A 56,855-nucleotide genomic window follows, 5' to 3' on the forward strand; every position below is an offset into this window, starting at 1 on the left:
CGACGGAACAAGCGACGCGATCGTCACCATCTCAAGTTCCGTCTGTTGGGGCGTCTGGGGCTTAAGCATAAACACAGTGAATCAAAAACCCCCGCCATAGGCGAGGGCTTTGTCAGCAGTCTGGGGCGGCCTGGAGAGGGCCGCCCTTCGCTGGCAGGAAGAACCGGCGGAACGGGGTGGGTCAGGGGATATGGCCCCGCCCCGCCGGTCTGCCGACCGCCACCCGATGGGGATTAAGGTGACGGCCGTTCCTGTTTTCCAGTTAAATTAGGGAGTTAATTCTTCATCGCGGGGGCCGAGGCCTGGATGGAGCATTCCTTGCCATAGGTCTGGCACTGGGCCAGCGCATCCTGGCGGGCCTTTTCCTCGCTATCGCGGACCACCCAGCCAAAGGCGCCGTCGCTGGACATGGCAATGGCCTTGGCCCCTTCGGCCTTCTGATAATCGGCCAGCACCTCACCCTTCAGGTCGGCGGCATCGGTATTGGCGCGGGCCAGCTGGGCGAGCTCGGCGCTCAGCCCCTTCACCTCGGCCACGGTCTGACCGTCAACGGAGAAGATGCGACAATCATCCTTGGTCACCTCGCCACAGCGGGCCAGGGCATTGGCCCGGGCGGTGGCGCTGTCCCCGCCAGCGCTGTAACCGATGGCGCCATCTTCAGCGACGGCAAAGGCCTTCGGGCTGGAGAGCTTCAGATAGACCGCATAGGCATCACGGCCCGGCTGGCTGAGATTTTCCAGCGGATCGGTCTGCGCAAAAGCGGCAGTGGCGGGGGCGGCGATCAAAGCGGCGGCGATCAGGGCGGCCTTGGTGGTCTTATGCATGATGTCTGTCTCCTTGCCAGCATGTCAGTCGGCGCCACCATCATGGCGGCTGCCGGACTTTGCCTGGGTGGGGCGATCAGAAGACCCAGTTGATGGGTGATGTCCAACCCGGCATCGCACAAGGAACGACGTCACGGCGGACTTGTTCCGCAGACCAGCACCAAAAATCGGGAAAAATTGCGCTGTTTAGATTTTTCAAGAACTTGCCATATGGCAGTCAAAGAGGTTCTTACGTTTGGTCCCATTTCTGCCGCAAAGGACTGGATTTCGCCATAAAGGGGATATGATGGCCTATATTTGGTCTATGCTTGAATTGCTTCACAGGCCTAGGCCGGCAGCGATCAACCCGGCGGAGACGGTCAACCCCACCAGCAGCAGGCCGGCCACACCATAAAGCGCCATGGCGGCGCGCAGGTCGCGGCTGGTGGCCCGGGCTCGGCCCCGGCCCAACCAAGGTTCCTTCACCACCTGTTCACCCTCCCGCCGTGCGGCGCTTTCAGCGACACAAGACATGTCTCAAGGGCTATGATGGATGTCTTTTTGGAGTTTTCCACGCCACACAATTACTGAGATGAACCATGCCTCCACTCGATGAACAGTCTGACCTCAACCTTGTAGAAGGCTACCTGACCACCAAAGGTCTTATCGCCAGCCGCTTCAGTCTTGCTGAAACGCAGAGGGGAAAGACCCCGGATTTTCGGGTAACGCGGGGCAATGAGCTGGTCGCTTATTGTGAGGTTAAATCGCCTAATGACCCATGGTTAGACGTACTGTTGGATGAGGCAGTGCCCGGCAGCATTGTCGGTGGGCTGCGAGATGATCCTATATTTAATCGACTTGCTCGCCTCCTCATGAAAGCGGTCGAGCAATTCGAAGCAGTCAACCCGGAACGCACCGCTTTCAACATCCTAGCCTATGTCAATCATGACAAGGCGTGCGGTTTCGACAGCCTGCGTGAAACAGTGACGGGCTATTTCCATGCCGAGAGCGGTGGACAGTACGCAACTATGTTACAGCTAGCAGAGGGGCGTCTGCGCGAGCCGAAACGGAAGGTAGACGCCATTTTGTGGTTTGAAGCCAAAGAACGCCGGATGGTGAGCGCTATGATCAACGATAGCGACGAAGAACGAGAACAGCAGGTCCGCATTCTGTTAGGGCTTCTGAAGAAATAACGGGTAGGCAATCACTATCCTGATTCTTAATTCAGCTTCTTTTTCTGCTCAGAGAAGTAAAAATATATAACATTAATAAAAATAGGTTCAAAAGTCATAGTTTCTGTTTGGCGCTGTTCAAAGGCCTAGGCCGGCAGCGATCAACCCGGCGGAGACGGTCAACCCCACCAGCAGCAGGCCAGCCACACCATAAAGCGCCATGGCGGCGCGCAGGTCGCGGCTGGTGGCCCGGGCCCGGCCCCGGCCCAGCCAGGGTTCCTTCACCACCTGTTCACCCTCCCGCCGGGGACCGGCCATGGCGAGATCCAGGGCGCCGGCAGCGGCCGCCACCGGCAGGGCCAGCGGTCCCCAGGGATGGCGGCGGGCCGTGGCCAGCTCCCGCCAGCCGCCCAGCGCCTTGCTGCCCGGCACGAACAGGGCCGCCAGCAGCAGGGCCAGCGTGGCCAGTAGCATCGGCGGCCAGCCGGCCAGCCGCCGCAATTGCCGCACCACACCACCAAACTGGCGGAAGCGTGGCACATCATGGCCGATCACCTGCGCCATGCCGTCAATCGCGGCCCAGCCCAGCAGGCCCGGCAGGCCCAGTACCGCATACCAGAACAAGGGGGCTGCCAGCCCGCAGGCCAGCCGCAGCATCCCGCCTTCAATGGCGGCACGCAGCACGCCATGGATATCCAGGCTCCAGGTCTGGCGGTCGGTCAGGGGGGAGACGGCCTCCCGCCCGGCCTCCACCCCGCCGCTTTCCAGGGCTTTCAGCGTCTGGCCCATGCCGGTCCAGGCGCTGCGGATGGAAAGGGCGCGGGCCAGCAGCAGCAGTTCCGGCACCGCCCCCCAGCGGACTTCCCGGAAGGCAAAGGCCAGCACCAGCCCCAGCGACAGCGCCCCCAGCAGCAGACAGAGGCTGACCAGCGCACCCCGTGCCCGGCGGGCGGCGTCGCTGCGGTCGATACGGTTCAATCGCCGGTCCAGCCGGGCCGTCAGGCGGGCCACCAGCGTGGCTGGGGTAGGCAGCAGGCGGGCCAGCCAGGGACTGTCACCCACACAGGCATCCAGCACGATGGCAATCACCAGCAGCAGCAGGGCATCCACCCCGCCCAGATAAGGCAACAACATCCCGAAACCCCGCAACACCCGGCAAGCCAATCCCTTGGGTTTAGTGTGCCTGAAGGGATGTCTGAAAGGGCTTTTTTAAGAGAACAGAGGGTGCTTTACACCGCCACCGGCAATTGTGAAGGCGGGCGGCGCCAGGTGATGCTGTCAAAGCCGCCACAGGCGGCACAGACGGCGTGCCATTCCTCATGCGCGGTGCCGCAATTGCTACAGGCCCAGCCGGCATCGGTATCGGCACTGGCGATGCGGGCCAGCCAGTCGCGCGCCTGCGGGCCGTCGCCATGTTCGGCCCGCGCCAGTTCGGCGAACAGCCGATAGGTGGCAGCACTGGGCTCCACCGCCTCGGCCTGTTGCAGATGGCTGCGCGCCACACCCCACAGCCGGGCGGCAATCGCCGCCTTCGCCAGGGCACGGTGCGCATCGGGCGATTGCGGGGAAAGCGCCAGCAGCGCCTCATACCGCTTTACCAGATCCAGCGGGGTCTGTTTGGCCGACACCTCACCCCAGGCAGCAGCCAGATCGGGATGGGGGGCGATGCGCCAGGCCTGTTCCAGCACCTTGGTGGCCTTGGAATGCTGGCCGGCGGCGGCGCGCAGCCGGGCCAGTTGGGCGGCGGCAGGCACGCGGGCGGGGTCGAGATCGAACGCCGTCTGGGCTGCCTGCAAGGCCGCGTCGGGCCGGCCGGATTTGGCGGCAGCCCGGCTTTCCTCCACCAGCAAGGCACTGCGGCGCTGGCGGGCATCATCCCGGCCCAGCGCCTTGGTCTTCTGCGCCTTGGCCAGCGCATTGTCGGCTTCCAGCCAGTTGCCGCTGGCGGCTTCCAGTTCCGCCAGGGCGGCAGCGGGCCATTGCGCCTTGGGCTGCAAGGCCTGGGCCTGACGGGCATAGTCCAGGGCGGCGGCGCGGTCCCCGCGCTTGATCGCCTGGGTCAGCAAGCCCCGCAGGCCGAGAAATTCGGTTTCCTTACGCTCCAGCATCGCCTTGAAATAGCGGCCGGCCGCCTGCTCATCACCCTGAAGCTGGGCCGCCTGGGCGGACAACAGCAGGGTCAGCGGCGGTTCATGCAGCAGGCTTTCCGCCTTGGCGGCATAGCGCTTGGCCGCTTCTGCATCGCCGGCGGCCACGGCCACCATGCCCTGCGTCAGCGCGCGATAGCCCTGTTCGCGCTTCTTGGTATTGCGCCGCCGCCCCATCGCCCCCGGCCCCCGGCGCAGCGCCAGCCACAGGCGATAGGACAGCGCCGTCAAGGCCAACAGCACCAGCAAAACGGCCAGGGCCGCCGCCACCGGCATATCAATGGCATAACCCAGCCATTCCACCGACAGCCGGCCGGGCCGCTGGCTGATCCAGACGGCGGCGGCCACCAGAAGACCCAGCTTGATGAACAGGAAGATGGCTTTCCTCATGGCCGCCCCTCCCCATTGGTGCCTTCATGGCCGGACAGGCGGGCCAGCGCCAGATCGGCCAAAGCCTGGGCGGCGGCTTCGGCGGCCACGCGGGCCCGCGCCGGGGCCAGCCAGGGGGCGGCCTTTTCTGCCGCCGGGCCGCTCAGCTTTTCCATCTCCGCCACAGCCTTGGCGATACTGCCCTCATTCAGGGCTGCCTCTGCCCGGGCCAGGATGGCATCCGCCCCATCGCCCGCCACCTCACCAGAGGCGCGGCGGATGGTGATGATGCTGGACAGGCGCCCCAGCGCCTGATCGGTCCAACTGGCATCGCTGCGGGTACGGTCGGCGGCCAGGATGGCGGGGGCCAGATCGCGGAACTGCCGGTTCAGCGCCACATCACTGGCCAGCCCGCTTTCGGCACTGGCCGACAGCGGCGCCAGCGTGGCCGCCAGATCGGGCAGGTCGCGGGTCAGCGCCTGCACGGCGCGCAATTCCTTGGCATAGGGGCGGCCGGCGACCAGGGCAGCCTGCAACTGGCCGATGGCCACCACCAGCCCTTCACCGGCGGATGCCTGTTGCTTGCGCGCCTCCAGCGCGTCCACCCGTCCGCCCAACTCATCCTGCTTCTGGCGCAGGCTGCTGTGGCCATCATGCAGGCCGGGCAGCAGGGCGGTCAGCTTTTCCAGCCCGTCGACCCGCTGGCCCAAAGCCGTCACCTGATCGCGCAACGGCGACAATTGCGGTTCCAGGTCCGAAGGCGCGGCGGGGGGCTGTGTGGGGGCTGGCGTGTCGGCAAGCGGGGCAGGTGCTGCGGTTGCCGGTGCCGCCGCCAGTTGGCGGACCTGGGCTTCCACATTATCCAGCCGCTTGGCCAGGGCGGCCACCTGGGTGCGGTCGCTTTGCGCATCGGCGCGCAGGGCGGCGATTTGCGCTTCCAGCGGTGTCACGTCAACGGTCGGCACCGGGGCAGAGGCCGTCACGGCCATCTGCTGCTGTTGCCAATGGCTGTAGCCCGCCACGGACAGGGCCGCCAGGGCCAGCAGCAGGGCCGTACCGCCCAGCAGGCGGCCCCCGCGCCGGCGGGGTGGCGGGGCAAGGTTGGGGGCGGGCTTGGCGCTGGGGGCCGGGGCTGGCCGTTCGGCCTTGTCATTTCGGGTATCGGTCACTTCCCGCTCCAGTTCGGCCAGACGGCGGCGTTCAGCCTCCGTCGGTGATTGTTCGGGGGCACTGGCGGCATCAATCTCCCCGCGTGTCAGGGTGATGCCATGGGCGGCAGCGGCGGCGGCCAGATCATCGGCCACGGACAGCGGGATGAAGCCGCGTTTGCGCCAAAGCTGCACATCTTCTGCCGGCAGGCCCAGCTTGCCGGCCATGGGGCGGATGCCGCCGAATCGTTCGATGATGCTGTCGGTGGCGAGGGCGCGGGCCTTTTCCGCCGGGCTGCCGGCGACAGGGGCCTCCCGGTTCATCTCGTCCGCCATTTAACCTCCTTAACACACCGGTTCAGGCACCCTTGCCAGACGGCAGCAGTGCCAACAGATGGTCGGCATCGGGCGATGCCGCAACCTTGACGTCCCCCCAAGCCGGGCCTGCAATGGCCTCGGCGACGGCCTGGCTGATGCACAGGGCCGTCAGCCCCGCCATCGCGGGTGCCAGCCCCGCCTTTTCCACCAGGGTAACAAAGCAACGCGCGGTGCGGGCGGAAAAAAGCAGCACCGCGCGAATCCGACCATCCGCCAGGGCAGCCTGCGTCTGATCATCCAATATGCTGGCCGGCACAGCGCGATAGGCGATGTGCCGGTCCAACCCGATCCCGTGGGGGCGCAGCAGCGCGGCCAGATCGCCGGCCACATCCGCCCCTGAAACATGCAGCAAACGCCCAGGCCCCGCCGGCGGTTCCCGCACAATCAGGTCGGCCAGGGCATTCACATCGCCGGCCGCACTCAACACCTGGGCAAAGCCCAGCCGCCGGGCCAGATCGGCGGTGCGGTCGCCTACGCTGTAAAGCAGCAGGTCGCGCCGTGCCGTCAGCCGGGCCAAGCCCCGCACCCCGCTGGGGGAGGTGAGGACCAGGGCCGACACATCCGGCCCGATCACCAGGGGATCATCCAGATAGGCAATGTCCAGCAGCGGGCAGATCAGCGGCTGATGGCCCAGCCGGATCAGCTGGGCCGCCGTTTCATCGGCTCCCGGCTGGGGCCGTGTCACCAGGATGGCTCTCACACCACCGGCCCGTCAGCCACCGCGTTGGGGGCCTGGAAGAAGTCGGATGGCAACATGGCCTTCAGCTCATTCCCGGCATCCACCCCCATCGCCAGCGCATCAGCCACGGCACCGCTCCGCGCGGTGGTGAACCATTGCCGGCCGTCGGGGCGAATCACCAGGGCCTTCACCGTCAGCGCCGTTCCGGAAATCAGCGCCAAGGCGGCGATCGGCGTGCGGCAGGAACCATCCAGCGTGGCCAGCACGCCGCGTTCGGCGGCCACGCGCGACGCGGTTTCCGCACAGTTCAGCGCGGTGACATAGGCGTTGGTGCGATCATCGCTGATGCGGGTTTCGATGCCGATGGCCCCCTGGGCCACGGCGGGCAGCATCACATCGGGTTCCAGCACAGAGGTGATGCGGTCGGCCAGCCCCAGCCGGCGGACGCCGGCCATGGCCAGCAGCGTGGCATCGACATGCCCTTCCTCCAGCTTGCGCAGGCGGGTCTGCACATTGCCGCGAAAGGCGATGACGCGCAGATCGGGCCGGCGCATCAGCACCAACGCCTGCCGGCGCAGGCTGGCCGTGCCCACCAGGGCACCGGCGGGCAGATCATCCAGCGTGGCGGCCTTGGGGCTGATCCAGCCATCGCGGTGGTCTTCGCGCGGCAGCAGCGCCGTGATCGCCAAGCCGTCGGGCAGCCAGGTCGGCACATCCTTCATGGAATGGACCGCCAGATCGACGCGGCCATCCAGCAGCGCCTCCTCAATCTCCTTCGTGAACAGGCCCTTGCCGCCGGCCGCCATCAAGGTGCGGTCCTGGATGCGGTCGCCCTCGGTCTTGAAGGTGACGATCTCGATAGCGTCCGGGGACGCCAGTTCGGGGAAGCGCGCGGCCAGACGGTCGCGGGTTTCGTGGGCTTGCGCCAGCGCCAGCGGGCTGCCGCGCGTACCAATGCGGAGAAGGGCTGTCATACCCGCTTCAATATCCTTGAATGGCTTCGCTGGGAAGCCTCCCTTGCCGTGGCAACGCCATGCGACTAGCTTGCCTGCCCATGATCATACTCGGAATCGAAACAAGCTGCGATGAAACTGCTGCCGCCATCGTTGCCGCCGATGGCGACGCGGCGCCCGGTCGCGTGCTGTCCAATGTGGTGCTGAGCCAGCTTGACGATCACCGCCCCTATGGCGGCGTCGTGCCGGAAATCGCCGCCCGCGCCCATTTGCAGCATCTGGACCGGCTGATCCGGCAGGCCCTGGATGAGGCCGGGATGGGGCTGGACGGCATTGACGGCATCGCCGCCACCGCCGGGCCCGGCCTGATCGGCGGGGTGATGGTGGGGGTTATGACGGCCAAGGCGATTGCCGCCGTACGCAACCTGCCCTTTGCCGCCGTCAACCATCTGGAAGGCCACGCGCTGACGGCGCGGCTGACCAACGGGGTGACATTTCCCTTCCTGCTGCTGCTGGTTTCCGGCGGCCATTGCCAGTTGCTGGCGGTGGAAGGGGTGGGCCGCTATCGCCGGCTGGGCACCACCATTGATGATGCGGTGGGCGAGGCGTTCGACAAGGCGGCCAAGCTGATGGGCCTGGGCTATCCGGGCGGGCCGCTGATGGAACAGGCGGCGGGCCGGGCCACCGACCCCAGCCGCTTCCCCCTGCCGGTGCCGATGAAGGGCAGGCCGGATTGTGATTTCAGCTTCTCCGGCCTGAAAACGGCGGTGCGCCGGCATGTGGAATTGCTGGGCGATGCGGCCACGGATGCCGACATGGCGGACCTTGCCGCCTCCTTCCATATTGCCGTTGGGGACAGCCTGATCGACCGTTGTGACCGGGCGATGAAGCTGTTCCGCGAACAATGGCCGGAAGGGCGGACGTTGGTGGTGGCCGGCGGGGTGGCCGCCAACCAGATCTTGCGGGCGCGGCTGACCAAGCTGTGCGCCAAGCGGAAATTTGATTTCGTGGCCCCGCCGTTGAAGCTCTGCACCGACAATGCGGCGATGATCGCCTGGGCCGGGCTGGAACGGCTGCGCCTGGGGCTGGTGGATGGCCTGGACTTCGCCCCCCGCCCCCGCTGGCCGCTTGACCCGGCTGCCGCCAAGGCAGGGGCGAAGGCGTAGCTGTAGGCGATGTTTTAGAGCCCGGCCATAAACTTCCTACGATTTTCCAGTTACTTAACCGTCATTCCCGCGCAGGCGGGAATCCAAAATTCGCGCTGTCGTATGGATTCCCGCCTGCGCGGGAATGACGCTGGATTGGTATCGGCGGCGACTGCCGCCGCGCGGCTCGTGCCGCGTTAGCCAAGCCAACGGATGTTGGCGCCGGCGCCTGAGGCCGACGAAGGGTTGACCAAGGGTCAATCATTCGGCGGATTGGTATAAGTCTTTGGGAGACGAAATAAATTTCAGGCCTAACCTTATTGGGTCAGCAGGGTTGCACCTACTTGCCACTGTTTTCTTCAAGGTCGCCAATCAGGCTTTCGGCGTCGCTGAACCGGGCTTGATCCTGGCGAATTATTTCCTCCGCTTCCGCCATCGCTTCACGGGTTTTTCGGTTGGGCACCTTCAAACCAGCAGGAGCGTATTCCTGCCCTGGTTGCGGGCAATCTGAACCGCATTTGCCGTCGGACATGCTCAATCCCCCAACGCCACCCCATCCCGCCGTGGATCAGCGCCGCCCTGCCAGCCTTGCGCGGTCCAGCGGATGGCGTGGACGCCGCTATTGATGGCTTCGCGCTTCACCTCATGCCCCATGCCGGCCAGGGCGTCCGCCAGCCGGTCGGCCTGGGGCAGTGATTCGATCTGGGTGGCGCCGTTGCGGTTCAGCAGGATGGGCAGGTTTACCGCCTGCTGCGGGTCCAGCCCCCAATCCAGCATGGCCACCAGCGCCTGGGCGACATAGCCGATGATGGCCGTACCGCCGGGGGAGCCGACGGCCACCACCGGGCGGCCCTGTGCATCGAACACCACCATCGGCGACATGGAAGAACGCGGCCGGCGGCCAGGGCCGACCGCCCCCGATACCGGCACCCCATCCTTCACCGGCACAAAGGCGAAATCGGTCAATTCGTTATTCAGCACCATGCCGGCCGCCACCAGACCGGAGCCGAAGGCGAATTCCACCGAATTGGTCATGGAGACCATCCGCCCCTCATCATCCACAATGGAAATATGGGTGGTGGAGGGCAGGTCCAGGCCAATGCCCGGCGGGCGCGACAAGGCCCCCTGGCGGGTGGGCGGGCTGCCCGCCGGCACCTTGCCGATCGCGGCGCGGGTGGGGTCGATGCCACGGGCCCGTTCGGCCAGATAGGCTTTGTCCAGCAAGCCCTTGATCGGTACGGCCACATGGTCCGGATCGCCAATATAGGCTTCCCGGTCGGCATGGGCGCGCCGGCTGGCCTCCAGCAGCAGATGCCAGGCCTGCGGGCTATCCTTACCCAGGGTTTTCAGATCATGCGGGGCCAGCAGGGCCAGGATTTGTAGCACGGCGATGCCCCCGCCCGAGGGCGGACCCATGCCGCACACTTTCCAGACCCGGTAGGCAACGCAGACGGCATCACGCTCCACCGCCTTGTAAGCGGCGAAATCATCCAGGCTCAGCACCGGCGGGCCGTTCGGCCCCGCCACCTCTTTCAAATGGGCGACGATTTCCTGGGCGATGGGGCCACGATAAAACGCCTCCGGCCCAGCCTTGGCCAGCAGGCGCAGGGTGGTCAACTGGCCGGGAACCGCGAAAATCTCCCCCAGCGCCGGGGCGCCGGCCCCGTTGCGGTAGAAGACCTGCTGCATGTCCGCACTGGTGGCCAGCATCTTCTGCCATTCGCCCAGCACCGTCACCATGCGCGGCTGGGCCGGCACCCCGGCTTCCGCCAACCGGATCGCCGGTTCGAACAGTTTGGCCCAGGGCAGCTTGCCATGGGCGGCATGGGCCTGGGCCATCATGGCCACCAGCCCCGGCACGCCCACCGCCCGCCCGCCCTTCAGCGCGGCGGGGAAGGGCAGCGGCTTGCCATCAGGGCCGATAAACAGGTCGGGCGTCACGGCGGCCCCGGCCGTTTCCCGCCCGTCATAACTGGTGACCTTGCCCCCCGGCTCGGCCAGCACCAGAAAGCCGCCGCCGCCCAGGCCGGAGGATTGCGGTTCCACCAGCCCCAGCACCAGTTCGGTAGCAATCGCCGCATCCACCGCACTGCCGCCCTGGCGCAGCATCTCCTGCCCCGCCGCCGCTGCCAGCGGGTTGGCGGCCACCACCATATGGCGCTGGGCAGTGACCAGTTGCTTGGCGGTTTGCTGGCTGGCCGGTTCTGGTGCCAGTTGGGCCAATGCCGGCCCGGCCAGCAGGGCCACGAAAGCCAGGCCGGTGAGCAGGCGGCGGGTCAGCCGGGCAGGGGAGGGGAAAGTGGATCGCATCAGCCGTCCCAGGGTTGGGCCGGCCAGGGCCGGCGGAGGGGCCATGAGCCATGGTCACCCGGACCGCAACGCATTTGCAACATGGGGATGCTGCGGCCGCATATTTTTTCCAACCCCGACTCGGGGGCCATGCCGCCGCTGCCGATCACCGAAAAAGATAAGGGGCGCCATCCATGGGATGGCGCCCCTTACCTGACTTCAAGCACGCTAACGCAGAGCGTCAGGCCCGAAAGCCTGCTGAAATGCCCGAGACCACGCTCAGAGGATTTCCACGCGGTTGGCCTGCGGACCCTTCTGACCCATGCTGGTGTGCAGACGGACGCGCTGTTCCGGCGTCAGAGCGCGCACGCCCGAGCGTTCCAGAGCGGTGATGTGGACGAACACGTCCTTCCCGCCGCCATCCGGGGTCACGAAGCCGAAGCCCTTGTCGGCGGAGAAGAACTTCACCACGCCTTCGATGGTTTCGGTCGGGCCGTTGTCGAAGGAACGGGCAACGCGCGGGGCGCGCGGGGCGTCGCCGTAGCGGTCGCCGCCGAAACGGTCCCCACCGCCGAAGCGATCACCACCCGGACCACCCGGCGAACGGCGCGGGGCCGCAGCGGTGGAGGTGTCGACATTGTGGATCGAGGCCACCTGCGGACCCTTCTGGCCCTGGGACAGGTCGCAGACGATGGTGGTGCCATCGGCCAGCGCATCATGGCCAACGGACTGAACGACCGAGGCATGAAGGAAGGCGTCGGGCGACCCATCGGACAGGGTCACGAAGCCGAAGCCCTTCGTGGGGTTGTACCATTTAACCGTAGCGGTGACGCTACGACGGGTGATCTGCGGGCTCTGCGGAGAACGGCGCTCGTACATGTGGTCTCGAACTCGACTGTCGAAATTGTCAGGAACTTCACCGGGTGACCGGCTGCAAGGACAGTACCCGCTTCTGCGCCGAACGGAAAGAACATCCGCAAGGCACCAATCGAGCAGCCACCCCGAGATAGACCCTACACCGTCTATCCGGCGGATGCACGAGGAAAGCCGCGCCTGACGCGTAAGAATAGGCCCTTGAAACGCTGCCGCATTCATACGCGTGCGGCGATCCGGCGGGGGAAATCGGTTGCAGATAAATTGGTTAAAGTAACCTTACCATCACTTGTGGCCGGATCGGCCTCTGGCTTCTATTACCAGTATATGACGGCGCAAAAGGTTAATCCGTTGCCCTGCGGCCACACCAAGACTGTTTCGCAGGGCGCGCCGAAAGGGTAATGTGTGGGCCGAACCGCTTCCAGGATAACGAAACGCCGCCCGCATGGCCGCTACCCGCAGCAGCGAAGACATGGCTGTCACGCCCCCCACGCTCAAGCAGAGGTTCCTGGCTTGGTGGGAAGGCTATGACATTATCCGCCGCGCCGGCCTGCATGAAGGGGATGGCGGCGCAGGCGGGACCGATTCGGCCGGGTCAGCGGGTCCGGGCGGGGCGGGCGGCCGGCATCTGAACCGCAGCGGCAAGCCGCTCTGGACCGCCACCCGGATTGAGGTGGTGGAGAAAATCTGGGGTCCTGGTTTCTGTACGCCGGGCAGCGAGGAGTTTATCCCCACCCTGGTGAAGCCGCTGGGCCTGAACCCGGCGATGAGCGCGCTGGATATCGGCGCCGGCCTGGGTGGTGCGACCCGCGCCATGGCCCAGCAATATGGCGCCTGGGTCACGGGGCTGGAACCCAACCCGGTGCTGGCGGAGGCGGGCGCCTTCCGGTCCCAGAAGGCCGGGCTGGCGCGCCAGGCGCCGGTGATGACCTGTGACCTGGAAAATTTCGGCTGGTCCAAGCGGGTGGATGCCATCTTCGCCAAGGAAGCCTTCTTTGCCGTGCGCAACAAGGATGGGCTGATCGATGGCATCGAAATGGCCCTGAAGCCGCGCGGCCAGTTGCTGTTCACCGATTATGTGCTGGACCACAGCCAGCTGCGCGGCCGTGATTATGATGGCTGGCTGCAGGCCGAACCGGTGGAACCCCATCCCTGGACGGTGGAACAATATGCGGCGGCCCTGGCGCAGCGGAACCTGGATATCCGCATCACCGAGGATAATTCCGACACCCAGCGCTCCTTGATCCTGAACGCCATCCAGACGCTGGTGAAGCATCTGGAGACGGTGTCGATGGACCGCGACACCAAAATCGCCGTGGTGCAGGAGGTGGAGATGTGGGCACGCCGCGTCGCGGCCCTGTCAGCGGGCCTGCGTTACTACCGATTCTATGCCTTGAAGCCGGCGGAGCTGGAGTAGGCGGGGCGGGAAATCCCGCTTTTCAGCCCCGCAGAGAGGGGTTGCAGCGGATTTCCGCCCCTGTCGGTTGACAGGCGGGGGGTGTTGTGATTATGTCCGCGCCTCGCAAAACATGCCTCCAGCGCCGAGTAGCTCACCATGAAGATCGTCAATTCGCTGAAGTCGATGAAGACCCGCCACAAGGCTTGCCGCGTCATCCGCCGCAAGGGTCGTGTCTATGTCATCAACAAGCTGAACCCCCGTTTCAAGGCCCGCCAGGGCTGATATCGGCGTTCGGGTTGGCCGGTGTGGGTTTTCCCTCACCGGTATGCTGAAACCGCGCCCACCCCTGGTGGCGCGGTTTTCGCTGTTTACGCTGTCCCTTTACCGTCGCCAGATTGTTAATTCATTTATATGAATGGCGGCGATGGCCATTGCGGGTCCAGCATCTGCTTGGCACACTGGTTCCCTGCAAGCCTGAAGAAAGCCAGGGCCATGGCGCAAGTGCCGCAAAGCGTGCTATGCCGCGCGCTATTGCAAGCCCTTGCCGCATAACAGGTGCCAAGGGGGAGTGGTCGGGGGGATATGGCGTCGGCGCGCTTTTACCGGTGGATGAGCTGGGGCATGACGCTGGCCTTGGCCGGCGGTGCCGGTCTGGCCGGCTGGTATGAGATGCGCAGCTCTGCCCTGCAGGCCGAAGTGCTGGCGCGCTATGCGTCCGACCTGACCTATCGGGTGGAGCCGGGGCCCAATCCGGACATTCGTTTCCCTGGAAACGGCCCCTATGATCAACGGCTGGGCTATAGCGCCATTCCCGGATTCGTCGAACGGCTGGTGGCGGCCGCCTATCGCGTGGACCTGCAGGCACGGCCCAGCCCGGCCTTGCGCGACTATATTGATTTCGGCGGATTCGCCCCCTATCCGGAGAAGACCGCCGGCGGGTTGACGCTGCGCGATGACCGGGGGCTTTCCCTGTTCGATGCCCGTTACCCCCAGCGCACCTATGCCGGATTCGGCGAGGTGCCGCCCTTGGTGGCCAATACGCTGTTGTTCATCGAGAATCGGGAACTGCTGGACCCGACATTTCCCCACCGCAACCCGGCGGTGGAATGGGATCGTTTCGCCCTGGCCGTCGCCTCCATCCCGCTGAAGATGGTGGATCCGGATAATCCGCGCGCCGGCGGTTCCACCCTGGCGACCCAGATTGAGAAATATCGCCATTCGCCGGAGGGTCGCACCAGCAGTGGGGTGGAAAAGCTGCGGCAGATGATGTCGGCCTCGGTGCGCGCCTATCGATTCGGGCCGGATACCACGCGGGTACGGCACCAGATATTGGTGGATTATCTCAATTCCACGCCCCTGTCGGCCCGCCCCGGTTTGGGGGAGGTGAATGGGCTGGGTGACGGGCTATGGGCCTGGTACGGCACCGATTTCAACCGCGCCAATGATCTGCTGCGTGCCCGCCCCCGCAATGAGCGGGAGCTGCAGACCCAGGCCATTGTCTATAAGCAGGTATTGAGCCTGCTGCTGGCGCAGCGTCGGCCCTCGGCCTATCTGGGGGCCAGCGGGCGCAAGGCGCTGAACGATCTGGCCAATGCCCACCTGACCCTGCTGGAACGGGCGGGTGTGGTCGATCCGGCCCTGGCCGATGCGTCGCGCTATTTCCCGCTGCGCTTCAAGGATGAGCCGCCCGCCATCCCCGAACCGTCCTTTGTGGAGCAGAAGGCCACCAACGCCATCCGCGCCCGCCTGCTGGGCATGTTGGGGGTGCAGAGCCTGTACGCGTTGGACCGGCTGGACCTGACGGTGGATACCACCCTGGACCAGACCACGCAGACGCGGGTGACGGAAACGCTGCGCAAATTGGCCGATCCGGTGCAGGCCCGTGCCCTGGGGCTGGTGGGGGAACGGCTGCTGAATGATGCGGACCCGGCCCGCGTCGTCTATTCCGTCACCCTGTTCGAGCGCACGGCGGCGGCCAATCTGGTGCGGGTGCAGGTGGACACGCTGCCCCAGCCGCTGGATCTGAATGAAGGGGCCAAGCTGGATCTGGGGTCGACGGCCAAGCTGCGCACGCTGGTGACATATCTGGAAATCGTCGCCAAGCTGCACGCCCGCTATGCCAGCCGGCAGGATTATGAATTGTCGGCCGCAGCATTGGATGCGCCGGACCGGCTGACCCAATGGGTATTGCACAGCATGGCCGAACAGCCGGGCATCAGCCTGTCGGCCCTGCTGGATCAGGCGATGCAGCGGCAATATTCCGCCAATCCGGGGGAGCGATTCTTCACCGGCGGCGGCCTGCACAGTTTCGGCAATTTCGATGACAAGGATAATGGCCGGGTGATGAGCGTGGCGGAGGCCTTCCGCCATTCCGTCAATCTGGTGTTCATCCGGTTGATGCGCGATATCGTCAACCATTACATCGCCGAAGGCCCGGCGCGTAAGGATGATGTGCTGGACGATCCGCGCCATCCGGCCCGCAAAACCTATCTGGCGCAGTTCGCCGATCAGGAAGGTTCCAGCTTCCTGAACAAATTCTGGGCCGATTACAAGGGCATGACGCCCAATCAGGCGCTGGAACGGCTGACCCGGCGGGTGCGGCCGACGCCGGAACGGCTGACGGTGGTTTTCCGTTCCGCCCGCCCCAATGCCAGCATCGCGGACCTGACCGCCTTTCTGGAACGCCATGTGCCGGCGGGCGCCCCGCCGGCCGCCCAGGTGGCGGCCTTGTTTGAGAAATATGCCCCGGATAACTGGTCGTTGAACGATCGCGGCTATATGGCCGGTGTGCATCCGCTGGAATTGTGGCTGGTGGCCTACTTACAGGACAGCCCCAAGCCGCAGCGGGCCGAGATGCTGAAGGATAGCAGCAAGCCGCGCCAGGAAAGCTATCGCTGGCTGTTCTCCTCCCGCTCCAAACGCGCGCAGGATACCCGCATCGGCATCGTGCTGGAGGAAGAGGCGTTCGGCCGCATCCATGCGGAATGGCAGAAGCTGGGCTATCCGTTCGGCAGCCTGCTGGCCAGCTACGCCACCTCCATCGGCAGTTCCGCCGACCGGCCGGGGGCGCTGGCGGAACTGATGGGCATCATCGTCAATGATGGGGTGCGGCTGCCCACCCTGCGCATCGACCGGCTGCATTTTGCGGAAGGTACGCCCTATGAAACCGCCTTCGTGCCGGGGCATCTGGGCGACCAGGCCGAACAGGTGATGGCCCCGGAAGTGGCCCGCACCGTGCGGCGCCATCTGATGGATATTGTGGAAAACGGCACGGCCCGCCGGGTGAAGGGCGCCTTTACCGCCGCCGACGGTAAGGAAATCCCCGTCGGCGGCAAGACCGGCACGGGTGATCAGCGGCTGGAACGCTATGGGCCGGGCGGGGTGGTGCTGGAAAGCAAGGTGGTGAACCGCACGGCCACCTTTGTCTTCTATGTCGGCGACCGTTTCTTCGGCGTCATCACCGCCCATGTACATGGGCCGGTGGCGGCGGAATATCGCTTTACGTCGGCCCTGCCGGCGCAATTGCTGAAAATCCTGGCCCCGGCTTTGTCGCCGCTGCTGACCGGGGATACGCAGACGGCGGAACGAGGACGGTAGAGTGCAGACCTTCTTGAAGATGTGCAGTTCGCTTTTGGTACTGCTTGCCCTTTGCTCGCATGGTTTCGCGCAAGACGTGGCGCCGGGTTACGAATTTCCGGCAACACAGGGCGTATCAAAACTTGAATATCCATCTCCCAATGGAAAATGGCTGATCCGGGTGATTGATCCGGGTCAGGGCGAGGACGGTATCCACCTTTATCGGTTAATATTAACCGATCGGTTGGGCGCTGAACTGGGGTCTTTTGATTTCATGCGATCAATTGATGCTTCTTGGTCAAAATCTGGCGAAGAATTAATAATCAATGATTATACGGGAAGCAATATTTCAGATTGTTTATACTCAAGAAAATATGGAGATAAAATTTATTTATCTCGTATAAGCGAAGATCTAAATGATGTGCCGTTTTTTGATGAAAATGGTAACGCGTTTGATGTGTTGGGTAAAATAATAAATACATCACATTTTTATATTAAATGTGAAAGTCGGTTTGATCAAAAGATTGTTGTTTCATTGTCTGGTCGTTTAGATCCAAACGAAGAGTTTGATTATAAATTTTCCTACGATTTGGTGGGTCGGCGATTTTCTATCCTCCGCTGAAGCCCTTCGCGGGGGGAGCTGATTTCGGTTAAAACAGCTTCCCCACGCGCTGTCTATTCCGCCGCCTGCTGCGACCCGGCCGCCACGCCCGGCACATCCTTACGAAACGCGATGGTGACGGTGGCCAGATGGATGCCGAATTTGCTGATGGTCGCCTTGTTCAGCAGCATCCCGTCTGGCATCAGGAACATCCAGTCATCAAACCGCACCTTCGTGCGGCCCTCACCCATCTTCAGGTTGAAATCATAGACCATGTTATAGGCATTGCCGGACAGCACGCCCTTGGCCGTGCCGATGGCATCCTGGGTGCGGCCTTCCCACTGGTTGGGGCCCTGGCGCGTCAGCACCCAGACGCGCCGTTCCTTTTCCCCGTCGCTCCAGTCGAAATTCTCATCCAGGGTCAGTTCCTTGCCGTTCCACGCGCCCTTGATATCCACCACGAACTGCCGGCGCACATTGCCGAACCGGTCCTCGACAATGCCATAGGCGCGGGTCTGGCCCTGGAAATAATCTTCCAGCGCCAGGGCGGGGGTCTGTTTGGCGAATTGTTCGGGTTTCATCGTGTCACAGCCAGTCAGAACGGTGAGAAGGGCAAGCAGCGGCAACAGGGAGCGCAGGAATGGTCGCATCATGGGCTTGGTGCCTCTATCCGGCGGCGCAGGGCGGCCTGCGCCGTCTGGTCCAGCGGCCAGCGCCACAACAGGGCGATGGCCAGCAATTTCAACAGGATGGGCAACCCGGCATAGAGCAGGGTCAGCCCGGTCAACGCCTCGGCATCGTTGGGGCCGGCGGGCGTGAAGCCGAACAGCCCGGCGGCCCCCAGCCCCAGCGCCGCCAGCGCGGTGGCCAGTTTGGTGGCCAGCCCCCAAAGCGCGAAGAACAGGCCGGCGCGTGGCGTGCCATGGCTGGCCGTATCCAGATCCACCACATCGGCCTGCATGGCGGAGGGCAGCACCAGATCGGCCCCCAGGGTCAGCCCCGTCATGACGCAGACCAGCAGGAAGGCCAGAAAATCCCCCGTTCCCAGCCAGAAGACCGGCAGAAACCAGGCGATGTTCCACAGCATGGCGGCCCGCCACACCCGGTCCTTGCCCCAGATTTTGCTCAACCCCAGCCACAGCGGCACCGCCAGCAGACCCGACGCAAAATAACAGAGCAACAGCAGCCCGGCCCGCTCCCCCTCGCCCAGCCGATGCTGCACGAAGAAGAGGAAAAGCTGGGCCGGCAGGCCGTTGGCCATCCCGTTAATGACGTAGGCCAGCAACAGCCGGCGGAAAGGCCCATTGCCCAGAATCGCCCGCCAGCCGCCGGGGTTGGTGGTGGCCGCCTGCGCCGTCGCCCCCGCCGCTGGCCAGGGCGGGTCCGGCACCAGCAGCAGGGCGGCCAGGGTCAGCAAAGGCAGGCTGATCAGGATGAACAGGGCCAGCAGGCGCAGCGCCGCCCCCTCCTGCCCCGCCGCCCCGGCACCCAACGCAAACGGCAGCACCAGGGCCACCATGGTGCCCAGCACGCCCGCCGCCTCCCGATAGCCATTGATGCGGGTGCGCTGGTGGTAATCGCCGGACAGTTCGGCCCCCCAGGCGGTCAGCGGCACCACCATCAGCGTCCAGCCAAGATAGAGCGCCATGCTCCAGCCCAGCAGGTGCAGCCAGCCGGCCGCTTCCCCCGGCACCAGCAGAAACCAGAGCGACAGGCAGGTCAGCGGCAGGCCGGCGGCGATCCAGGGTCGCCGCCGGCCAAACCGTCCGCCAAACCGGTCGGACAAGGCACCCACCAGCGGATCGGTCAGGCCATCCCACAGCCGGGCGGTCAGCAGCACCAGGCTGATGGTGCCCAGCGACAGGCCCAATTGGGCATAATGGGCCGGCAGGAAGATGTAGGTGGGCAGCAGCAGCACCGCCAGCGGCAGGGCCGGCGCGCCATAGGCCAGCAGAACCAGCCGACGCAAAGGCGGGGATGCCATAGCGGTTTCCTTGCCAGCTAAAATGGTGGCCAAAAGGGCGGGTGACTGGAGATAGGGCGCGATCTGTCGCCGCCAATGCCCACCCGCGCCAAAACGGCGCTGGACTCGGGCGCTGCGGATTCGTAACAAGGCTGACTGAAATCTGGCCCCCGGTCGACCGGGGGTGCGTTCCGGTTGCTGGGAGTTCTGGCGCGATGCCGAAAATGGTGTTCATTGAGACCGATGGCACCCGCCGTGAGGTGGATGCCCCGCTGGGCCTGTCGATCCTGGAGATCGCCCGCCGTCACGATATCGACCTGGAAGGGGCGTGTGAGGGCTCGCTGGCCTGCTCCACCTGTCATGTGGTGGTGACGCCGGAATGGTACGATCTGCTGCCGGACGCGGAAGAGGATGAGGAGGATATGCTGGATCTGGCCTTTGGCCTGACCAAGACCTCCCGCCTGGGCTGCCAGATCCGCATGACTGAGGAACTGGACGGCCTGACCGTCAAGCTGCCCGGCGCGAAGTAATGGGAACGCCGTTGACCGCGCAGACACTGCCCGATCTGGCCACGCCGGACGGGCTGTTCGACCGTCTGCGGTCAGCGGCGCGTCCGGCTTGGGATCGCTATGTGGCGCACGAATTCGTGCGTCGCATGGGCGATGGTTCCTTACCGGAAGCCTGCTTCCGGCATTATCTGGTGCAGGATTATCTGTTCCTGATCCATTTTGCCCGCGCCTATGCGCTGGCCGCCTTCAAGGCCGATGATCTGGCCGACATGCGGGCGGCGGCCCGGTCCATGTCTGCCATCCTGGATCTGGAAATGGGCCTGCATGTGAAATATTGCGCCGGCTGGGGCCTGGATGAAGCCGCCATGCAGGCCACGGCGGAGGCGCAGGGCACGCTGGCCTATACCCGTTTCGTGCTGGAGCGCGGGCTGGCCGGTGACTTGCTGGATTTGCATGTGGCGCTGGCGCCTTGCATTGTCGGTTATGCGGAGATTGCGGCCAACCTGCTGGCCGACCCGGCGACCCGGCTGGATGGCAATCCCTATGCCGACTGGATTGCCATGTATGCTGATCCGGAATATCGCGCCGTGGCGGCGGCCCAGGTGGCCCTGCTGGACCGGTTGAGCCTGAAGCGCGGCGGCGACGCCCGCTTTGCCGACCTGACCCGTACTTTTGATGCGGCCAGCCGGCTGGAAGCCGGATTCTGGGATATGGGTTTGGGCCTGCTGGGTTAAGGAAGTTTCCCCCCGACAAAACCGCTGCGCAGGCCCACCAGCCAGTAAAAGCCAAAGGCCGCCACCTGGATGGCCAGGAACAGGGCGATATCGCCCGTCCCTGCGAATTCCTCCACCGTTCCCAGCCGTTCTGCCAAGGCGGGCAGTGGCAGGTCCGGGCTGCCATTCAGCAGGCCGAACAGCACATTATTGATCAGATGGATGCCCATCGCCGCTTCCAGCCGCCCGGTCTGGAAGCTGACGGCGGAGAGGAACAGGGCGGTGGTGAAAATCTCTGCCCGCACAGACCATAGGCTTTCATTGATGCCGCCTTCATGCGCCAAGGTGAACAAGGCGGCGGACAGCAGGGCCACAGCCAGCCGGTTCCGGCACAAAACCATCAGCCCCTGGGACAGGTAGCCGCGGAAAATCAGTTCCTCCGTGCTGGTCTGAAAGCTGAACAGCAGGATGGTCAGCGGCGTCAACAGCAGGAACGCCCCCCAATCCACCCGCACCGGCCCGATATCGCCGGCCCAGAACCCATAGGCGAAGGTGGCCAGCAGCGGCAGGGAAAACACCAGGGCCGAGCGGCCGATCATGCCAATATCCAGCCGCCGACCGGGGGCAATCAGGCTCATGGCCGGTTGATTGTGGACGAACCGCGCCGTCAACAGCACCAGCGGCAGCCCCAGAATGGTGGAGCCCAGCAGCAGATAGGAGAAGAGATAGCCGCTGGCTGATTTGCCCAACGCCACCAGGGCACCGCCGGCGAGCAGGTTGACCCCAATATAAAGAAAGCCAAAGACCAGCAGGGCCACCAGATAGGAGAGGCGGGAATGGCCATTTTCCAGCCCATACCGGTCCACGGGCACGGGGAAAGGGCGGGAAGGGGAGGGGAGGATCATGCTGTTTCCGCTTGGCGTGCCGGCTTGCCGCGCCAGCCATGTTCAATGAAGCCGGTACGGATACCCAGCAGCCAGTAAAGCAGAAACGGGACCGCCAGGATAAGGGCGGCGAGCAGCATGGCCAGGATCGGGAAGGTGGCCATCTCGTCCGGCTGCATTATCTCCGACATGCCGGGCAACCCTTTGCCCCCGGTTCCGAACAGTGTGAACAGGATATTATGGGCAAAATGCACCCCCATGGCCGCTTCCAGCCGCCCGAACCGCCAGGTGAGGTAAGAGGCGAATAACGACAGGCCCCAATAGAAAACCTGCCTTTCCCCACCATTCCAGCCATGCAGCAGGCTGAAAATCACCGCCACCGGCAGGGCCGCGACAGCCGCATTGCGGAACAGAACCTGAAAGCCCTGGGCCAGATAGCCCCGACAGAAAGCCTCCTCTGCTGCTGTCTGCAGGGCGAATGCCGGCAGCATGGCCGGCAGCCAGAGCAGCGCTGTTACCGACGGCATAGTCACTTGAACGTCGTCATCAAAACTTGATAACAACATCAAGGGGCTGAGGCAGAGCCCGTACATCAGGACTGCGCGCAGCCACATGCCCCCATCCAGCCGCTTGCCGGGGGCAATCACGCTCATCAGATCGCGGCCTTGCAGGCGCAGGGTCCAGTGCAGGGCCAATAAACCAAAGCCCAACAGAGATAGCTTGCCGATTTCCCCTAGCCAGGGCGTGATCGGGCTTTCTGGTGTGCCGATGGAACTTAGATGATATATGCTTCCAAAGACCCCGAGCACGCCAGCGATAAGAAAATATATAAATAAAAATATAAAGAAGCCGCCTATATAGTGTCCGATGGATAAATTCATCTCCATCGCTAATTTATGAACGGGTGTACCAGGGTGGTTCTGAATAAATTTTTGATATTCGTAGTTTTTATTCATAATTTATCTTTCATGTTTTCGGGGTTAATTCAGTGCTGATTTTGCTTCGGCGCCGCCAGCCATGTTCAATGAAGCCTGTCTTGATACCCAATAGCCAGTAAAGCAGCATGGTGATGGCAAGCGTTGCGGCCAAGCCAAGCAATGCCGCCTTGTCCATTATGGGTGATGCCGCTTTCGCGGCTTGCCCGCCCAGGGATGGGAAACCAGGGCCTTTATTGGCGAATACACTGATCAGCATATTATGCGCGAAGTGAAAGCCCATGGCAGCTTCCAGCCGCCCAAACCGCCAGGTGAGGTAGGAGGCGAAAAGCGAAAAGCCCAACAACGTGACGCGCTTTTCCAGCGGGTAGTTCACGTGCAGCGTAGCAAAGATCACGGCAATGGGGATGGCCGCCAGGGCCGCGTTGCGGCACAGTATCTGGAATGCCTGGGCCAGATAGCCCCGGCAGAAAGCCTCCTCCGCTGCGGTCTGCCCGGCAAAAGCCACCAGCATTGCCGGCAGCCAGAACAGCAGGCTGGGTGATGGCAGGCTGAGATGCAGGGTTCCCATCCAGGCACGTGGCGCGCTGAGGGCCATTAAGCAAATCGTGTAGATCAGCGCTGACCGCAGAAACATGGCACCCTGCAGGCGCTGGCCGGGGGCGATGACACTCATCAGGTTGCGCCCCTGCAGGCGCAGGCTGCCATGCAGTGTGATCAGCAGGCTGGCTGTCAGCACCAGCCCCATTAGTCCGATCACCGACGCCCGTGCCGCAGGCCCCGCCACGCCAATGATGATCGCACCAAGGCCTATGGTTATTATCAGTGACAGGACACTCAGGCATAAAAAGACAATGAATCCGCCCAGATAGTCGGTCAGCTTCACCCCCATCCGTACCCCCAGCAGATGCACCGGGGTGGCGGGGTGGCACCGCAGAAATTCCTGATAGCGGCTATCGTCGTCGCTCACCTGAACCTGCGCGATAAAATCGGGTAGATTGCTGCCTATAAGTTATATCGCACCCCTGTTGCGCGCAAGTGGCGCCTATCCCTCCTGCCCTTCACCTCCACGCCAGCCCTGCTCGACAAACCCGCTGAACAGGCCGAGAAACCAATAGCTGGAGGCCACGGCCCCCTGCATCAGCAGCACGCCCAGCAGCCGGTCAGGGTCTGGCGGCTGGAAGCCGACCGCTTCATCAAAGCCGCTGACAGAGGGCAGGCCGCTCTGCGGCCGGGCCAGGAACAGGGTAACCAGCAGATTATGGGCGAAATGCACGCCCATGGCGGCTTCCAGCCGCCCGGTCCGCCAAGTGAGGTAGGAGAGGCCCAGCGACATGGCCAGGAACATGGCCTTCTGCTCCCACCCCACGTTCCAGCCGCCGCTGTCATGCAGCACCAGGAAGAAGATGGCCACCGGCAGGGCGGCCAGCGCCGCATTCCCCAGCAGCACCTGCAGCCCCTGGGCCATATAGCCGCGGAAGACGATCTCCTCTGCCGAGGCCTGGAAGATGAACAAAACCACCAGCACGGGCAGCATCAGCAGCAGGGAAAGCGACAGCGAGCCGACATTGATCTGGCCGTAATAGGCGGCAATCAGAATCATCGGCGCGAAGGCGGCGGCATAGGTGGCGGCCGAGCGCAGGAACATGCCGCCATCCAGCCGCCGTCCGGGGGCGATGACGCTCATCAACTCGCGCCCCTGCCAACCCAGCACCCATTGCATGAACAGGATCGCACAGCCCAGGGCCAACAGATTGCGCAGGTTGCGCAACAGCGGGCTGTGGCGATCCACCCCGGTGAAGGTGGCAAACAGGTCTGACAGGGTGATGGCGGCATAGCCACCCAGCACCACCAGAATCATCAGCGCCACGAACCCGGCCAGATAGGGGCGAAACCCATCCCCCCGCACCACGCCCAACAGATGCACCGGCACCACTGATTCGGTGGTCCAGGCTGGTTGCGACCGGCTGCTGTCAGGCTGCTGCATGGTCCCTCACGCACAAACGAAAAGGGCGCCGCTGCTGCGACGCCCTTTCGGTCTAACTTTCATCCCGCATTCGCACAAGGGCGGGTCACGCCGACGGCGGCACGGTCAGGCAGTTCTGCCCCTTCTTGGCCAGCTGGCTGCAGGCGCGGCGCGCCGTCTTCTCATCCAGGCCGGTCAGGCGGGCGCGATAGATGGTGCCCTTGGCGGTGCTGACTTCCATCACATGCGGGGTGGCGCTGTCCAGCAGCGTGCCGGCCTGCTGGGTGGCGTGGCTGACAGCGCGCTGGCCCGCCTGCTTGTCGTTGAAGGCGCCAACCTGGATCGACCAGCGGCCATTGGCAGTGGGCCGGGGCAGGGCGGCGGCCACCGGCGTGGCGGCAACAGCCTTGCGCGGCAGGGCGATTTCTTCCGCCCCGCTGACAATCTCGCTGGCCACGGTGGCCACCATGCTGCGTTCCGGCGCCTTTTCCTTCGGCTGCTTGCCCTTGGGCGGCTTGGACTGGTTGGCAGCCACCAGCATCGGCGCGTTCTTCTTGCCTTCAAAGGCTTCGTCCAGCAGATCGGCCATATGGTTGTCACGCCATGCCGCCGTCTGCCCACCGAACACCACACCGATCAGCCGGCGGCCATTGCGGGTGGCCGAGGCGGTGAGGTTGAAGCCCGAGGCATTGATAAAGCCGGTCTTCAGCCCATCCATGCCGGGATAGCGGGCCATCAACCGGTTATGGTTGCCATGGACGGCCCCCTTATAGGTGAAGCTGCTGGTGCTGAAGTAATTGTAATATTTGGCATGATCATAGATCAGGCTCTGCGCCAGCCGGGCCATGTCACGCGCAGTGGAAAGCTGGCCGGCATTGGGCAGGCCGGACGCATTGCGGAAGGTGGTGCGCGTCATGCCGATCTGGCGGGCGCGGTCGGTCATCATGCGGGCGAAATTCGCCTCCGTCCCGCCGATGGTTTCCGCCACCGTGGCGGCGCAATCATTGGCGGATTTGGTCACCAGCGCCAGCACGCATTGTTCGACGGTGATGGTGTCACCAGGGCGCAGGCCCAGCTTGGACGGGGCCATGCTGGCCGAATGGGCAGAGACGGTCATCGGCTGGTTCAGCCGCAGCTTGCCAGCATCCAGCGCGTCGAAGACCATGTGCAGGGTCATCATCTTGGTCAGGCTGGCGGGGAAGTTGCGCGTATCCGCGCCCGCTTCGTGCAGCACCTCGCCCGAACGGGCATCAATGATGATGGAGGCATATTTCGCCAGGGCCGACGCCGGTACACCCAGCGACAGCAGGCCGGTCAGCACCACGGCCAGCAGGCCGGTGCGTGTTGAGGGGCGCGCCATCGTTCGCTTGGCCGATGTTCCGAAATTCATGCGCCCTCTCCCCTGCCTGCCCGCATCGTCTGCAGGCACCGTAAATGCGAAGTTAATCAATGTCTAGCGTCAATCCTTTAAGAAATTGCCTTCGCGCTGGTCACTTTCTTGTCCTTTTACCAAACCTACACTTTCGACATACTTCGGAATGTCAGGCGGCGGCACTGGGACGGGCGGCAATGCGGTCGAACCATTGTTTGACCTGGGGCACCCGCTCATCAATGGCGATCCCCACCAGCCGGGGGAAGAAGGCCAGTGTGGTGAAGGCGGTGATGTCGGCGATGCTGAATTTGTCCCCGGCGATGAAGGGATGGCGGGCCAGATCGCCCTCCAGCATCGCCAGCCGCTGTTCCGCCAGTTGCTTCTGCGCCGCTGCATAGGCCGGTACCTGATTTTCCAGGGCGGCCATTTTGGGATGGGAATGGCGGAAGGCATTGGCGAAGGGCAGCAGCAGTTCGAATTCCATCCGCCGCTGCCACATCTCCACCCGTGCCTGCTCCAGCGCGGTGCTGCCGAACAGGTTGGGTTCCGGGTGAAGTGCTTCGATATAGCGGCAGATGGCGACACTTTCGCTGATCACCGTGCCGTCATCCAGCTCCAGCGCCGGCACCCGGCGGCTGGGCACGCGCGTGGCATAGGATTCCGCCAGATGTTCGCCCTTGCCGATGGTCACGGGCACGCGGGGGATATCCACGCCCTTTTCCGCCAGGAACATCCGCACCCGCCGGGGCGTGGGGGCGATGGCATCATCATACAGCTTCATGGAGCCTCCCTGGGGCGTGGATGGCGGTTTATCCGCCAGTCCTTTTCATTCCTTCCCCTCCAGCCGCAGCCGCAGGGCCAGCAAATCCTTCCAGGCTTCCCGCTTGGCGGCGGGGTTGCGCAGCAGATAGGCCGGGTGCAGCATCGGCATGGACGGCACCGGCTTTGCCAGACCGGGGCTGTGATAATCAAACCAGCGGCCGCGCAGGCGGGTGATGCCCTCCGTCCGGGAAAGCATGGCCTTGGCGCTGATGCCGCCGGCGAAGATCAGGATATCGGGTGACATCAGCTCAATATGCCGGGCCATGAAGGGCAGGCAGGCGGCAATTTCCCCATCGGTGGGGCTGCGGTTGCCGGGTGGGCGCCAGGGCAGCATGTTGGTGATATAAACGGCTTTGGTAGGATCATCGGCTGTGCGGTCCAGCCCGATGGCCCCCAGCATCAGGTCCAGCAGCTTGCCGGCCGGGCCGACAAAGGGCAGGCCCTGCCGGTCTTCATTTTCCCCCGGTGCTTCCCCCACCAGCATGATGCGGGCCTGCCGGCTGCCCATGCCGAAGACCAGATGGGTGGCCGTCTTCTTCAGCGCACAGCCCTCAAACGCGGCCAGCGCATCCTTCAGCGCATCCAGATCCTGGGCGGCGGATGCGGCAAGGCGGGCCGACTGCCCCGCCTCCGCCGCACCCAAGGGGCCGGGATCACTGCCTTGTAGTGGGGTCTGGGTTGTTACCTGCGCATATTGTCGCGGGGGGGCCATACTGGCGGTGCCAGTCGGCCGTGGGGCGGCAGGGGGCGGGGCACCGGTTGACGTTACTGGCGCCACGTTCCGCGCCCGCGTCGACAGCGCGGACCAGTCCATCGGCTCGTCGCCAATGGCCTCATCCACCCCGGCATCCAGCTGGAATCGAAGGGCAGCGATGGTATCGAGCAAGGCATTCATGGTTTGACCCTACCACCGGCCTATGCTGTGTTACAGCCACGAAACGCCGGCCCATCGATCAAGGCCGGCAGTCAGCCAGCTTCCGGTCCCCCTCAGGCCCCGTCAGTGGGCCACGCCGGTTCGCTTGGCGACATCCAGCGTGGGATTGGGCAGGGAATGGAACGCGAATCGATGGAATATGATGTCGTGATCGTCGGCGCGGGGCCTTCGGGCCTCTCCGCGGCGATCCGGCTGAAGCAGCTTGCGGCTGAGAAGGGCCAGGAAGTCAGCGTCTGCGTGTTGGAAAAAGGCTCGGAAGTCGGTGCCCACATCCTGTCGGGCAATGTCATCGACCCCAAGGCCCTGACGGAGCTGATCCCCGACTGGCAGGAGAAGGGGGCCCCGCTGAACACCCCCGTCACCGACGACCGGTTTTATGTGCTGTCGGACAAGGGCGGCATCCGCGTGCCCAATTTCCTGTTGCCGCCGCTGATGCATAATGACGGCAATTACGCCATCAGCCTGGGCAATCTCTGCCGTTGGCTGGCCGGTCAGGCCGAGGAGCTGGGGGTAGAGATCTATCCCGGCTTCGCCGCTGCCGAGGTGCTGTATAATGAAGACGGCTCCGTGAAGGGTGTCGCCACCGGCGACATGGGCATCGGCAAGGATGGGGAACATACCCATAACTATACGCCGGGCATGGAACTGCACGGCAAATACACCTTCTTCGCCGAAGGGGTGCGCGGCAATCTCTCCAAGCTGTTGATGGAGAAGTTCAATCTGCGGGCCGATTGCGATGTGCAGAAATACGGCATCGGTATCAAGGAACTCTGGCAGATCGACCCGGAAAAGCATCAACAGGGTCTGGTGATGCACACCCAGGGCTGGCCGCTGGACAGCAGCACCGCCGGCGGTTCCTGGATGTACCATCTGGAAGATAATCAGGTTTCCATCGGCTTCGTGGTCAACCTGGATTACAAGAATCCGCATCTGTCGCCGTTTGAGGAATTCCAGCGCTTCAAGCAGCACCCGTTCATCCGGAAGTATCTGGAAGGTGGCAAGCGCCTGTCCTATGGCGCGCGCGCCATCAATGAAGGCGGCTTGCAGTCCGTGCCGGCGCTCAGCTTCCCCGGCGGGGCGCTGATCGGCTGTTCGGCCGGCTTCGTCAATGTGCCCCGCATCAAGGGCACCCATAACGCCATGAAGACCGGGATGCTAGCCGCAGAGGCCGCGTTTGAGCGGCTGGCGGCGGGTGCCGGGGCCGGCGACAAGCTGGATAATTACGAACAGGCCTGGAAACAGAGCTGGGTCTATGAAGACCTTTTCAAGGTGCGCAACGTCAAGCCGGGCCTGAAGGCTGGGCTGCTGCTGGGCAATCTGCATGGCGGCATCCAGATGTGGCTGCATGATCTGGGCCTGGGCAAGCTGCTGCCCTACACCCTGCACCACACCAAGGCGGACCATGAAAGCCTGGTGCCGGCATCGACCGCGCGCAAGATCAAGTATCCCAAGCCCGACGGGGTGATCAGCTTCGACCGGCTGTCCTCGGTGTTCATCTCCAACACCAATCACGAGGAAAACCAGCCGGCGCACTTGAAGCTGAAAGACCCGACGGTGCCGATCAGCCATAATCTGCCGCTCTATGACGAACCGGCGCAGCGCTACTGCCCCGCCGGCGTCTATGAGGTTGTGCGCGATGATGATGGCAATAATCCGCGCTTCGTGATCAACGCGCAGAACTGCGTGCACTGCAAGACCTGCGACATCAAAGACCCGACTCAGAATATCGTCTGGACCGTGCCGGAAGGCGGCGGGGGTCCGAACTACCCGAACATGTGATGCGCTGCCGGGCCGCCGACGGTCAAACCGTCGGCGGCTTTTTTAAGCTGAAGCAGCGACCACCGCCTCACCCCACCGCGCTGCCCGCCCGATAGGCGCTGGGGGTCTGGCCGGTCAATTTCTTGAAGGCGGCATTGAAGGCGGATTTGCTGTTGAAGCCGGCATCCAGGGCCAGATCCAGCACGGGCCGCCCGGCCATGCTGGGATCGCTGAGCGCCCGCTTCACCGCCTCGACCCGGAACCCATTGACGTAATCGAAGAAATTCACCTGCCGGCCCTCGTTCAGCGCCTGGGACAGGTCGTTGACGCTGGCGCCGATATGGCGCGCCAGAACCGGCAGGGTCAGCCCGCTTTCCCGCCACAGCGCCTGCTGGCCCATGGCATGATCAGCCTTGCCCAGCAGGCGGGCGATATCATCCGGCGTCAGGGCGGATTTGCGATACTTGGTCACCGGTGCGGCCAGCAGGGCCATCACCTTTTCCCCGGCCTCCCGGGGTGGCACGAAAACCTCTGGCCGGCCCAGGGCCAGAATGGACAGGCCATAGATCACGATCAGGTAGGCGATATTGGCCAGCAGCTCCACCAGCTGTTCCAGCCCCAGCAGGGTCAGCGCCAGGGAGCAGACAAGCACCGCCCACATGCCGAGAAAGCCTCGGGTCAGCAGGGCAAGCCAGGCCAGCCGGGCGGCATCCTGTCCCGTGGCAGCGGCAGCGGCCCGCCGGGTGGCCCGCATGGCCCGCCACAGGCACCGGCCAAGATGGCCGACCAGCAGCGGCAGGCACAGCATCGCGCCGATTCCGCTGGCCAGCAGCAGCGGCGTCAGCGTGGCATCAGCACCTGTCGCGCGCTCCAGGTCGGCCTTGGTCAGAAACAGCCAGGGCATCATCAGCAGGGCCATCAGCCATACCGGTGCCCAGGTCCGTAATGGCCGTTCCAGGCGCCCGCCGGGTAAGGCCGTCTCGATATGATGCAGGGCCAGCGGCCCCATCAGCGCGATCAGGACCACATTGATGGCCATCATCGCCGGTGCGTCATCCGCCCCGTTCAGGCTGCCAGCGATATCCAGCATATTGTTCAGGGCGAAGGCAGCCAGCAGGGCTGCCAGCCAGCGGTTGCTGCTGCTGCGTCTTTCCGGCCGTCCCAACAGGACGGGCACCAGGAACAGGGCCTGGGCCGCGATCAGCAGCGACAGGCCGGCATTGGCAATCTGGAATGGCTGCATGTCTCCCCCTGGCCGGCGGCAAAATAAGGGGTGGCTGTGAAACCGTCAAATCATAGGCTGTGCGGCGTCCGGGCCTACAGGATCGGACGACGGCGCACCCCGCCATGGCGCAGGAAATCCCGGTCGCCGGCCCCGCACTGGGACGGCCATTCCCCACTGACCGAAGATTGAGATCATGACCTGCTGCAAGCCTGTCCATGCTTCCGCCAGTTCCCTTCCGAACGTTCCGCTGATATTGGCCTGTGGTGCCGCCCTGATGATTCTGGCAATGCCGGTCAGGGCGGCAGACATCGCCCCACCCCCGATTGCGGCCGGACAGGGGGTGCCAATGGGCAACCCGGCCCTTGCCGCAGCACCGATGGCGACGGTGCCGATGGAGGTGAACCAGCGGGCGGCGCGGCGGAGCGATATCGGGGTGGATGTCGGGCAATTGACGGCCGCCTTGGGGGCATCCGGGCTGGCGGGCAATGACGGAAGACGCGCCGGATTTGGCCTGTTCGCCGATGGAGGCTGGCGACGGCGCGACGCCGGTACGCAAGGTGATCTGGCACGACAGACCGTCAAGGCGGCGGTGGCTGGCCTTACCTATGCCGACGGCGATGGCTGGCGGCTGGCGCTGGGTGCTGGACCCGTGGAGGGCAGTGCGCGGTTCCGGGCGGGCGGCGGCTTTGACCTCGCGGGGACGGCCGCCAGCCTGCAGGTGGCGAACACGATTGGCGCTTTACGGCTTTCCTCCCGCCTGGGACATGCCTGGTTCGATATCGATAGTGTCACCCGCACCGGCGCGCTGTCGGCTCCCCAGGGTGACGGCAAAGGTGAAAGCAACAGCTTTGCCTTCAAGACCGCCTGGCACGCCGATCTGGACACCCTGTTCCTGGAACCAGCCCTCGGTGTCGCCCTGGATGAGGTGCGGGTGACATCCTATACTGAAACCACGGCCGGCGGCCCGGCGATCAAGGTCGACCGGATGAAGCGCAGCGACTGGACGGCAGGGGCGGGGCTGACGCTGGGGTTCCATCCGGTCGAACTGGCCCCCGGTCTGCGTCTCTCGGGTCAGGTGGAGGCGGCCTATATCCGCAATCTGGACCAGCCGGGCACGGCCACAAGGGCCTCCTTCATCGACAATGCGCCGCGCCCGTTGAGCCTGTTTGCCAGCGACGGCCCCCGTGACCGGCTGATGCTGGCGCCTGAACTGTCACTGGCCATCGGTGACAAGGCCGTCTTGTCCGTGCGTTACAGCCGGCAGTTCCGTGGGGATGAAGCCGATATGGTGAGCGCGGGGCTTTCCTGGCGGTTTTAAAGCGGATAGCCGCCTCGGCGCGGCGCTTGCTGGTGGTGAAAGGCCCGGACCGGCGACGGTCCGGGCCTTTTTGTCAGGGGCGTGGTTGGTTCGGGATCAGAACAGGTTCAACAGATCCTGCTGCGACGGGCGCGTCTCCCCATCGGCCGGGTCGGTCGCTGTCATATCCACCAGACCGGCCCCAAGCCGGACATTGCGTGTCCAGCGCCGGGCAATGTCCAGCTGGTGGCGGGCGATTTCCACATCCGCCCGTTCCCGCCAGCTGTTCTCCGCCCGGCGCAGGGCAGGGCCGATGCCGCCGATGATTTCGCAGCAGGTCTCCCGGTCAATCTTCATCCGGTCGATCTGGGTGATGAGTGTATTGAAGTTGCGCGCCATCTCGGCCCGCAGTGCTGACGCCCCCCCGTCTGTTTCCAACGAGACGAGGGCGGAGCGTGTCAGGCCGTGTGCCTGTTCGATCAGATATTCGATGGCCGTTGCTCCGCGATCATCGTCGAATGCCCGGTGGGCGCCTGAAATCCCGGCACCCCTGAAACAGCCCGCCATTGCAGACGATCTGCATCAGGCAGCGGCCGTAACCAGACACGCGCTACGGGACGTTGTTCGTCAATCTTGAAGGGAAATAGCAGAAAACCGGCATCGGCCTTCCGTGTCGACCCTCTGAGACCTCCCTGTGTTACTAAACAGTTCATGCTGTTCGGCGGGTGGGGATATGAAACCTTGTCATGATGCTGCAACCGGTATTCATGAATTCGATGGCAGACGGATAGCATCCGTCGCACCTAATAGTGTCGCTCTTGTTCTGTTGTGATGTCCAGCAGTTTCCAATCGACACTATCTCGGCGATGGTGCTTGTTTTTCACGATCAGGTTTCCTGGGGTGCAGCGGTCAGGCCCGCTGCACCTTGGTCAGGAAATCCTCCATGGCGCTGCGCAGGCTGCCCTGCTCCCGCACCACCTCGCCCACGGCCTCACTGACGGCACCGGCGGCTGTGCCGGTCTGCTGGCTGGATTGGGCCAGGTCGGCGATGGTGGTGGTAACCTCAGCCGTGCCCTGCGCCACCTGCTGCACGCTGCTGGAGATTTCCCGCGTGGCGGCCCCCTGCTCCTCCACGGCGGCGGCGATGGCGGCGGTGCCTTCGCTGATCCGTTTGATCATGTTGGTGATGGCCTGGATGGCCCGCACGGCTTCCGCCGTGGTGCCCTGGATGTTCTGCACCTGCACGGTGATATCGCCCGTGGCCCGCGCCGTCTGGGTCGCCAGGCTCTTCACCTCCGATGCCACGACGGCAAAGCCCTTGCCGGCTTCCCCGGCACGGGCAGCCTCGATGGTGGCATTCAGCGCCAGCAGGTTGGTCTGGGCGGCGATCTCACTGATCAGCCCCACCACATCGCCGATGCGCTGTGCCGCATCGTTCAGCGCCTCCACGGTGTGGTTGGTGGCGGCAGCCTGTTCGGTGGCAACCTGGGCCATATCGGCGCTGGCCGTCACCCGCTGAGAGATTTCAGAGATGGAGGCCGAAAGTTCCTCTGTCGCGGCGGCGACGGTCTGCACGCTCTGGGAGGTCTCTTCCGCCGCGTTGGAGACCATGCTGGCCTGTTCGCTGGTTTCGCTGGCAATCTGCCGCATCATGCCGGATGTCTGGTCCAGGGCGCTGGTGGCGCTGCCGATATTGCCCAAGGCCTGCTGGGCGGCCTGATCAAAGGCCTGGCAATAGTCGCGGAGCAGGCGGGCGCGTTCCAGTTCGGCAGCCTGCCGGGCCACGGCCTCCTGTTGCAGGCGCTGGGCCTCGCCCGCACTCTGGCGCAGCGACTCCAGCGCACTGGCGACGCTGCCCAGCTCGTCCGGATAGGCTGCCGGCGGCACGGGCACCGAATAATCCTGGCGGGAGAGATGGCCGATCGCTTCCCGCAACAGGCCGGTCGGGCCGGTGACCCGGCGGCGGATGGCCAGGATGCCGAAAATGGACAGGGCAATGGCCCCGATCAGCCCCATCCAGGAGGGCACCAGCAGCATCAGGGCGGCGCTGCGCTCCTGCTCTGCCCGCTCCACCGCCAGATCCAGCGCGCCATAGGCGATGGCCAGGATGCTGTCAAAAGGCTGGTTGCAGGTGGCGGTATAGGTGGCGGCATCCATGGCCGGCTTGCCACTGCCATCCAGCTTGCTCACCAGCTCATTGATGGCCTTCTGCGTCTTGTCGACATTGCCGGTGGCCAGTGTAACGGCATCGCGCAGGGCGGGGCTGGCGCCGGGGCGGCGGGCAATTTCCCCCAGCATGGCCAGATCGACGCTGTAGGCGCCATTACGGTTGTGCCAACGCTGGGCAATATCCGCCGTCAGGGGTTTGCTTTCATTGATGAAGGGGCGCAGCAGGGAGCATTGCGCACCCATATTGTCACGCAGGCGCCACGCGGCCTCCCGCGTCACCATCAGTTCCCCGATCCGGGCGTCCAGCTGGCGGATATTCAGCGCGGTGGCGGCAGCGGCCCCCTCCAGGGCATCGGCGGCCCCCAGCACGGCCTGCCGCCAGCCATCGGTGGCAGCCACCTTGCGATCAGCACGGGGTTGGGCGATCTGGCCGGCGACGCCGCTCCATTCCGCCTCCATCCGTCTCTGGCTCTCTTCCACCTTGCCCTGAACGGCCGCCTTGTTGGCGATATCGGCGTTGGCCAGCAGGCGCACCGCCTCCTGATAGGCGGTGCGGGCTGTCGTGCGCGCCTCTTCCACGGTCTTGCCCGGATCATCCTGGGAAACCATGGCCGTCTGTATTCGGGCGATCTGCGCCCGTGTTTTCACAACCGCGTCGAACAAGGCCCGGTTCGATAATGTATCCGCCACAATGGCGCGGGCACCATTGAACTGTTTCAGAGAAGAAATCGACAGAGTCACCACGGCAGCCAGCAGACCGCACAGCATGACGATCTGAATCCCCATCAGCAACCGCGACACCGATGTCTTGAACATGGTCTGTCGATCCCTTCTCAGGTTGGCAATATCTTCCGATTGTCACCAAGCGACGGCGTTCCACCGTGTACATCTTAGACGGATATCATCTTCCGCCAATACGCGGATCAATGGCCATAGGTTTATGGTAACCAGATGGTTATGACGGCTCGTCAGAAACAGGGGTGGTGCATGGCACGCCCGTCGCCCGGCGCTTGGCGGTCATGCTGACGATGGCGCTTGGCTTCCGCGCGCATCCGCGCTAAATAGGCCGCCACCGGGGAGTCGGGGCGCTGGGCGCCCGTCGGCTTGCCCGGTTTTTTTCGTGCGGGTATGGTTTGCTCACCGTGGGCCGTCCCGCCCTCTGAACACTCGACCTCACCACGCCGGGTCGGTTGATCTTTTTGACACGACGCTGGACGACGGAGCCCTTCTTATGCCCCGCACTACCCCGCTTTCTGATATTCGGAATATCGGCATCATCGCCCACGTCGATGCCGGCAAGACGACCACGACTGAGCGCATCCTGTACTATACCGGTCGTAAGCACACGATCATCGACGTTCATGATACCAAGGATCTGAAGACGTCGACCACGACCGACTACATGGAACAGGAACAGAAGCGCGGCATCACGATTCAGTCGGCTGCCGTGTCCTGCTTCTGGAAGGGCAAGAAGATCAACGTCATCGACACCCCGGGCCACGTGGACTTCACCATTGAGGTGAACCGCTCGCTCCGCGTGCTCGACGGCGCTGTCGTGGTGTTCGACGGTGTGGCCGGCGTTGAGCCGCAGACCGAAACCAACTGGCGCCTGGCGGACAACTACAAAGTGCCGCGCATGTGCTACATCAACAAGATGGACCGCTCGGGCGCGAACTTCCGCCGCACCGTGAAGATGGTCGTTGATCGTCTGGGTTCCCGTCCGGTCTGCTTGCAGATGCCGATCGGCTCGGAAGACGATTTCCACGGCCTGGTCGATCTCGTCGAGATGAAGGCTTATGTCTGGTTCTCCGAGGAGAAGGACAGCAAGTGGGAAATCTGGGACGTTACGGACGATCTGGCTGACAAGCTGAAGATCACCAACGCCTATGACCGCGAGCTGCTGTCCCAGTACAAGCAGTACCGTCAGGATCTGGTCGAAGCCTGCGTCGAGCAGGACGACGCGGCGATGGAAGCCTATCTGGAAGGCACCGAGCCGGACGCCGACAAGCTGCGCGAATGCATCCGCAAGGCAACGCTGAGCGGCGCCTTCGTGCCCGTTCTGTGCGGTTCTTCCTACAAGAACAAGGGCGTGCAGCAGCTGCTCGACGCCGTTGTCTGGTACCTGCCGGCCCCGACCGACGTGGAAGCCATCAAGACGGTGGATCCCGATGGTAACGCCAATGGCGAACGTATCTGCTCCGACGACGAGCCGTTCTCCGGTCTGGCGTTCAAGGTGCTGAACGACAAGTACGGTTCGCTGACCTTCGTGCGCGTTTACTCCGGTGTTGTCAGCAAGGGTACCACCCTGCTGAACGCGACCCGTGGCAAGCGTGAGCGCGTTGGCCGTATCGTGGAAATGTTCGCCAAGGACACCAACGATCTGGAAGAGTGCCGCGCTGGTGACATCGTCGCCTTCGTGTCGCTGGCCGAGACCGATACCGGTGACACCCTGTGCGATGCGACCGCCCCGGTTGTGCTGGAGCGTATGCGCTTCCCCGAGCCCGTGATCTCCGTCTCCATCGAGCCGAAGAACCGTGCCGACCAGGACAAGTTCGGCGCCGCCATCGGCAAGATGGTCCGCGCGGATCCGTCCCTGCGTCTGGAAACCGACCGTGAAACCGGTCAGACCCTGCTGCGCGGCATGGGCGAACTGCACCTGGAAGTCACCCTGGACCGCGTCCGCACCGAATATGGTGTGGAAGGCGTCATGGGCCGTCCGCAGGTGGCTTATCGCGAGACGATCACCCGCAACGTCACGCACATCTACACCCACAAGAAGCAGACCGGCGGTTCGGGCCAGTTCGCCGAAGTGAAGATCATTTTCGAGCCGAAGGAACGCGGCGAGGGCTACGAGTTCGTCGACCAGGTGGTTGGCGGTACGGTGCCGCGCGAATACATTCCGTCGGTCGACAAGGGCCTGCAGATGCAGAAGGAAGACGGTGTCATCGCCGGCTATCCGACTGTGGACTTCAAGGCCACCCTGATCGACGGTAAGTACCACGACGTCGACTCGAACGCCCTGACGTTCGAAATCGCCGCCAAGGCCTGCTTCCGCGAAGCCATGAAGCTGGCCGGTCCGGTTCTGCTGGAACCGATCATGAAGGTGGAAGTGGTGGTTCCGGAAGATTACCTGGGTGACGTGATCGGTGACGTGAACCGTCGTCGCGGCACGATCCTGGGTCAGCTGGAACGCGGCAACAACATCGCTGTTGAAGCCCATGTGCCGCTGTCCGACATGTTCGGCTATATCGGCCAGCTGCGCGGCATGACCTCTGGTCGCGGTTCGTTCACGATGGAATTCTCGCACTATGACCCGGTGCCGAAGAACGTCGCTGACGAAATCGTTGCCAAGCAGGGCAAGAACAACGGCTGATTTCCGGCTGTTGGTTGAGTTGGAAAGCGGCCGTCCCGAAAGGGGCGGCCGTTTTTCTTTGGTTGTTCAAGCCCCGATAAGGCTGCTCCGATGCTGGATAAATTTGCCCCCGCCTTGTTCGTGCTGCTGTGGAGCACCGGTTTCATCGGCGGCAAGCTGGGTTTGCCCCATGCCGAACCGCTGACTTTCCTGCTCTGGCGGATGGCGCTGGTGGCGGTGCTGCTGGCAGGGCTGGCGGTCTGGACCAAGGCGCCCTGGCCGGCCAGCCGGCGGGAGGCGGGGCATATCGCCCTTTCCGGGCTGCTGGTGCATGGCGCCTATCTGGGCGGCGTGTTCGGGGCCATCCATCATGGGCTGCCGGCCGGCACGGTGGCGTTGATCGTGGGCTTGCAGCCGGTCTTGACGGCGTTTGTTGCCGGCCCACTGCTGGGCGAACGGCTGCGCCCGCTGCAATGGGCTGGTCTGGGGCTGGGCCTGATCGGCGTGGCGGCCGTGGTGTGGGAGAAGCTGACGCTGAAGAATGGTGATGGCTGGTCGCTGGTATTGGCCGGCGTGGCCCTGATCGGCATTACCGCCGGTACGCTCTATCAGAAACGATTCTGCACCGGCATGGACCTGCGCAGCGGCACCGCCCTGCAATATGCCGCCACCGGCACGCTGTTCGCTGTGCTGGCGCCGTGGCTGGAGACGATGCGGGTGGATTGGACGTGGGAATTCGTCTTCGCCCTGGGCTGGCTCTGCCTTGTCCTCTCCGTGGGGGCGATCTTCCTGCTGTTCATGCTGATCCGGCGGGGTGCCGCGTCACGCGTGGCCAGCCTGTTCTATCTCACCCCGCCGGTCACCGCCCTGATGGGCTGGGCCCTGTTCGGGGAGGTGCTGGGGCCGCTGGCTTTGGCCGGCATGGCCGTAACGGCGGCCGGGGTGGCGCTGGTGTTGCGGAAGGCTTGACGGCATGTCGAATGTTCTGTACTGATCGGTAAAATAAAAACCGATCGGTACAATGAGGATATCGTGCGCCACTTCATCACCAGACATCAGCCGGCCCAGCCCTGGCGCGTCACGCTGCTGGCGGGGCTGGGTGGCCTGCTGGCCATCGGCTGTGTGGCAGCCCTGTCCAGCTATATGCACGCACCGCTGCTGATCGCGCCCTTTGGTGCCAGTTGCGTCTTGCTGTTCGCCGCCCCCAACAGCCCCCTGTCCCAGCCGGCCCATGTCGTTGGCGGACACGTGCTTGCCACGGCAATCGGTCTGCTGCTCCATGCCTTTCTGCCTAATGAATGGTGGGCGGTGGCCCTGGCGGTCGGATTGTCCATCGCCTTGATGAACGCCTTGCGGGTGACGCACCCGCCGGCGGGTGCCGACCCGCTGCTGGTTTTCGCGCTGTCGCCCGGCTTGGATTTCCTGCTGGTGCCGGTGCTGGCGGGCGCCTGCATGTTGGTTACCGTGGCGGTTTTGTTCCACCGCGCCAGCGGCGTCACCTATCCGGCAAGGCCCGTCTGATGGCGCGGCTGGTGGCGGAACGGGCCGATGTGATCCCGCTTTTGGCTGAGGCGTTCCGCGCCTATGGCTATGAAGGGGCCAGTCTCAGCCGGCTTTGTGAGAAGACGGGTTTGGGCAAAGGCAGCCTGTATCACTTTTTCCCCGGTGGGAAGGAGGAGATGGCGGGCGCTGTTTTAGGTGAGATCAGTCATTGGTTTGAACGCCAGGTCTTCCAGCCATTGGATAATCTGCCCCCGGTAGAAGGGGTGGCTGCCATGCTGGCGGCGGTGGATACCTATTTCCAGTCGGGTCGCCGTATTTGTCTGGTGGGGGCCTTTGCACTGGACGATACACGTGACCGGTTTGCAGTGGCGGTGAATGGCTATTTCACCCGCTGGCAACAGGCGCTGTCCGGGGCCTTGCAGCGGCTGGGATTCGCCGATGTTGAAGCGGAACGGCACGCCCGTGCCGCCCTCAGCATGATCCAGGGTGCCCTGGTTCTGTCCCGTGCGCTGGGAAATGAGCAACCGTTCCGCGATACGATAACGTCTTTGACCGCCCAGTTGCGCCTGCCCGGCGCATAGGCCATATCCGCCCCCACCAACCGGCTTGCTTCTGCCCGGCGGCGTGGATAAGGTCCGGCCTTCCCTGATCGAATTTGAACGAGGCATCCCATGTCTGACGCGGCAACCTCTACCGACGTCGGCGGCATCGCGGCCGACCGGCTGCGTTCCTTCATTGAGCGCATTGAACGCCTGGAGGAAGAGAAGAAAGGTATCATGGACGATATCAAGGATATCTATGCCGAGGCCAAGGGTACCGGCTTCGATACCAAGATCATGCGCCAGATCATCCGCATCCGTAAGATGGAAGCCAATGACCGGCAGGAAATGGAAGCCCTGCTGGATCTCTACAAGTCGGCGCTCGGGATCGAGTGAGCCGGCCAGCGGGAAGGGGGCCTCGGCCCCCTTTTGCTTTTTGAGTGAACACCCTTGACGAAGGCGCCGCCTTCTTGAAGGGTGGCTTATCCGCGACGGGCGTTAACCAACCGTCCCGCGCCTCCAGCCGTTGGAGTTCCATGCTCTCCCTGGACGTGCGTCCCATCTTCTATGTCATCGGTGCGCTGTTGTCGGTCCTGGCCCTTGCCATGGCCATGCCGCTGGTGGCTGACCTTGCCGCCGGTGCCGATGATTGGCGGGTCTTTGCCGTCTCCTCGGCCCTGACCCTGTTCTTCGGCGTGCTTTTGATGCTGATGAACCGGACAGAGCGGATTGCGCTCTCGCTGCGGCAAACCTTCATCCTGACCACGGCAGCCTGGGTGGTGGTGTGCTTCTTTGCCGCCTTGCCCTTCATGTTTTCCGCCCAAGGCCTTTCGGTCACCGACGCCTATTTTGAGGCAATGTCGGGCCTGACCACCACCGGGGCATCGGCTTACCTGACCGTGTCGGTGCTGCCGCCGGGCGTGTTGCTCTGGCGGTCGCTGCTGGTCTGGCTGGGCGGTATCGGCATTGTCGGCATGGGTATCGTCATCCTGCCCTTCCTGCGGGTGGGCGGGATGCAGCTGTTCCGCAGCGAATCATCCGACAAGTCTGACAAGGTGGTGCCGCGCGCTGCCGACATGGCGCTGGGCTTCGGCTGGGTCTATCTGGCGCTGACCTTCATCTGCATCGTCAGCCTGCGGCTGGCGGGGATGCCGATGTTCGATGCCATCAACCATTCCATGACGGCGCTGGGCACGGGTGGCTTCTCCATCCAGGACACCTCCATCGGCTACTATCAGAATCCGGCGGTGGAATGGGTGCTGACCCTGTTCATGTTTTTGGGCAGCCTGCCTTTCGTTCGCTATATCAGCCTGGTGCGGGGGGATTATGGCTCGCTGTGGCGGGACAGCCAGATCCGCACCTATGTCATTTTCACCGTCATCGTTTCGCTGGGTTTGGCCGTCTATCTGTTCGCAACGGATCGGCTGTCGGCAGGCGATGCCATCCGCCATTCCTTCTTCAACTGCGTCTCCATCATCACCACCACCGGCTTTGCTTCGCTGGATTATCTGCAATGGGGGCCGGGGCCGATTGCGCTGTTCTTCATCCTGACCCTGGTGGGGGGCTGTACCGGTTCCACCTCCGGCGGGATCAAGATGTTCCGCTTCGAGATTCTCTGGCTGGCCTTGCGCACCCAGGTGAACCGGTTGTTCAGCCCCAACCGGGTGTTGCCGCTCACCTATAATGGCAAGCCGGTGGATGCCGATGTCATCATCTCGGTGATGAGCTTCACCTTCGTCTATATCGCCCTGATCCTGATCTTCGCCGTGCTGCTGGGCATGACGGGGCTGGATTACACCCACGCCATTTCCGCCGCCGCCACGGCGCTGGGCAATGTCGGTCCCGGCCTGGGCGGCATGATCGGGCCGGTTGGCAATTATGAATCGCTGCAGGATGGGGCCATCTGGGTAATGTCGCTGGCCATGCTGCTGGGCCGGCTGGAATTGTTCACCGTGCTGGTGCTGCTCAGCCCCAGTTTCTGGCGCCGCTGATTCTTTCCCTCGACCTTTCCACGCCCCTCTTTTAAACATATGTTTGAACGAGGGGCGTGTAAGCCTCCGCAAGCGGGAGGAAAAGGCCGATGAGCCGCATGGACCGGCGCGAGATCGCGTTTTTGCTGGATGGGTTGCTGGATCTGGGGCCGCTGCTGACGCGCGACCGTTTCCGGCATCTGGACCGTTCAGACCTGGATCAGGTGCTGGATGTGGCCGATGGGCTGGCCGCCGACCTGTTCGCCCCGCATTACCATGCGGCCGACCAGCAGGAGCCGGAACGGATTGATGGCAAGGTGGTGATGCTGCCCGCCGTCAAAACCGCTGTGGATGCCTTTGCCGAGGCCGGGTTCCTGGCTGCCCATCATGATGAGGATGTTGGCGGCCAGCAATTGCCCTGGTGCATTGTGCAGGCGGCTTTCAGCTTTTTCCAGACGGCCAATGTCGCCACGGCGGCCTATCCGTTCCTGACCATTGGCGCGGGCAACCTGATCCGCGCCTTTGGCAGTGAAGAACAGCAGGCGCGGTTTTTGGGGCCGATGCTGACGGGGCGGTTCTTTGGCACCATGGCCCTGTCGGAACCGCAGGCCGGTAGCAGTCTGGCCGATATCCGCACCCTTGCCACACCCAATCCGGATGGCTCCTATCGCATCACCGGCACCAAGCAATGGATCAGCGCCGGGGAGCATGAGCTGTCGGAGAATATCATCCATATGGTGCTTGCCCGTATCCAGGGGGCGCCGGCGGGGGTGAAGGGGATCAGCCTGTTCATCGTGCCGCGTTACCGGGTGGGCGATGATGGCGCGCTGGCGGGCGATAATGATGTGCGGCTGGTCAGCCTGCTGCACAAGATGGGCTATCGCGGCACCACCAGCACCATCCTGTCCTTCGGCGAGGAAGGGCGGTGCCAGGGCTTCCTGGTCGGCCAGCCACACCAGGGCCTGTCCTATATGTTCCAGATGATGAATGAGGCGCGGATCGGCGTGGGGCTGGGGGCGGCGGCGCTGGGCTATGCCGGTTATCGCTATTCCGCCGATTATGCCCGCACCCGCCCCCAGGGCCGCCCGCTGGAAGCGCGCGACCCGACCACGCCGATGGTGCCGATCATTGAGCACGCGGACGTGCGCCGGATGCTGTTGCAGCAGAAGGCGGCATCGGAAGGGGCGCTGGCGCTCTGCCTTTATTGCGCCCGGCTGGTGGATGAGGAGCGCACCGCCCCCGACGAGGCCGCGCGCAAACAGGCCAGCCTGCTGCTGGAACTGCTGACGCCGATCGCCAAATCCTGGCCGTCGGAGCATTGCCTGGAAGCCAATAAGTGGGCGATCCAGATTCTGGGCGGCTATGGCTATACCCGCGATTACCCGGTGGAGCAGTATTACCGCGACAATCGGCTGAACCCGATCCATGAAGGCACCTATGGCATCCAGGCCAATGACCTGCTGGGCCGCAAGGTGTTCATGGGCGACGGTGCGGCCCTTTCCGTGCTGGCCGAGACGGTGAAGCAAACCATCACCGAGGCCGTTGATGTGCCCACCCTGGCTCCGCAGGCCCGGTTGCTGGCCCTGGCCCTGGAACGGGTAGCGCAGGTCACGACCCTGCTGGGCCGGGTCCGCGCCGAAGGGCAGATTGCCCTCTGTCTGGCCAATGCCACGACATATCTGGAAATGTTCGGCCATACGGTGCTGGCCTGGATCTGGCTGCGGCAAGCCCTGGTGGCGGAAACAGCACTGGCCGCCGGCACCGGCGATGCCGCCTACCTGAACGGCAAACTGGCCACCTGCCGCTGGTTCTTCGCCCATGAACTGCCGAAAACCGGTACCCAGGCCGCCATCCTGAACAGCCTTGACCGCACCACCCTGGATACGCCTGCCGACTGGCTGTGACCAATGGTCCGGGGTCCAGGGGCCTCGCGGCCCCTGGTAGTGCTTTTTTCGTCCTGTTCCTGCTATGGTGCGCCGCGAAGACACCCTCGCAACCGGACATCCCCTCGTGGCTGAACCCGCCCCCTTCCTGACCGACATCTGGTATTTCGCCATGCCGTCCGCTGCGCTGAAGCGGGGCGCGATGCAGGCCAAGATGCTGCTGGGCCAGCCGCTTCTGTTCGCGCGTGGGAATGACGGGGCGGCCTTCGCCCTGCGCGACATCTGCCCACATCGCGGCATCCCGCTGTCCTGCGGCCGGTTCGACGGGAAAGAGGTGGAATGCTGTTATCACGGCTGGCGCTTTGATGGCACGGGCGGTTGCACCGCCATCCCCTCGCTGGTGCCGGGGCAGGATTTCGACCTCGCCCGCATCAAGGTGCGCCGCTATGCGGTGGCGGAGGCACAGGGCAACCTCTGGGTCTGGATGGGGGAGCAGGCGCCCGATGGCCCGCCGCCGCAGATGCCGGATATGGAGGGTCGCGCGCCCAACCTGACAGAGGTGATGGAGTTCCCCTGCCATGTCGATCATGCCGTGGTGGGCCTGATGGACCCGGCGCATGGGCCGTTCGTGCATCAAAGCTGGTTCTGGCGGTCAGCCAAGAGCATCCATGAAAAGGCCAAAGCCTTTGGGCCGGCGCCCTATGGCTTTGCCATGAAGCGGCACAAGCCCTCCTCCAACTCCGCCGCCTATAAGCTGCTGGGTGGCGCGCCGGAGACGGAGATCAGCTTTCGCCTGCCGGGTATCCGCACCGAACATATCGTTGCCGGCCGGCACCGCATCGTCAATCTGACGACGGTAACGCCGCTGGATGCCAACCGCACGGAAGTGACCAACAGCTTTTACTGGACGCTGGGCTGGGCCGATCTGGCCCGCCCGGTGCTGCGCCGTTTTGTGCGCCGCTTCCTGGGCCAGGACCGCGATGTGGTGGTGTTGCAGCAGCAGGGCTTGCGTCATGATCCGACACTGATGTTGATCAAGGACGCGGATACGCAGGCGCGCTGGTATTACCAGTTGAAGAATGAGTATGGGCGCGCAAGGGCAGAAGCGCGCCCGTTCGTGAACCCGGTCAAGGACACGGTGCTGCGCTGGCGCAGCTGAGTGCGCGCGCAAGAATATAGAATGATTTATTAACGTTTCTGATTTCTCCTTCCCTTGAACGGAAAGGAAACGATCGTTGCAAAACTGGAATTGATTATTGTCAAATACATCCGTTCGCATATATGGATGAATCGATTTCCCGACCAACATTCCTCCCATCGTGACCTGCGACCGGACGTCGCGGGTCGTCAACACCAAGGGCGGGGGAAGTCATGTTGGTCGGACGTATGGATATGGTTGGGGGGCCGTGGCCGTTCCGCAATCGCGCTTCGGAAATCAGCAGCCTTTACGAAAGTATGCTGGAAGGGATGCCGCTGGCGGTGATGCTGTGCGAGCTGAAGGATTTCCGTATCACCTATGTGAACAAGAAATCTTATGATCTGCTGGAACGTATTGCCCATGTGATCAAGATCAAGCCGCAAGAGATTGTCGGCCAGTCCATCGATATCTTCCATAAGAACCCGCAGCATCAGCGCCGGATGCTGGCCGATCCGAAAAATCTGCCGCACCGCGCCCGTATCGCCATTGAAGGCGAGTGGCTGGACCTGAATATCAGTGCGGTGATGGATGCGCGCGGCAATTATGTCGGCCCCATGCTGACCTGGAACGTCATCACCGAACAGGTGAAGGTGGAAAACCAGACCAAGAAGCTGATCGGCATGATCGACCGGATGCCGATCAATGTCATGACCTGCGATCCCAATGATAATTACCGCATCGACTATGCCAACCGGACCAGCATTGAAACGCTGCGGACCCTGGAAAAGCATCTGCCGATCAAGGCGGATCAGCTGATCGGCTCCTCCATCGATATTTTCCACAAGCGCCCCACGCATCAGCGCAGCATGTTGGCCGATCCCAGCAATCTGCCGCATGAAACCTTCATCCGGGTGGGGCCGGAGACGCTGCATCTGAAAGTGTCGGCCATGACGGATGCCGCCGGCAAATATATCGGGCCCATGCTGACCTGGTCGGTGGAAACCGCCAACCGGGCTATGGCGGAAAAGGTGAAGGAGGCGGTGACGGCGGTGACAGGCAATGCCGCCGACCTGTCGCAGGCAGCCACCACCCTGGATGAGGCCGCCTGTACCATGCGCGGGCTGGTTGGCGATGCCAGTGTCGCCACCGATGAGGTGGTGCAGGCGATCGGCGCCATTGCCCAGCAGATGCAGCAGGCCTTCAACCTGTCGCAGGGTGCTGTGGAAGATGCCGGCCGGTCGGCGGAAAAGGTGGAACAGCTCTCCGCCGTCACCCAGCGCATCACGGCCATTGTCGATCTGATCCGCTCCATTGCTGGCCAGACCAACCTGCTGGCCCTGAATGCCACCATCGAGGCGGCACGGGCGGGGGAGGCCGGCAAGGGCTTCGCTGTGGTGGCAGGGGAGGTAAAGAGCCTCGCCAGCCAGACGGCCAAGGCGACCGGGGAGATTGAGCTGCAGATCGAACAGATCCAATCCGCCATGGCCGACACGGTGGAATCGATTGGCAAGATCGGCGGCACCACCCGCCGCCTCAGCGGTATTGCCAAGGATGTTTCCGATGCCATGGGCCGGCAGGCCAGCGCCACCCAGCAGGTGAAAGTCGGCATGAGCGGGGTTACCGCCGCCTGCGACCGCAACGGGGTGGCGGTCAAGGCCCTGCTGGAAACCGCAGCGGCCCTGGATGGAACGGCCATCCAACTGGACCAGGAAACCCAGCAGTTCCTGTCCCGCAAACGGGGGTAATACCAATCCGCCGAGGGTTTGACCCTTGGCGGATTGGAGGCCAGCGACCGCTGGCCCGCGGGCTCGTGCCCGCGTAAGCCAAGGCGGCGGATGCCGCCGCCCGGCGCGTGAGGGAACCAAAATCTCCCTGGATCGGTCACGATCAAGGGAGATTGGTATAAGCCGCCTTCAACTTCCCCCGGTGATCACCAGCGATCACCGGGGGAAAGCCTTACAGGGCGTAGCGCAGCGTCGCCGTACGTCCGCCATCGCTGACGGTCAGGCTGCTGGACATGATGCGCATGATCTCCAGCCCGCGACCGGATTTGGCTTCCGGGTTGCGGGGATATTGCACGGCGGCCGGATCGTACCCGCCGCCCTGGTCGCTGACCCGGACATGCAGGAAGCCATCGGCGACCCAGGCATAGAGGTCGACCCGCTTGCGGGCCTTGGCCGGGTCGGCCAGCGTGGTGGTCAGATGCTGGCAAAAGGCATCAAACTCCGCCGGGTCGTCCACCAGCGAACTGCCCAGCGCCAGATTGCCATGCAGCACGGCATTGATGATCGCCTCATGCAGGCTCAGCTCCACATCATGGCGCAGGGCGCCGGGCAACATGCCGCGTGCCAGCAGCCCTTCGCAGAACTGGGCCGCCGTATCCAGCGTCCAGGCAAGCCTTGTGGTCAGGGAAACCAGCAACTGACCCTGGGCCAGCGCGTCAGCCAGGGCGGCGCTGGGCAGCGTATCCTCGCTATATTCCACCACGGCGGCGCAGCTGCCGCGCAGGGCCGCCCCCAGATCCCCCGCCGCCCCTTCGGGCAACAGCCGGATGGTGGTGGCACTGGCATCGCCGCCGATCGGTATGTTCAGCAGCTGTGCGGCACGGGTCAGTTCCGACTGATCCAGCCCTTCACCCGTGAGCCGATAACCCATGATGCCTCCGCCCGCTCTGCCCGTTCACTTCGACCGGTTGCCCGGCATTTGGTCCATCCCCGGTAATATCGGCCATGGCGCAGACCCCGGCAATAAAACCTTCCGCCGGAGGATACTTCGTCAAGGCGCGTGCGTGCAATTCCTCCGGCGAGCGGGCAAAGCCATGGAACATGCGTCCCTCGTTCCAGGGTGGCAGCCCGGCCGCCGCCTCCTGCCGCCCCAGGTTGCCATTGGCGATCATCAGCGACCATAGCCGGTCGAAGCGGCGCCATTCCCGGTCCAGCATCAGGATGGATTGTTTGGGCGCATCGCGCAGCCGGGTCATGCGCGCCTCTGCGGCATTGGTGGCGGCAACCATCTGGGCGATATGGGTTTCCGCTTCCAGAATGGCATTGCGCACATTATCGGCTTCCCGCCGTGCCTGGCGCAGCTTGGCGGCCAAGGCGTTCTTTTCATCCACCGTGCGCGACAGGCGCCGTTCCACCTTGCGGATCAACCGCAAGACCCGCCGGCCGGACAGGATCAGGACGGCACCTGCAATGGCCAGCACCAGCAGGCTGATCAGGTTCATCAGGCTGTAGGTCATGGGGATGTTCCTGTCCAGCGGCTGACGGTGATCAATTCCCGCAGGGCATAGCCTTCCTGGGGGGGATAGGCATTGGCCAGCAACTGGCGGGCCTGATGTTCGCTGGGTGCCCAGACACGGATCTGATTCTGGTAACGCCAGATCACCGGGGCGCTGTCAAAATCCTTGGTGGAGAGGTCAGCCAGACGTTTATTGTCCAGTCTGGCGACAAACAGCGAATCGCCGATGGCCTGCTGGCCCAGATGGTGCCACACCTGCACCCGGTCACGTTCCGCACTGGTCAGCATCACCTCCAGTCGGCTCAGCTGCGATTTCAGGCGAAAGCGTTCGGCATTGCGGCGGTCGCGCAGGGCGCCTTGTTCCATGTTCTGAGCCAATGTCCGCTCCAGCAGCGGGCCGGTCTCCTTGATTTCCCGCTGCACCTTGGCGTGGTCGGCGAACCATTCGTAAATGTCCGGCAAGACCACGCGCAGCAGTTCCAGCACGACGGTCCCCACCAGGCACGCCGCCGCCAGGGACAGGATCACAACATCGGATGCAGCCAGTTCAATTTGCATTCCCACCGTCGCCGTTCCCCCACAGCAGACTTAACGGTTGTATTTGAACATAACCGGCAGAGATATCCAAAATTAAGATTTTTCTCGTGCTTTCAGGGTGGCGGGTGGGGTGGTGACAGCCGTCACGGGCGGGCCTATGCTGCGGCCTCCCTCACGCTGACCCTGAAGGATCGTGAACATGGACAAGTCCGTTCTGGACACCGCATCGCCCAAGGCCATCCTGCTGCGCGATTACGCGCCCCCGGCCTGGTGGATTGATCAGGTGGAACTGGATGTGGACCTGCATGAGGATGGTACGCGCGTGCTGTCCCGGCTTTCCCTTCGCCGCAATGCCGGGGTGGCTGCCGCCCCGCTGGTGCTGGACGGGCAGGAGATGGAGTTGCTGTCGGTCGCCCTTGATGGCCGTCTGCTCAGCCCCGATGATTATGCGCTGACGCCCGACAGGCTGACCCTGACCGGCCTGCCCGATCAGGCAGTGGTTGAAATTGTCACCCGCATCCATCCGGAAAAGAACACGGCGCTGGAAGGGCTCTACAAATCGTCGGGTAATTTCTGCACCCAGTGCGAGGCGGAAGGTTTCCGCAAGATCACCTATTTCCAGGACCGGCCGGACGTGATGGCCCGCTACAATGTGCGGATTGAGGCCGACAAAGCTGCCTATCCAGTGCTGCTGTCCAACGGCAATCTGGTGGGGGAAGGGGAGGCGGAAAATGGCCGCCACTGGGCGCGCTGGGAAGACCCGTGGCCCAAGCCCTGCTATCTGTTCGCCCTGGTGGCCGGCAAGCTGGTGCATATCGAGGATCATTTCCAGACCCGGTCCGGCCGCAACGTTACCCTGCGCATCTATGTAGAGCCGGGGAACGAGGATAAGTGCGGCCACGCCATGGAAAGCCTGAAGAAATCCATGAAGTGGGACGAGGATGTCTATGGTCTGGAATATGACCTGGATATTTTCAACATCGTCGCTGTGGGTGACTTCAACATGGGGGCGATGGAAAACAAGTCGCTCAATATCTTCAACACCAAGTATATCCTGGCCCGGCCGGATACCGCCACCGATACGGACTTCTTAGGAATTGAGTCGGTGGTGGCGCATGAATATTTCCATAACTGGACCGGCAACCGTGTCACCTGCCGCGACTGGTTCCAACTGTCGCTGAAGGAAGGGCTGACCGTCTTCCGCGATCAGGAATTCAGCGCCGACATGAATTCCGCCCCGGTGAAGCGCATCCAGGATGTCACCCGCCTGCGGCAGGTGCAGTTTGCCGAGGATGCCGGCCCCACCGCCCATCCGGTCCGCCCGGACAGCTATATTGAGATCAACAATTTCTACACCCCCACCGTGTACGAGAAGGGGGCGGAAGTGCTGCGCATGTACCGTACCCTGCTGGGGGCGGGCGGTTATCGGCGCGGCATCGACCTGTATTTCCAGCGCCATGATGGTCAGGCGGTGACGACCGATGATTTCCTGGCCGCCATGCGCGATGCCAACCCGGATGCGGGCGTGGATTGGGAACAGTTCCGCCGCTGGTATGCCCAGGCCGGCACGCCGGGCATCAGCGGCCATGGCGTCTATGATGCATCTGCCCGCACCTATACGCTGACGCTGGCCCAGTCGCTGGCCCCCACGCCGGGCCAGCCGGAAAAGCTGCCCATGCTGGTGCCGGTGGCGCTGGGCCTGGTCGGGCCGGATGGGGCGGATTTGCCGCTGCGCCTGCAAGGCGAGGCGGTGGCGGTGGGCACATCGCGTGTGCTGTCGCTGAGCGCTGCCGAACAGAGCTTCACTTTTGTGGACGTGCCGGCGCGGCCGGTGCCGTCGCTGTTCCGGGGCTTCTCTGCCCCGGTGAAGCTGGGCTTTGATTACAGCGATGCCGACCTCACCTTCCTGATGGCGCATGACAGCGACGCCTTCAACCGCTGGGAGGCGGGGCAGACGCTGGCATCGCGCCTGCTGCTGTCGCTGGTGGCCGACAATGCCGCCGGGCGCGACATGCTGGTGCCGGACAGCTTCATCGCCGCCATCGGCCAGACCCTGGCGCGCGCCGATGAAGACCCGGCCTTTGCCGCCCTGGCGCTGGCCTTGCCGTCGGAAAATTATCTGGGCCAGTTGATGGGGGTGATTGATGTCGATGGCATCCACGCTGCCCGCGAACTGGTGCGGGCCAGCATCGGCAAGGCCCACCGGGCGGCGCTGCTGGCGCTCTACCATGCCTATCAGGAGGGGGAGAGCTTCAGCGTCTCGCCCGATTCCATTGGCCGCCGTGCGGCGCGCAACGCGGCCCTGGCCTATCTGATGGCGGCGGGCGATGCAGAGGGCAAGAAACTGGCGCTGGCCCAGTACCGCAGCGCCACCGGCATGACCGATGTGATCACAGCATTGGCCCTGATCGCCGACAGCGACATGCCGGAACGCGCCGACGCGCTCGCCGCCTTTGCCGAGAAGTGGCAGGGCGAGGCGCTGGTGATGGATAAATGGTTCATGATCCAGGCGGGCAGCAGCCGGCCCGGCGTGCTGGCCGAGGTGAAGGAACTGTTGAACCATCCCGGCTTCAACATCCGCAACCCCAACAAGGTCTATGCGCTGGTGGGCGGTTTCACCGGCAATGCCGTGGCCTTCCATGCGGCGGATGGCTCCGGCTATCAGTTCCTGGCCGACCGGGTGATTGAGCTGAACAAGCTGAACCCGCAGGTGGCCAGCCGCATGGCCAAGGCCTTTGCCCGCTGGCGCAAGTACGGGCTGGAGCGTCAGGCCGCTGCCAAGGTGGCGCTGGAACGGATTGCCCATACGCCGGACCTGTCACCCAACGTGTATGAAATCATCTCCCGCAGCCTGGAAGGGTAAAGGGGAACACCTTTCCTTGTCCTCACTCCCCGGCCAGTGCCTCCATATAGGCGCTGGCCGGGCGCTGGGGCGTGTAATAATAGCCGGATTCCATCCGGGCCTTTTCAGCCTGATGCTGCATCGCGCTCAGCACCGGCAGCGACCAGGCCGCCCCCAGCACCACCACCCACAGGGTGACGATGCCGGCCTTATGTTGAAAAGTCGCACGATCCCGCAGACGCCACCGCATGGTGCCACCTTGTCGCCGTTTTAACCGGCGCCTTCTATTGATCTGATAGGGTCATTATAGGCCGGGGGATTTGCCGGTTTCTTAACGCCGGCATGGCTTTGTCCCGTCGGGAACAGGGCGGAAACGGGGCAAAGGGATAGGCTATCCGTTCAGCCCGTCCGGGAACCTGGCTGGGGGGCCCGCTGTTGTGGGCAACAGTGTCATTTCAGGGAATGCATCATGGGTATTATCGCCACCTTGATCATCGGGCTGCTGGTTGGGATCATCGCCAAGCTGTTGATGCCGGGGCGCGATCCGGGCGGTTTCATCCTCACCACCCTGCTGGGTATTGCCGGCGCCTTTGTGGCCACATATCTGGGCCAATCTATCGGCTTCTATCGGGTGGGGGAGGGGGCCGGCTTTATCGGCGCCGTGGTGGGGGCCATGATCCTGCTGGCGCTGTACCGGGCGGTGGCGGGTGGCGGCCGGCGGGATTGATCGCTGCTACTGGGCCTGTTTCAATTTCTCCCGTTGCTGGCGGGAGCGCCATTCCCAGGGCGCTTCCACCCGACCGGCCCACATGCCCCGCCGGTGGGATGAGGCAAGGGCCTCATCCGCCGCATAGGCGGGGGTCAGCGCCCGGTAGGCAAGGGCATAGCCCAGCTGCACCATGGCGCGGCCAATATCCACCCCGCGCACCACACAGGCGGCCAGCTGTGGCGGCTTGCCCTGTTCCTTGCGTGGGGTGCAGGTGACCTCATCATTATTCAGGATGCGTTCCAGCATCCGGCGCGACAGCTCATAACAATCATATTCCGTGCCCTTCACATTCTTGCATTTCTGGCCGACATCGGGCGCATCAATGCCATCCAGGCGGAAATCCTGCCCGTCAATGGTGACGATATCGCCTTCCTTGGCCGTCCCCTTGCCCACAACGGGGGCCGGGGCCTCGGCCCCCTGCACAGGCAGGGACACCGCCAGCATCAGCGTCAGGGGAAGAAACAGCCGCGCCATCATAACAGCATCCCCATCGGTTCGGCCGATGGTGGGGCCGGGTCCAGCAGGGCCGGCCCTTCCGCCCGTGCACCATTGACCAGCGGATTGACCGGCCGTGCCGTCAGCGTGCCGGTGGGGCTGGGTCGCAGCAGGGCGGCATCGTTATCCCCCGCCAGCCAGGCCGCGCGCGCCGCCGCATCGGCCAGCAGCACCGGCTGGCGATGGTGCAGATGGCTGATATCCGGCCCCGCCTCGGTGGTCAGGATGGTGAAGGTGAAAAGCGGGCGGTTGCCTTCCGCCCGATCGCGCCAGATTTCCCACAGGCCCGCCATGGCCAGCGGGGCCCCGTCTGCCCGCGTGATGAACCAGGGCTGGCGCGGCGTGGTGTCCGGCTTCCACTCGTAAAATCCATCGGCCGGCACGATGGCGCGGCGGCGGCGAAAGGCCTCGCGGAAGCTGGGCTTTTCCGCCGCTGTCTCGCTGCGGGCATTGAACAGCTTGCCCCCGCCGCCGGCATCGGTGGCAAAGCTTGGCACCAGCCCCCAGCGCATGGCGGTCAGGCTGAGCTCACCCGCCGCATTACGCCCGATCACCCCGGCATCGCGCGTGGGCGCGATGTTGTAGGCCGGCACCAGCTGGCGCGGGGGCAGATCATGGCGCAGGCGTGCATCGAAGGCCTCTGCCAGCGCCGCCAGATCCTTCTGCACAAACCGCCCACACATCGCCCTGTCCCCAACTGTAAACCGGCCACCAGCATAGCAGCCGCCCGACAGCGGTGCAAAAGCCACCGGGCAAGGGGCTTGCCTCCCCCCCCGTCGCCGGTATGATCGCCTCCGTTTACAGATGGAGCCCCATGATGCTGACCCCTGACCAATTGGCCGCCCTGCTGCCGCCCGTGCGTGAGCTGGCCGTGCAGGCCGCCGCCGCCATCATGGAATTCTATACCGATGATATGGAGACGGAGACCAAGGGCGATGGCAGCCCCGTCACCCGCGCCGACCGCGCCGCCGACGCGGTAATCCTGGCCGGCCTGCGCGCGCTGACCCCGGATATTCCCGTGGTGACGGAGGAAGAGGTGGCGGAAGGCCGCATCCCCGATATCAGCGCCGGCACCTTCTGGCTGGTCGATCCGCTGGACGGCACCAAGGAATTCATCAAGCGCAATGGTGAATTCACGGTGAATATCGCCCTGCTCCTGAATGGGGAGCCGGCCCTGGGCGTGGTGCTGCTGCCGGCCACGGGGGAGCTTTACGCCGCCGCCGGCCCCGGTACGGCCATCCGCAGCCGGCCTTTGGCCAAGGACGAGCCGATTACCGTGCGCCCGGTGCCGGCAGTGGGGTTGACGGTGCTGTCGTCGCGCAGCCATGCCGATAATGCGGCGGTGGATGAGTTCCTGGCCGGCCGCCGTGTCGCCGCCCGGCTGGCCGCCGGCAGCTCGCTGAAATTCTGCCGTGTGGCCGAAGGGGTCGGCGATGTTTATCCCCGTCTGGGCCCCACCTGCGAGTGGGACATCGCCGCCGGCCACGCCGTGCTGCTGGGCGCCGGCGGCACCCTGACCCAGATTGATGGCGAGCCCCTGACCTATGGCAAGGCCCCCCGCTTCCTCAACCCGCATTTCGTCGCCTGGGGTGGGGCGTAAGGGGGACGTGAGGGCCCTACGCAACACTATGCAACATAAAGGGGCATGGTGTTGCGGGGGGCGACCACGGTTGCAGACTGGGTGCGTATGTTGTTTTGAACTTTTATAGAATATTGTTAATCATCCTCAAGTTTTGATGAAATGTTCAGGAGAATATGTTTAAGATTGTCGGCGAGGACTCCGGCTCCTCCCAAAGAGATCTTATCATCTATAAATTGCAACTCAGAGGAGCTTAGGACAACTATTTTGTTTTTGTATTTTTTTATTCTTCCCCAGCTGGCTGCCTGTGGGGGCGTAAATGCGTTTTTCCAGTAGATTCCGGACTGTCCAAACAGAATGCCCTCAGAAGCTGATCCGAATAAGGTAGTATCAATGAGCGCGAATATTTTCTCATTCTCTGGAACTGACATGCTGGATCTTGCCTTAACAAGTTTCGGTCCTGGGATGTTATCCAGTTTGTAGAGATCTTTAATTGTTGCGTATTCGTGCAGAAAAATCCGTACCTCCTCCCACGGATTTTTTCTTGATTTCGTCAGCAGGAGAGGAGATTCTGCATCGGGTGGAGTTGGAGGCTGGTTCTGGGGGAGGCCTTCCAACAGCTGTTGCGGCTGATTAAAATGCGCTTCATAGAGTCGTTTCGACAGACTTAGGCAGGCCAAAATCTCGATAGCTATGTCTTTCAAGGATAGCTCTGCATCTGTCTCAATGCCAACTTCATCAATGAAATCAGTCAGAACAAATTTAATGGCCTCAGCATGACTGATGCCCATCCGGCGTTGCAGGGGTCTGATGACGCGGGAGCTCACATTGTAATTATCCTTTATTTGATTTATCGCATTGAAGACAGGAGAGGAGATGTTTTCTATAAAAAAATCACTTTCTTTGTTTTTTATTATAGGGATATTAACAATTGATGAGAATTTATCATATCCGACCATATCGATTTCATCAATGGTCCGCTCGATAAACTCGGAAATGCTCATCATTTTTTTGGCAGGAATTCCTATTGCTCGAATCGCAGTTTGTAGATAACGCAGCTCCTGTACGCTCCAGGAGGACGATTTTAACGCGTAAAAATCATCCACAACCTTGAGAAGCCGCAAGCACTCCGGATATTGGTCATCATACTCGCGTGTCTCAATCGTAAGAAGCCAACTGTGAATGCGTTGGCTTGCCTCCTGGTTATCCATACGCTGTTCCAGGGCAATAAAACGTTCATATACCCTGTCTGCCAACCGAGCAACTTCGATTTTAAGTATTTGTTGGTCAAATGCCAATGTTTTCAAGTTGTTCTTTACAACAATTATCGAATGCGCGAGCATTAGATCACGTTCCTGAAGAAGATTGATGTATCTCCAGGCATGTTTCTGCATATTCAGGAGATCATTTTGTGTCGCCCTCTCCAGTGCCGCATTTTCTCCTGAAAAATGAGACCAGCAGCGCTTGAAGAAACCCTGGCCAGCATATTCCTGCAGCCTGGTCTCTGAGCACGATAGAAGCCGAGACGCATCCATGGCCAGCTGTTCGGTTTCAGCACTCCGCGTTTTTGCCCAATCAAGCTTACCCTCCAGTGTTCTATCGATTTCTTTCAATTCAATATCATTCATATCGAACATTTATCTCTCTCCTATATACGGTCAATGGAACGCTGCATGGCGATGGTCAGGTCGGCGCTGTCAGACATCATTTGGTTAAACTGCTTGTCTGCTGCCGCATCTTCGATCAGATACTGATAAAACGCCACCTGCCCGTGAAATACATTCTGCGACACCTCGTCCAGAAGGTAAGCTGCATCCCTTAGCGTCGTTGCGTTTGACAGAAGTTGCCTATAAGGCGCTTCTATACCGTTTTCTATAGCAAAATCCATCGCCATTGAGCAGATGAGGCCCCCCACAAGGCCAGCCAGGACAGGCACAGCCGGCGCCACAAATGTACCCACTGCCAACCCGCCCCCCGTCAACGCTCCCAATGTTCCGCCGAGGGTTGCCGCGGATGTGTTGAGTATCCCCTTTCCAGAGCGTTCTTCCAATTGTTGCAGGGTGATTTTCCCGGCGCTGAACAGAACGATATCCTTAATCAAGTCGACCGCACTCACGGCGACCACTGATACAGCTGTTGAACGGGTGAGGGCGCCGATGCTGCGACCTGCCATTTTTCGCATCAATTCTTGCGACCCATAGCGTGCGAGCAGGCTGTGCGTTCCTGTCACTGCCGCCGCCTTCAATGCGCTGTCCGCTGCGGCGGCCGCCGTCTCTGCAGCGATCTTCACAGCGGCTTCGGAGGCGGCAAGCTTTCCTTCACGGACCTGCTTGCTATAAGCGAAAGTATTGACCACGCCGGAGATGATGGCAGACATTGCCGCCGCGCTGACAGCAGCTTCCCGAACCCGTTGTTGGGTCGAGCTGGTTTTATATTGATTTTCTACGTCTCTTTTAAAATCTGGATCAGCCTCTCGTGCCAGTCTTTCTGCTTGTGACTTACTGAGCGGGGTGGATTGGGCACCATCGGTTGACAAGCTGTCCGTTGTCTTGGCCTCCACCATGCCTGCCGCTTGTTCGACAGCCGGTCGTGTTCCCTTTTCCTGTTCTTTTGTCTTATACCTTCTTGCTATATCTGCTACGTCTTGAGCTTGATCTGACGGCGCAATAAAGGAATCCATTTCATGGTACTTGATGTTTCCCTCTTTATCTACCTCGCGCAGGGCTTTGTAGGTTTCCTTGGCTGACTTGTAATATTTAGATTGTATTTTCGAAACCTCTTCGCCATTTTTCATAATGACAATGTCGGGCGTGTCATTAATTTTGTAACCAGCGTCGGAAAATTCTGTATATTTGTCTGTGTAGGCCCGCACGCCATCATTGTTCAGTATTGAGTCTAAATTAAAAGTAGAAGAGTGCCATTCTTCTGC

The 56,855-nt window shown here is 63.2% G+C and carries 52 protein-coding genes (1 of these 52 running past the window's edge); 22 read left to right on the forward strand and 30 right to left on the reverse strand.

The window, feature by feature from the left end; all coding sequences use genetic code 11:
* Positions 1-275 precede the first annotated feature (275 nt).
* Positions 276-824 (reverse strand): DUF4189 domain-containing protein, encoded by a 549-nt coding sequence (locus PCJ49_RS23420; RefSeq protein ID WP_269913098.1) that lies wholly within the window; start codon positions 822-824, stop codon positions 276-278.
* 318 nt (positions 825-1,142) lie between these two features.
* Positions 1,143-1,337: a hypothetical protein gene (locus tag PCJ49_RS23425; protein ID WP_269913099.1), complete on the reverse strand. Its 195-nt coding sequence runs from the start codon at positions 1,335-1,337 to the stop codon at positions 1,143-1,145.
* 65 nt (positions 1,338-1,402) lie between these two features.
* On the opposite strand from PCJ49_RS23425, the gene PCJ49_RS23430 reads away from it, so the two are divergent.
* Positions 1,403-1,996, forward strand: coding sequence for a hypothetical protein (locus tag PCJ49_RS23430; protein ID WP_269913100.1), 594 nt, complete (start codon positions 1,403-1,405; stop codon positions 1,994-1,996).
* A gap of 117 nt (positions 1,997-2,113) precedes the next feature.
* On the opposite strand, the gene PCJ49_RS23435 is transcribed toward PCJ49_RS23430, so the two are convergent.
* From PCJ49_RS23435 to hemC, 5 genes are all read right to left on the reverse strand, one after another.
* Positions 2,114-3,109, reverse strand: a complete 996-nt coding sequence (locus tag PCJ49_RS23435; protein WP_269913101.1) for a cobalamin biosynthesis protein — start codon at positions 3,107-3,109, stop codon at positions 2,114-2,116.
* Between the two features lie 95 nt (positions 3,110-3,204).
* On the reverse strand, positions 3,205-4,512 hold the full coding sequence (locus PCJ49_RS23440; protein ID WP_269913102.1) for a heme biosynthesis HemY N-terminal domain-containing protein: 1,308 nt from the start codon (positions 4,510-4,512) through the stop codon (positions 3,205-3,207).
* Entirely contained in the window at positions 4,509-5,975 is a 1,467-nt protein-coding gene (locus tag PCJ49_RS23445; RefSeq protein ID WP_269913103.1) for a mitofilin family membrane protein, read from the reverse strand. Before PCJ49_RS23445 ends, PCJ49_RS23440 begins: the two co-directional genes overlap by 4 nt.
* A 22-nt stretch (positions 5,976-5,997) precedes the next feature.
* Complete coding sequence (locus tag PCJ49_RS23450) at positions 5,998-6,702, reverse strand: uroporphyrinogen-III synthase (RefSeq protein ID WP_269913104.1); 705 nt, start codon at positions 6,700-6,702, stop codon at positions 5,998-6,000.
* 11 nt (positions 6,703-6,713) lie between these two features.
* The gene (gene hemC / locus PCJ49_RS23455; protein WP_269913105.1) at positions 6,714-7,670 is read right to left on the reverse strand and encodes a hydroxymethylbilane synthase; all 957 of its coding nucleotides are present in this window, start codon (positions 7,668-7,670) and stop codon (positions 6,714-6,716) included.
* Between the two features lie 80 nt (positions 7,671-7,750).
* Here hemC and tsaD point away from each other — a divergent pair, with 80 nt between their 5' ends.
* A complete protein-coding gene (gene tsaD / locus PCJ49_RS23460) occupies positions 7,751-8,815 on the forward strand; it encodes a tRNA (adenosine(37)-N6)-threonylcarbamoyltransferase complex transferase subunit TsaD (protein ID WP_269913106.1) in 1,065 nt (354 codons plus the stop codon).
* 319 nt (positions 8,816-9,134) lie between these two features.
* Here tsaD and PCJ49_RS23465 read toward each other — a convergent pair whose 3' ends face one another.
* The 3 genes from PCJ49_RS23465 to PCJ49_RS23475 all read right to left on the reverse strand — a co-directional run bounded on the left by PCJ49_RS23465 (position 9,135) and on the right by PCJ49_RS23475 (position 11,962).
* Positions 9,135-9,326 (reverse strand): hypothetical protein, encoded by a 192-nt coding sequence (locus tag PCJ49_RS23465; protein WP_269913107.1) that lies wholly within the window; start codon positions 9,324-9,326, stop codon positions 9,135-9,137.
* Positions 9,327-9,328: 2 nt separating this feature from the next.
* On the reverse strand, positions 9,329-11,104 hold the full coding sequence (ggt, locus tag PCJ49_RS23470; RefSeq protein ID WP_269913108.1) for a gamma-glutamyltransferase: 1,776 nt from the start codon (positions 11,102-11,104) through the stop codon (positions 9,329-9,331).
* Between the two features lie 258 nt (positions 11,105-11,362).
* Positions 11,363-11,962: a cold-shock protein gene (locus tag PCJ49_RS23475; RefSeq protein ID WP_089286286.1), complete on the reverse strand. Its 600-nt coding sequence runs from the start codon at positions 11,960-11,962 to the stop codon at positions 11,363-11,365.
* 439 nt (positions 11,963-12,401) lie between these two features.
* On the opposite strand from PCJ49_RS23475, the gene PCJ49_RS23480 reads away from it, so the two are divergent.
* The 4 genes from PCJ49_RS23480 to PCJ49_RS23495 all read left to right on the forward strand — a co-directional run bounded on the left by PCJ49_RS23480 (position 12,402) and on the right by PCJ49_RS23495 (position 17,553).
* Positions 12,402-13,373: a methyltransferase domain-containing protein gene (locus PCJ49_RS23480; protein ID WP_269913109.1), complete on the forward strand. Its 972-nt coding sequence runs from the start codon at positions 12,402-12,404 to the stop codon at positions 13,371-13,373.
* Between the two features lie 138 nt (positions 13,374-13,511).
* Entirely contained in the window at positions 13,512-13,637 is a 126-nt protein-coding gene (ykgO, locus tag PCJ49_RS23485) for a type B 50S ribosomal protein L36 (RefSeq protein ID WP_029014073.1), read from the forward strand.
* Positions 13,638-13,976: 339 nt separating this feature from the next.
* Positions 13,977-16,952 (forward strand): transglycosylase domain-containing protein, encoded by a 2,976-nt coding sequence (locus tag PCJ49_RS23490; protein ID WP_269913110.1) that lies wholly within the window; start codon positions 13,977-13,979, stop codon positions 16,950-16,952.
* 1 nt (position 16,953) lies between these two features.
* Entirely contained in the window at positions 16,954-17,553 is a 600-nt protein-coding gene (locus PCJ49_RS23495; protein WP_269913111.1) for a hypothetical protein, read from the forward strand.
* 53 nt (positions 17,554-17,606) lie between these two features.
* Here PCJ49_RS23495 and PCJ49_RS23500 read toward each other — a convergent pair whose 3' ends face one another.
* Both PCJ49_RS23500 and PCJ49_RS23505 read right to left on the reverse strand, forming a co-directional pair.
* Positions 17,607-18,185, reverse strand: coding sequence for a DUF3833 domain-containing protein (locus PCJ49_RS23500; protein WP_269913112.1), 579 nt, complete (start codon positions 18,183-18,185; stop codon positions 17,607-17,609).
* Positions 18,182-19,516 carry an MFS transporter gene (locus PCJ49_RS23505; protein WP_269913113.1) on the reverse strand — a complete coding sequence of 445 codons (1,335 nt, stop codon included), beginning with the start codon at positions 19,514-19,516 and terminating at the stop codon, positions 18,182-18,184. Before PCJ49_RS23505 ends, PCJ49_RS23500 begins: the two co-directional genes overlap by 4 nt.
* A gap of 194 nt (positions 19,517-19,710) precedes the next feature.
* Here PCJ49_RS23505 and PCJ49_RS23510 point away from each other — a divergent pair, with 194 nt between their 5' ends.
* On the forward strand, positions 19,711-20,025 hold the full coding sequence (locus tag PCJ49_RS23510; protein WP_089286280.1) for a ferredoxin family 2Fe-2S iron-sulfur cluster binding protein: 315 nt from the start codon (positions 19,711-19,713) through the stop codon (positions 20,023-20,025).
* Between the two features lie 11 nt (positions 20,026-20,036).
* A complete protein-coding gene (gene tenA, locus PCJ49_RS23515) occupies positions 20,037-20,738 on the forward strand; it encodes a thiaminase II (RefSeq protein WP_269913114.1) in 702 nt (233 codons plus the stop codon).
* Here the strand turns inward: tenA and PCJ49_RS23520 are convergent.
* The 7 genes from PCJ49_RS23520 to PCJ49_RS23550 all read right to left on the reverse strand — a co-directional run bounded on the left by PCJ49_RS23520 (position 20,735) and on the right by PCJ49_RS23550 (position 27,591).
* Positions 20,735-21,622 (reverse strand): CPBP family glutamic-type intramembrane protease, encoded by an 888-nt coding sequence (locus PCJ49_RS23520; protein WP_269913115.1) that lies wholly within the window; start codon positions 21,620-21,622, stop codon positions 20,735-20,737. The two genes, tenA and PCJ49_RS23520, sit on opposite strands and share 4 nt — an antisense overlap.
* Positions 21,619-22,557, reverse strand: coding sequence for a CPBP family intramembrane glutamic endopeptidase (locus PCJ49_RS23525; protein WP_269913116.1), 939 nt, complete (start codon positions 22,555-22,557; stop codon positions 21,619-21,621). The genes PCJ49_RS23520 and PCJ49_RS23525 overlap by 4 nt, the downstream gene beginning before the upstream one ends.
* A gap of 10 nt (positions 22,558-22,567) precedes the next feature.
* Entirely contained in the window at positions 22,568-23,506 is a 939-nt protein-coding gene (locus PCJ49_RS24810) for a type II CAAX endopeptidase family protein (protein WP_269913117.1), read from the reverse strand.
* A gap of 75 nt (positions 23,507-23,581) precedes the next feature.
* On the reverse strand, positions 23,582-24,523 hold the full coding sequence (locus tag PCJ49_RS23535; RefSeq protein WP_269913118.1) for a CPBP family intramembrane glutamic endopeptidase: 942 nt from the start codon (positions 24,521-24,523) through the stop codon (positions 23,582-23,584).
* Positions 24,524-24,608: 85 nt separating this feature from the next.
* On the reverse strand, positions 24,609-25,892 hold the full coding sequence (locus PCJ49_RS23540) for a D-alanyl-D-alanine carboxypeptidase (RefSeq protein ID WP_269913119.1): 1,284 nt from the start codon (positions 25,890-25,892) through the stop codon (positions 24,609-24,611).
* Between the two features lie 151 nt (positions 25,893-26,043).
* Positions 26,044-26,655 (reverse strand): glutathione S-transferase family protein, encoded by a 612-nt coding sequence (locus tag PCJ49_RS23545; protein WP_269913120.1) that lies wholly within the window; start codon positions 26,653-26,655, stop codon positions 26,044-26,046.
* Between the two features lie 45 nt (positions 26,656-26,700).
* Positions 26,701-27,591, reverse strand: coding sequence for a uracil-DNA glycosylase (locus tag PCJ49_RS23550; protein ID WP_269913121.1), 891 nt, complete (start codon positions 27,589-27,591; stop codon positions 26,701-26,703).
* 156 nt (positions 27,592-27,747) lie between these two features.
* Here PCJ49_RS23550 and PCJ49_RS23555 point away from each other — a divergent pair, with 156 nt between their 5' ends.
* The gene (locus PCJ49_RS23555; RefSeq protein WP_269913122.1) at positions 27,748-29,409 is read left to right on the forward strand and encodes an electron transfer flavoprotein-ubiquinone oxidoreductase; all 1,662 of its coding nucleotides are present in this window, start codon (positions 27,748-27,750) and stop codon (positions 29,407-29,409) included.
* A gap of 67 nt (positions 29,410-29,476) precedes the next feature.
* Here the strand turns inward: PCJ49_RS23555 and PCJ49_RS23560 are convergent, their stop codons facing one another.
* Positions 29,477-30,631: a helix-turn-helix domain-containing protein gene (locus tag PCJ49_RS23560; RefSeq protein WP_269913123.1), complete on the reverse strand. Its 1,155-nt coding sequence runs from the start codon at positions 30,629-30,631 to the stop codon at positions 29,477-29,479.
* A gap of 328 nt (positions 30,632-30,959) precedes the next feature.
* Between PCJ49_RS23560 and PCJ49_RS23565 the strand changes: the two genes are divergently transcribed.
* Entirely contained in the window at positions 30,960-31,931 is a 972-nt protein-coding gene (locus tag PCJ49_RS23565) for an autotransporter outer membrane beta-barrel domain-containing protein (RefSeq protein WP_269913124.1), read from the forward strand.
* 96 nt (positions 31,932-32,027) lie between these two features.
* Here PCJ49_RS23565 and PCJ49_RS23570 read toward each other — a convergent pair whose 3' ends face one another.
* Both PCJ49_RS23570 and PCJ49_RS23575 read right to left on the reverse strand, forming a co-directional pair.
* Positions 32,028-32,477 carry a hypothetical protein gene (locus PCJ49_RS23570; RefSeq protein WP_269913125.1) on the reverse strand — a complete coding sequence of 150 codons (450 nt, stop codon included), beginning with the start codon at positions 32,475-32,477 and terminating at the stop codon, positions 32,028-32,030.
* A 342-nt stretch (positions 32,478-32,819) separates the two neighbouring features.
* The gene (locus PCJ49_RS23575) at positions 32,820-34,895 is read right to left on the reverse strand and encodes a methyl-accepting chemotaxis protein (RefSeq protein WP_269913126.1); all 2,076 of its coding nucleotides are present in this window, start codon (positions 34,893-34,895) and stop codon (positions 32,820-32,822) included.
* Positions 34,896-35,310: 415 nt separating this feature from the next.
* Between PCJ49_RS23575 and fusA the strand changes: the two genes are divergently transcribed.
* The 9 genes from fusA to PCJ49_RS23620 all read left to right on the forward strand — a co-directional run bounded on the left by fusA (position 35,311) and on the right by PCJ49_RS23620 (position 46,209).
* Positions 35,311-37,452, forward strand: a complete 2,142-nt coding sequence (gene fusA / locus PCJ49_RS23580) for an elongation factor G (RefSeq protein ID WP_089286306.1) — start codon at positions 35,311-35,313, stop codon at positions 37,450-37,452.
* Positions 37,453-37,542: 90 nt separating this feature from the next.
* A complete protein-coding gene (locus PCJ49_RS23585; protein ID WP_089286307.1) occupies positions 37,543-38,400 on the forward strand; it encodes a DMT family transporter in 858 nt (285 codons plus the stop codon).
* A gap of 63 nt (positions 38,401-38,463) precedes the next feature.
* Entirely contained in the window at positions 38,464-38,952 is a 489-nt protein-coding gene (locus PCJ49_RS23590; RefSeq protein WP_269913127.1) for an HPP family protein, read from the forward strand.
* Positions 38,952-39,515 (forward strand): TetR/AcrR family transcriptional regulator, encoded by a 564-nt coding sequence (locus PCJ49_RS23595; RefSeq protein WP_269913128.1) that lies wholly within the window; start codon positions 38,952-38,954, stop codon positions 39,513-39,515. Before PCJ49_RS23590 ends, PCJ49_RS23595 begins: the two co-directional genes overlap by 1 nt.
* Positions 39,516-39,605: 90 nt before the next feature.
* Positions 39,606-39,869 carry a DUF2312 domain-containing protein gene (locus tag PCJ49_RS23600; RefSeq protein ID WP_089286310.1) on the forward strand — a complete coding sequence of 88 codons (264 nt, stop codon included), beginning with the start codon at positions 39,606-39,608 and terminating at the stop codon, positions 39,867-39,869.
* A 140-nt stretch (positions 39,870-40,009) separates the two neighbouring features.
* On the forward strand, positions 40,010-41,464 hold the full coding sequence (locus PCJ49_RS23605; protein ID WP_269913129.1) for a TrkH family potassium uptake protein: 1,455 nt from the start codon (positions 40,010-40,012) through the stop codon (positions 41,462-41,464).
* 89 nt (positions 41,465-41,553) lie between these two features.
* The gene (locus tag PCJ49_RS23610; protein ID WP_269913130.1) at positions 41,554-43,347 is read left to right on the forward strand and encodes an acyl-CoA dehydrogenase; all 1,794 of its coding nucleotides are present in this window, start codon (positions 41,554-41,556) and stop codon (positions 43,345-43,347) included.
* Positions 43,348-43,453: 106 nt separating this feature from the next.
* Positions 43,454-44,485: an aromatic ring-hydroxylating dioxygenase subunit alpha gene (locus tag PCJ49_RS23615; protein WP_269913131.1), complete on the forward strand. Its 1,032-nt coding sequence runs from the start codon at positions 43,454-43,456 to the stop codon at positions 44,483-44,485.
* 212 nt (positions 44,486-44,697) lie between these two features.
* Positions 44,698-46,209, forward strand: a complete 1,512-nt coding sequence (locus tag PCJ49_RS23620; protein ID WP_269913132.1) for a methyl-accepting chemotaxis protein — start codon at positions 44,698-44,700, stop codon at positions 46,207-46,209.
* A 211-nt stretch (positions 46,210-46,420) separates the two neighbouring features.
* On the opposite strand, the gene PCJ49_RS23625 is transcribed toward PCJ49_RS23620, so the two are convergent.
* The 3 genes from PCJ49_RS23625 to PCJ49_RS23635 are packed head-to-tail and all read right to left on the reverse strand — an operon-like array spanning position 46,421 to position 48,268.
* Complete coding sequence (locus PCJ49_RS23625; protein WP_269913133.1) at positions 46,421-47,119, reverse strand: ATP-binding protein; 699 nt, start codon at positions 47,117-47,119, stop codon at positions 46,421-46,423.
* Positions 47,097-47,705 carry a hypothetical protein gene (locus PCJ49_RS23630; protein ID WP_269913134.1) on the reverse strand — a complete coding sequence of 203 codons (609 nt, stop codon included), beginning with the start codon at positions 47,703-47,705 and terminating at the stop codon, positions 47,097-47,099. Before PCJ49_RS23630 ends, PCJ49_RS23625 begins: the two co-directional genes overlap by 23 nt.
* The gene (locus tag PCJ49_RS23635) at positions 47,702-48,268 is read right to left on the reverse strand and encodes a hypothetical protein (RefSeq protein ID WP_269913135.1); all 567 of its coding nucleotides are present in this window, start codon (positions 48,266-48,268) and stop codon (positions 47,702-47,704) included. The genes PCJ49_RS23630 and PCJ49_RS23635 overlap by 4 nt, the downstream gene beginning before the upstream one ends.
* Before the next feature lie 172 nt (positions 48,269-48,440).
* On the opposite strand from PCJ49_RS23635, the gene pepN reads away from it, so the two are divergent.
* Positions 48,441-51,104 carry an aminopeptidase N gene (pepN, locus tag PCJ49_RS23640; protein ID WP_269913136.1) on the forward strand — a complete coding sequence of 888 codons (2,664 nt, stop codon included), beginning with the start codon at positions 48,441-48,443 and terminating at the stop codon, positions 51,102-51,104.
* A gap of 22 nt (positions 51,105-51,126) precedes the next feature.
* On the opposite strand, the gene PCJ49_RS23645 is transcribed toward pepN, so the two are convergent.
* Positions 51,127-51,333 carry a hypothetical protein gene (locus PCJ49_RS23645; RefSeq protein WP_089286322.1) on the reverse strand — a complete coding sequence of 69 codons (207 nt, stop codon included), beginning with the start codon at positions 51,331-51,333 and terminating at the stop codon, positions 51,127-51,129.
* Positions 51,334-51,552: 219 nt separating this feature from the next.
* On the opposite strand from PCJ49_RS23645, the gene PCJ49_RS23650 reads away from it, so the two are divergent.
* Positions 51,553-51,810 (forward strand): GlsB/YeaQ/YmgE family stress response membrane protein, encoded by a 258-nt coding sequence (locus tag PCJ49_RS23650; protein WP_269913137.1) that lies wholly within the window; start codon positions 51,553-51,555, stop codon positions 51,808-51,810.
* Between the two features lie 6 nt (positions 51,811-51,816).
* On the opposite strand, the gene PCJ49_RS23655 is transcribed toward PCJ49_RS23650, so the two are convergent.
* Both PCJ49_RS23655 and PCJ49_RS23660 read right to left on the reverse strand, forming a co-directional pair.
* Positions 51,817-52,329, reverse strand: coding sequence for a thermonuclease family protein (locus PCJ49_RS23655; protein ID WP_269913138.1), 513 nt, complete (start codon positions 52,327-52,329; stop codon positions 51,817-51,819).
* On the reverse strand, positions 52,326-53,030 hold the full coding sequence (locus PCJ49_RS23660) for an SOS response-associated peptidase (protein ID WP_269913139.1): 705 nt from the start codon (positions 53,028-53,030) through the stop codon (positions 52,326-52,328). The genes PCJ49_RS23655 and PCJ49_RS23660 overlap by 4 nt, the downstream gene beginning before the upstream one ends.
* A gap of 134 nt (positions 53,031-53,164) precedes the next feature.
* Here PCJ49_RS23660 and cysQ point away from each other — a divergent pair, with 134 nt between their 5' ends.
* On the forward strand, positions 53,165-53,947 hold the full coding sequence (gene cysQ / locus PCJ49_RS23665; RefSeq protein ID WP_269913147.1) for a 3'(2'),5'-bisphosphate nucleotidase CysQ: 783 nt from the start codon (positions 53,165-53,167) through the stop codon (positions 53,945-53,947).
* A gap of 116 nt (positions 53,948-54,063) precedes the next feature.
* Here the strand turns inward: cysQ and PCJ49_RS23670 are convergent, their stop codons facing one another.
* Both PCJ49_RS23670 and PCJ49_RS23675 read right to left on the reverse strand, forming a co-directional pair.
* Entirely contained in the window at positions 54,064-55,563 is a 1,500-nt protein-coding gene (locus PCJ49_RS23670) for a hypothetical protein (RefSeq protein WP_269913140.1), read from the reverse strand.
* Between the two features lie 11 nt (positions 55,564-55,574).
* A protein-coding gene (locus PCJ49_RS23675; RefSeq protein ID WP_269913141.1) for a hypothetical protein crosses the window boundary here: on the reverse strand, positions 55,575-56,855 show its 3' portion. The gene runs 207 nt beyond the window's last position; the window shows 1,281 of its 1,488 coding nt (coding positions 208-1,488); its start codon lies beyond the right edge, outside the window; its stop codon occupies positions 55,575-55,577.

The sequence above is a fragment of the Niveispirillum sp. BGYR6 genome (assembly GCF_027568365.1).
Taxonomy (GTDB): domain Bacteria; phylum Pseudomonadota; class Alphaproteobacteria; order Azospirillales; family Azospirillaceae; genus Niveispirillum.

Coding starts and splice junctions, on each gene's coding strand:
- PCJ49_RS23650 (WP_269913137.1), top strand. CDS start 51,553: ATGGGTATTATCGCCACCTTGATCATCGGGCTGCTGGTTGGGATCATC.
- PCJ49_RS23465 (WP_269913107.1), bottom strand. CDS start 9,326: ATGTCCGACGGCAAATGCGGTTCAGATTGCCCGCAACCAGGGCAGGAA.
- ggt (WP_269913108.1), bottom strand. CDS start 11,104: ATGCGATCCACTTTCCCCTCCCCTGCCCGGCTGACCCGCCGCCTGCTC.
- PCJ49_RS23540 (WP_269913119.1), bottom strand. CDS start 25,892: ATGAATTTCGGAACATCGGCCAAGCGAACGATGGCGCGCCCCTCAACA.
- PCJ49_RS23500 (WP_269913112.1), bottom strand. CDS start 18,185: ATGATGCGACCATTCCTGCGCTCCCTGTTGCCGCTGCTTGCCCTTCTC.
- PCJ49_RS23625 (WP_269913133.1), bottom strand. CDS start 47,119: ATGGGTTATCGGCTCACGGGTGAAGGGCTGGATCAGTCGGAACTGACC.
- pepN (WP_269913136.1), top strand. CDS start 48,441: ATGGACAAGTCCGTTCTGGACACCGCATCGCCCAAGGCCATCCTGCTG.
- fusA (WP_089286306.1), top strand. CDS start 35,311: ATGCCCCGCACTACCCCGCTTTCTGATATTCGGAATATCGGCATCATC.
- PCJ49_RS23505 (WP_269913113.1), bottom strand. CDS start 19,516: ATGGCATCCCCGCCTTTGCGTCGGCTGGTTCTGCTGGCCTATGGCGCG.
- PCJ49_RS23610 (WP_269913130.1), top strand. CDS start 41,554: ATGAGCCGCATGGACCGGCGCGAGATCGCGTTTTTGCTGGATGGGTTG.
- PCJ49_RS23595 (WP_269913128.1), top strand. CDS start 38,952: ATGGCGCGGCTGGTGGCGGAACGGGCCGATGTGATCCCGCTTTTGGCT.
- PCJ49_RS23585 (WP_089286307.1), top strand. CDS start 37,543: ATGCTGGATAAATTTGCCCCCGCCTTGTTCGTGCTGCTGTGGAGCACC.
- PCJ49_RS23535 (WP_269913118.1), bottom strand. CDS start 24,523: ATGCAGCAGCCTGACAGCAGCCGGTCGCAACCAGCCTGGACCACCGAA.
- PCJ49_RS23670 (WP_269913140.1), bottom strand. CDS start 55,563: ATGTTCGATATGAATGATATTGAATTGAAAGAAATCGATAGAACACTG.
- PCJ49_RS23575 (WP_269913126.1), bottom strand. CDS start 34,895: ATGTTCAAGACATCGGTGTCGCGGTTGCTGATGGGGATTCAGATCGTC.
- PCJ49_RS23445 (WP_269913103.1), bottom strand. CDS start 5,975: ATGGCGGACGAGATGAACCGGGAGGCCCCTGTCGCCGGCAGCCCGGCG.
- PCJ49_RS23520 (WP_269913115.1), bottom strand. CDS start 21,622: ATGATCCTCCCCTCCCCTTCCCGCCCTTTCCCCGTGCCCGTGGACCGG.
- PCJ49_RS23645 (WP_089286322.1), bottom strand. CDS start 51,333: ATGCGGTGGCGTCTGCGGGATCGTGCGACTTTTCAACATAAGGCCGGC.
- hemC (WP_269913105.1), bottom strand. CDS start 7,670: ATGACAGCCCTTCTCCGCATTGGTACGCGCGGCAGCCCGCTGGCGCTG.
- PCJ49_RS23425 (WP_269913099.1), bottom strand. CDS start 1,337: ATGTCTTGTGTCGCTGAAAGCGCCGCACGGCGGGAGGGTGAACAGGTG.
- PCJ49_RS23435 (WP_269913101.1), bottom strand. CDS start 3,109: ATGTTGTTGCCTTATCTGGGCGGGGTGGATGCCCTGCTGCTGCTGGTG.
- PCJ49_RS23605 (WP_269913129.1), top strand. CDS start 40,010: ATGCTCTCCCTGGACGTGCGTCCCATCTTCTATGTCATCGGTGCGCTG.
- PCJ49_RS23510 (WP_089286280.1), top strand. CDS start 19,711: ATGCCGAAAATGGTGTTCATTGAGACCGATGGCACCCGCCGTGAGGTG.
- PCJ49_RS23630 (WP_269913134.1), bottom strand. CDS start 47,705: ATGACCTACAGCCTGATGAACCTGATCAGCCTGCTGGTGCTGGCCATT.
- ykgO (WP_029014073.1), top strand. CDS start 13,512: ATGAAGATCGTCAATTCGCTGAAGTCGATGAAGACCCGCCACAAGGCT.
- PCJ49_RS23480 (WP_269913109.1), top strand. CDS start 12,402: ATGGCCGCTACCCGCAGCAGCGAAGACATGGCTGTCACGCCCCCCACG.
- PCJ49_RS23570 (WP_269913125.1), bottom strand. CDS start 32,477: ATGGCGGGCTGTTTCAGGGGTGCCGGGATTTCAGGCGCCCACCGGGCA.
- tsaD (WP_269913106.1), top strand. CDS start 7,751: ATGATCATACTCGGAATCGAAACAAGCTGCGATGAAACTGCTGCCGCC.
- PCJ49_RS23545 (WP_269913120.1), bottom strand. CDS start 26,655: ATGAAGCTGTATGATGATGCCATCGCCCCCACGCCCCGGCGGGTGCGG.
- PCJ49_RS23440 (WP_269913102.1), bottom strand. CDS start 4,512: ATGAGGAAAGCCATCTTCCTGTTCATCAAGCTGGGTCTTCTGGTGGCC.
- PCJ49_RS23525 (WP_269913116.1), bottom strand. CDS start 22,557: ATGAATAAAAACTACGAATATCAAAAATTTATTCAGAACCACCCTGGT.
- PCJ49_RS23655 (WP_269913138.1), bottom strand. CDS start 52,329: ATGATGGCGCGGCTGTTTCTTCCCCTGACGCTGATGCTGGCGGTGTCC.
- PCJ49_RS23490 (WP_269913110.1), top strand. CDS start 13,977: ATGACGCTGGCCTTGGCCGGCGGTGCCGGTCTGGCCGGCTGGTATGAG.
- PCJ49_RS23420 (WP_269913098.1), bottom strand. CDS start 824: ATGCATAAGACCACCAAGGCCGCCCTGATCGCCGCCGCTTTGATCGCC.
- PCJ49_RS23430 (WP_269913100.1), top strand. CDS start 1,403: ATGCCTCCACTCGATGAACAGTCTGACCTCAACCTTGTAGAAGGCTAC.
- PCJ49_RS23600 (WP_089286310.1), top strand. CDS start 39,606: ATGTCTGACGCGGCAACCTCTACCGACGTCGGCGGCATCGCGGCCGAC.
- PCJ49_RS23555 (WP_269913122.1), top strand. CDS start 27,748: ATGGAACGCGAATCGATGGAATATGATGTCGTGATCGTCGGCGCGGGG.
- PCJ49_RS23560 (WP_269913123.1), bottom strand. CDS start 30,631: ATGCAGCCATTCCAGATTGCCAATGCCGGCCTGTCGCTGCTGATCGCG.
- PCJ49_RS23660 (WP_269913139.1), bottom strand. CDS start 53,030: ATGTGTGGGCGGTTTGTGCAGAAGGATCTGGCGGCGCTGGCAGAGGCC.
- PCJ49_RS23550 (WP_269913121.1), bottom strand. CDS start 27,591: ATGAATGCCTTGCTCGATACCATCGCTGCCCTTCGATTCCAGCTGGAT.
- cysQ (WP_269913147.1), top strand. CDS start 53,165: ATGCTGACCCCTGACCAATTGGCCGCCCTGCTGCCGCCCGTGCGTGAG.
- PCJ49_RS23565 (WP_269913124.1), top strand. CDS start 30,960: ATGGGCAACCCGGCCCTTGCCGCAGCACCGATGGCGACGGTGCCGATG.
- PCJ49_RS23475 (WP_089286286.1), bottom strand. CDS start 11,962: ATGTACGAGCGCCGTTCTCCGCAGAGCCCGCAGATCACCCGTCGTAGC.
- PCJ49_RS23620 (WP_269913132.1), top strand. CDS start 44,698: ATGTTGGTCGGACGTATGGATATGGTTGGGGGGCCGTGGCCGTTCCGC.